53 protein-coding genes (1 of these 53 running past the window's edge) are annotated in these 56,705 nt (G+C 67.1%); 21 read left to right on the top strand and 32 right to left on the bottom strand.

What is annotated here, in order from left to right; translation table 11 throughout:
* Positions 1-339 carry the 5' end (the start) of an SDR family NAD(P)-dependent oxidoreductase gene (locus ACIA49_RS41275; protein ID WP_396383828.1) on the bottom strand. 444 nt of this gene lie to the left of the window's left edge, so the window shows 339 of its 783 coding nt (coding positions 1-339); the start codon lies at positions 337-339; its stop codon lies off the left edge, out of view.
* Positions 332-949 (bottom strand): ScbR family autoregulator-binding transcription factor, encoded by a 618-nt coding sequence (locus ACIA49_RS41270; protein WP_396383827.1) that lies wholly within the window; start codon positions 947-949, stop codon positions 332-334. The genes ACIA49_RS41275 and ACIA49_RS41270 overlap by 8 nt, the downstream gene beginning before the upstream one ends.
* Before the next feature lie 135 nt (positions 950-1,084).
* Here ACIA49_RS41270 and ACIA49_RS41265 point away from each other — a divergent pair, with 135 nt between their 5' ends.
* Complete coding sequence (locus ACIA49_RS41265) at positions 1,085-1,975, top strand: ScbA/BarX family gamma-butyrolactone biosynthesis protein (RefSeq protein ID WP_396383826.1); 891 nt, start codon at positions 1,085-1,087, stop codon at positions 1,973-1,975.
* Between the two features lie 75 nt (positions 1,976-2,050).
* Here the strand turns inward: ACIA49_RS41265 and ACIA49_RS41260 are convergent, their stop codons facing one another.
* Positions 2,051-3,457, bottom strand: coding sequence for a tannase/feruloyl esterase family alpha/beta hydrolase (locus tag ACIA49_RS41260; RefSeq protein ID WP_396383825.1), 1,407 nt, complete (start codon positions 3,455-3,457; stop codon positions 2,051-2,053).
* Positions 3,458-3,507: 50 nt separating this feature from the next.
* On the opposite strand from ACIA49_RS41260, the gene ACIA49_RS41255 reads away from it, so the two are divergent.
* On the top strand, positions 3,508-4,344 hold the full coding sequence (locus ACIA49_RS41255; RefSeq protein ID WP_396383824.1) for a helix-turn-helix transcriptional regulator: 837 nt from the start codon (positions 3,508-3,510) through the stop codon (positions 4,342-4,344).
* 3 nt (positions 4,345-4,347) lie between these two features.
* Here the strand turns inward: ACIA49_RS41255 and ACIA49_RS41250 are convergent, their stop codons facing one another.
* From ACIA49_RS41250 to ACIA49_RS41240, 3 genes are read right to left on the bottom strand one after another with little or no spacing between them, the layout of a single operon-like run.
* Positions 4,348-5,172: a hypothetical protein gene (locus tag ACIA49_RS41250; protein ID WP_396383823.1), complete on the bottom strand. Its 825-nt coding sequence runs from the start codon at positions 5,170-5,172 to the stop codon at positions 4,348-4,350.
* Positions 5,169-6,947 carry an AMP-dependent synthetase/ligase gene (locus ACIA49_RS41245; RefSeq protein ID WP_396383822.1) on the bottom strand — a complete coding sequence of 593 codons (1,779 nt, stop codon included), beginning with the start codon at positions 6,945-6,947 and terminating at the stop codon, positions 5,169-5,171. Before ACIA49_RS41245 ends, ACIA49_RS41250 begins: the two co-directional genes overlap by 4 nt.
* Positions 6,948-6,963: 16 nt before the next feature.
* Positions 6,964-8,172, bottom strand: coding sequence for a lipase family protein (locus tag ACIA49_RS41240; protein WP_396383821.1), 1,209 nt, complete (start codon positions 8,170-8,172; stop codon positions 6,964-6,966).
* A 96-nt stretch (positions 8,173-8,268) separates the two neighbouring features.
* Here ACIA49_RS41240 and ACIA49_RS41235 point away from each other — a divergent pair, with 96 nt between their 5' ends.
* Positions 8,269-8,895 carry a TetR/AcrR family transcriptional regulator gene (locus ACIA49_RS41235; protein WP_396383820.1) on the top strand — a complete coding sequence of 209 codons (627 nt, stop codon included), beginning with the start codon at positions 8,269-8,271 and terminating at the stop codon, positions 8,893-8,895.
* Here ACIA49_RS41235 and ACIA49_RS41230 read toward each other — a convergent pair.
* From ACIA49_RS41230 to ACIA49_RS41220, 3 genes are read right to left on the bottom strand one after another with little or no spacing between them, the layout of a single operon-like run.
* Positions 8,879-9,184, bottom strand: coding sequence for a hypothetical protein (locus tag ACIA49_RS41230; protein ID WP_396383819.1), 306 nt, complete (start codon positions 9,182-9,184; stop codon positions 8,879-8,881). The two genes, ACIA49_RS41235 and ACIA49_RS41230, sit on opposite strands and share 17 nt — an antisense overlap.
* Entirely contained in the window at positions 9,178-10,005 is an 828-nt protein-coding gene (locus ACIA49_RS41225) for an alpha/beta fold hydrolase (RefSeq protein WP_396383818.1), read from the bottom strand. The genes ACIA49_RS41230 and ACIA49_RS41225 overlap by 7 nt, the downstream gene beginning before the upstream one ends.
* Positions 10,002-10,943, bottom strand: a complete 942-nt coding sequence (locus ACIA49_RS41220) for a patatin family protein (protein WP_396383817.1) — start codon at positions 10,941-10,943, stop codon at positions 10,002-10,004. The genes ACIA49_RS41225 and ACIA49_RS41220 overlap by 4 nt, the downstream gene beginning before the upstream one ends.
* A 63-nt stretch (positions 10,944-11,006) precedes the next feature.
* Between ACIA49_RS41220 and ACIA49_RS41215 the strand changes: the two genes are divergently transcribed.
* Positions 11,007-11,609 (top strand): TetR/AcrR family transcriptional regulator, encoded by a 603-nt coding sequence (locus ACIA49_RS41215; protein ID WP_396383816.1) that lies wholly within the window; start codon positions 11,007-11,009, stop codon positions 11,607-11,609.
* On the opposite strand, the gene ACIA49_RS41210 is transcribed toward ACIA49_RS41215, so the two are convergent.
* Positions 11,575-12,372: an AraC family transcriptional regulator gene (locus ACIA49_RS41210; protein WP_396383815.1), complete on the bottom strand. Its 798-nt coding sequence runs from the start codon at positions 12,370-12,372 to the stop codon at positions 11,575-11,577. The two genes, ACIA49_RS41215 and ACIA49_RS41210, sit on opposite strands and share 35 nt — an antisense overlap.
* Positions 12,373-12,420: 48 nt before the next feature.
* Here ACIA49_RS41210 and ACIA49_RS41205 point away from each other — a divergent pair, with 48 nt between their 5' ends.
* Together ACIA49_RS41205 and ACIA49_RS41200 are read left to right on the top strand one after the other, a co-directional pair.
* Positions 12,421-13,356: a DMT family transporter gene (locus ACIA49_RS41205; protein ID WP_396383814.1), complete on the top strand. Its 936-nt coding sequence runs from the start codon at positions 12,421-12,423 to the stop codon at positions 13,354-13,356.
* Positions 13,332-13,868, top strand: coding sequence for a DUF664 domain-containing protein (locus tag ACIA49_RS41200; protein ID WP_396383813.1), 537 nt, complete (start codon positions 13,332-13,334; stop codon positions 13,866-13,868). Before ACIA49_RS41205 ends, ACIA49_RS41200 begins: the two co-directional genes overlap by 25 nt.
* Positions 13,869-13,871: 3 nt before the next feature.
* On the opposite strand, the gene ACIA49_RS41195 is transcribed toward ACIA49_RS41200, so the two are convergent.
* From ACIA49_RS41195 to ACIA49_RS41175, 5 genes are all read right to left on the bottom strand, one after another.
* Entirely contained in the window at positions 13,872-14,882 is a 1,011-nt protein-coding gene (locus tag ACIA49_RS41195) for a hypothetical protein (protein ID WP_396383812.1), read from the bottom strand.
* 18 nt (positions 14,883-14,900) lie between these two features.
* The gene (locus ACIA49_RS41190) at positions 14,901-15,533 is read right to left on the bottom strand and encodes a class I SAM-dependent methyltransferase (RefSeq protein ID WP_396383811.1); all 633 of its coding nucleotides are present in this window, start codon (positions 15,531-15,533) and stop codon (positions 14,901-14,903) included.
* Positions 15,534-15,739: 206 nt separating this feature from the next.
* Positions 15,740-17,071: an MFS transporter gene (locus ACIA49_RS41185; protein ID WP_396383810.1), complete on the bottom strand. Its 1,332-nt coding sequence runs from the start codon at positions 17,069-17,071 to the stop codon at positions 15,740-15,742.
* 184 nt (positions 17,072-17,255) lie between these two features.
* Positions 17,256-17,636 (bottom strand): hypothetical protein, encoded by a 381-nt coding sequence (locus ACIA49_RS41180; protein WP_396383809.1) that lies wholly within the window; start codon positions 17,634-17,636, stop codon positions 17,256-17,258.
* Between the two features lie 55 nt (positions 17,637-17,691).
* On the bottom strand, positions 17,692-18,126 hold the full coding sequence (locus ACIA49_RS41175; protein WP_396383808.1) for a VOC family protein: 435 nt from the start codon (positions 18,124-18,126) through the stop codon (positions 17,692-17,694).
* 176 nt (positions 18,127-18,302) lie between these two features.
* On the opposite strand from ACIA49_RS41175, the gene ACIA49_RS41170 reads away from it, so the two are divergent.
* Positions 18,303-20,027 carry a BCCT family transporter gene (locus ACIA49_RS41170; protein ID WP_396383807.1) on the top strand — a complete coding sequence of 575 codons (1,725 nt, stop codon included), beginning with the start codon at positions 18,303-18,305 and terminating at the stop codon, positions 20,025-20,027.
* Here ACIA49_RS41170 and ACIA49_RS41165 read toward each other — a convergent pair.
* Positions 20,014-20,583: a GNAT family N-acetyltransferase gene (locus tag ACIA49_RS41165; protein ID WP_396383806.1), complete on the bottom strand. Its 570-nt coding sequence runs from the start codon at positions 20,581-20,583 to the stop codon at positions 20,014-20,016. The two genes, ACIA49_RS41170 and ACIA49_RS41165, sit on opposite strands and share 14 nt — an antisense overlap.
* Positions 20,584-21,255, bottom strand: a complete 672-nt coding sequence (locus ACIA49_RS41160; protein WP_396383805.1) for a TetR/AcrR family transcriptional regulator — start codon at positions 21,253-21,255, stop codon at positions 20,584-20,586.
* 107 nt (positions 21,256-21,362) lie between these two features.
* Between ACIA49_RS41160 and ACIA49_RS41155 the strand changes: the two genes are divergently transcribed.
* Positions 21,363-22,127 (top strand): alpha/beta fold hydrolase, encoded by a 765-nt coding sequence (locus ACIA49_RS41155; protein ID WP_396383804.1) that lies wholly within the window; start codon positions 21,363-21,365, stop codon positions 22,125-22,127.
* Positions 22,128-22,153: 26 nt separating this feature from the next.
* Here ACIA49_RS41155 and ACIA49_RS41150 read toward each other — a convergent pair whose 3' ends face one another.
* A complete protein-coding gene (locus ACIA49_RS41150; protein WP_396383803.1) occupies positions 22,154-22,501 on the bottom strand; it encodes a ClpX C4-type zinc finger protein in 348 nt (115 codons plus the stop codon).
* 191 nt (positions 22,502-22,692) lie between these two features.
* Between ACIA49_RS41150 and ACIA49_RS41145 the strand changes: the two genes are divergently transcribed.
* Positions 22,693-24,903, top strand: a complete 2,211-nt coding sequence (locus tag ACIA49_RS41145) for a carbohydrate-binding protein (protein ID WP_396383802.1) — start codon at positions 22,693-22,695, stop codon at positions 24,901-24,903.
* Positions 24,904-24,961: 58 nt separating this feature from the next.
* Here the strand turns inward: ACIA49_RS41145 and ACIA49_RS41140 are convergent, their stop codons facing one another.
* The 7 genes from ACIA49_RS41140 to ACIA49_RS41110 all read right to left on the bottom strand — a co-directional run bounded on the left by ACIA49_RS41140 (position 24,962) and on the right by ACIA49_RS41110 (position 34,348).
* On the bottom strand, positions 24,962-25,747 hold the full coding sequence (locus tag ACIA49_RS41140; protein WP_396383801.1) for an NPP1 family protein: 786 nt from the start codon (positions 25,745-25,747) through the stop codon (positions 24,962-24,964).
* Between the two features lie 94 nt (positions 25,748-25,841).
* Complete coding sequence (locus ACIA49_RS41135; RefSeq protein WP_396383800.1) at positions 25,842-26,639, bottom strand: NPP1 family protein; 798 nt, start codon at positions 26,637-26,639, stop codon at positions 25,842-25,844.
* Positions 26,640-26,722: 83 nt separating this feature from the next.
* Positions 26,723-29,608: a CBM35 domain-containing protein gene (locus tag ACIA49_RS41130; protein ID WP_396383799.1), complete on the bottom strand. Its 2,886-nt coding sequence runs from the start codon at positions 29,606-29,608 to the stop codon at positions 26,723-26,725.
* Between the two features lie 47 nt (positions 29,609-29,655).
* The gene (locus ACIA49_RS41125) at positions 29,656-30,531 is read right to left on the bottom strand and encodes a carbohydrate ABC transporter permease (protein WP_396383798.1); all 876 of its coding nucleotides are present in this window, start codon (positions 30,529-30,531) and stop codon (positions 29,656-29,658) included.
* Entirely contained in the window at positions 30,528-31,415 is an 888-nt protein-coding gene (locus tag ACIA49_RS41120) for a carbohydrate ABC transporter permease (protein WP_396383797.1), read from the bottom strand. The genes ACIA49_RS41125 and ACIA49_RS41120 overlap by 4 nt, the downstream gene beginning before the upstream one ends.
* Positions 31,416-31,418: 3 nt before the next feature.
* Positions 31,419-32,768, bottom strand: a complete 1,350-nt coding sequence (locus ACIA49_RS41115; protein WP_396383796.1) for an ABC transporter substrate-binding protein — start codon at positions 32,766-32,768, stop codon at positions 31,419-31,421.
* Positions 32,769-32,770: 2 nt separating this feature from the next.
* Positions 32,771-34,348: a glycoside hydrolase family 13 protein gene (locus ACIA49_RS41110; RefSeq protein WP_396383795.1), complete on the bottom strand. Its 1,578-nt coding sequence runs from the start codon at positions 34,346-34,348 to the stop codon at positions 32,771-32,773.
* 98 nt (positions 34,349-34,446) lie between these two features.
* Here ACIA49_RS41110 and ACIA49_RS41105 point away from each other — a divergent pair, with 98 nt between their 5' ends.
* The gene (locus ACIA49_RS41105) at positions 34,447-35,469 is read left to right on the top strand and encodes a LacI family DNA-binding transcriptional regulator (protein WP_396383794.1); all 1,023 of its coding nucleotides are present in this window, start codon (positions 34,447-34,449) and stop codon (positions 35,467-35,469) included.
* Position 35,470: 1 nt separating this feature from the next.
* Here the strand turns inward: ACIA49_RS41105 and ACIA49_RS41100 are convergent, their stop codons facing one another.
* The 3 genes from ACIA49_RS41100 to ACIA49_RS41090 form a co-directional block, all read right to left on the bottom strand.
* Complete coding sequence (locus tag ACIA49_RS41100) at positions 35,471-36,751, bottom strand: ABC transporter ATP-binding protein (protein ID WP_396383793.1); 1,281 nt, start codon at positions 36,749-36,751, stop codon at positions 35,471-35,473.
* Between the two features lie 135 nt (positions 36,752-36,886).
* Positions 36,887-37,789 (bottom strand): GTP-binding protein LepA, encoded by a 903-nt coding sequence (locus ACIA49_RS41095; RefSeq protein WP_396383792.1) that lies wholly within the window; start codon positions 37,787-37,789, stop codon positions 36,887-36,889.
* A gap of 378 nt (positions 37,790-38,167) precedes the next feature.
* Positions 38,168-39,352, bottom strand: a complete 1,185-nt coding sequence (locus ACIA49_RS41090) for an aminoglycoside phosphotransferase family protein (protein ID WP_396383791.1) — start codon at positions 39,350-39,352, stop codon at positions 38,168-38,170.
* A 135-nt stretch (positions 39,353-39,487) separates the two neighbouring features.
* Here ACIA49_RS41090 and ACIA49_RS41085 point away from each other — a divergent pair, with 135 nt between their 5' ends.
* The 5 genes from ACIA49_RS41085 to ACIA49_RS41065 all read left to right on the top strand — a co-directional run bounded on the left by ACIA49_RS41085 (position 39,488) and on the right by ACIA49_RS41065 (position 46,950).
* A complete protein-coding gene (locus ACIA49_RS41085; RefSeq protein WP_396383790.1) occupies positions 39,488-42,520 on the top strand; it encodes a PQQ-dependent sugar dehydrogenase in 3,033 nt (1,010 codons plus the stop codon).
* Positions 42,521-43,072: 552 nt separating this feature from the next.
* The gene (locus ACIA49_RS41080; protein ID WP_396383789.1) at positions 43,073-44,380 is read left to right on the top strand and encodes an esterase-like activity of phytase family protein; all 1,308 of its coding nucleotides are present in this window, start codon (positions 43,073-43,075) and stop codon (positions 44,378-44,380) included.
* Positions 44,381-44,435: 55 nt separating this feature from the next.
* Positions 44,436-45,770 (top strand): FAD-binding oxidoreductase, encoded by a 1,335-nt coding sequence (locus tag ACIA49_RS41075; protein ID WP_396383788.1) that lies wholly within the window; start codon positions 44,436-44,438, stop codon positions 45,768-45,770.
* Positions 45,754-46,134 carry a nuclear transport factor 2 family protein gene (locus ACIA49_RS41070; protein WP_396383787.1) on the top strand — a complete coding sequence of 127 codons (381 nt, stop codon included), beginning with the start codon at positions 45,754-45,756 and terminating at the stop codon, positions 46,132-46,134. Before ACIA49_RS41075 ends, ACIA49_RS41070 begins: the two co-directional genes overlap by 17 nt.
* Before the next feature lie 12 nt (positions 46,135-46,146).
* Positions 46,147-46,950 (top strand): endonuclease/exonuclease/phosphatase family protein, encoded by an 804-nt coding sequence (locus ACIA49_RS41065; RefSeq protein WP_396383786.1) that lies wholly within the window; start codon positions 46,147-46,149, stop codon positions 46,948-46,950.
* Position 46,951: 1 nt separating this feature from the next.
* On the opposite strand, the gene ACIA49_RS41060 is transcribed toward ACIA49_RS41065, so the two are convergent.
* The 4 genes from ACIA49_RS41060 to ACIA49_RS41045 all read right to left on the bottom strand — a co-directional run bounded on the left by ACIA49_RS41060 (position 46,952) and on the right by ACIA49_RS41045 (position 50,346).
* Positions 46,952-47,314 carry a cupin domain-containing protein gene (locus ACIA49_RS41060; protein ID WP_396383785.1) on the bottom strand — a complete coding sequence of 121 codons (363 nt, stop codon included), beginning with the start codon at positions 47,312-47,314 and terminating at the stop codon, positions 46,952-46,954.
* A 179-nt stretch (positions 47,315-47,493) separates the two neighbouring features.
* Positions 47,494-48,015: a gamma carbonic anhydrase family protein gene (locus tag ACIA49_RS41055; protein WP_396383784.1), complete on the bottom strand. Its 522-nt coding sequence runs from the start codon at positions 48,013-48,015 to the stop codon at positions 47,494-47,496.
* 10 nt (positions 48,016-48,025) lie between these two features.
* Positions 48,026-48,688, bottom strand: coding sequence for a response regulator (locus ACIA49_RS41050; protein ID WP_396383783.1), 663 nt, complete (start codon positions 48,686-48,688; stop codon positions 48,026-48,028).
* Positions 48,685-50,346 (bottom strand): ATP-binding protein, encoded by a 1,662-nt coding sequence (locus ACIA49_RS41045; protein ID WP_396383782.1) that lies wholly within the window; start codon positions 50,344-50,346, stop codon positions 48,685-48,687. Before ACIA49_RS41045 ends, ACIA49_RS41050 begins: the two co-directional genes overlap by 4 nt.
* Before the next feature lie 301 nt (positions 50,347-50,647).
* Here ACIA49_RS41045 and ACIA49_RS41040 point away from each other — a divergent pair, with 301 nt between their 5' ends.
* From ACIA49_RS41040 to ACIA49_RS41015, 6 genes are all read left to right on the top strand, one after another.
* Positions 50,648-51,652: a Bug family tripartite tricarboxylate transporter substrate binding protein gene (locus tag ACIA49_RS41040; RefSeq protein ID WP_396383781.1), complete on the top strand. Its 1,005-nt coding sequence runs from the start codon at positions 50,648-50,650 to the stop codon at positions 51,650-51,652.
* Positions 51,649-52,164 carry a tripartite tricarboxylate transporter TctB family protein gene (locus ACIA49_RS41035; RefSeq protein ID WP_396383780.1) on the top strand — a complete coding sequence of 172 codons (516 nt, stop codon included), beginning with the start codon at positions 51,649-51,651 and terminating at the stop codon, positions 52,162-52,164. The genes ACIA49_RS41040 and ACIA49_RS41035 overlap by 4 nt, the downstream gene beginning before the upstream one ends.
* Entirely contained in the window at positions 52,164-53,660 is a 1,497-nt protein-coding gene (locus ACIA49_RS41030) for a tripartite tricarboxylate transporter permease (protein ID WP_396383779.1), read from the top strand. Before ACIA49_RS41035 ends, ACIA49_RS41030 begins: the two co-directional genes overlap by 1 nt.
* Positions 53,661-53,670: 10 nt before the next feature.
* Positions 53,671-54,111 carry an EVE domain-containing protein gene (locus ACIA49_RS41025; protein WP_396383778.1) on the top strand — a complete coding sequence of 147 codons (441 nt, stop codon included), beginning with the start codon at positions 53,671-53,673 and terminating at the stop codon, positions 54,109-54,111.
* A 203-nt stretch (positions 54,112-54,314) separates the two neighbouring features.
* On the top strand, positions 54,315-54,884 hold the full coding sequence (locus ACIA49_RS41020) for a hypothetical protein (RefSeq protein ID WP_396383777.1): 570 nt from the start codon (positions 54,315-54,317) through the stop codon (positions 54,882-54,884).
* Between the two features lie 20 nt (positions 54,885-54,904).
* The gene (locus ACIA49_RS41015) at positions 54,905-56,266 is read left to right on the top strand and encodes a DNA glycosylase AlkZ-like family protein (RefSeq protein ID WP_396383776.1); all 1,362 of its coding nucleotides are present in this window, start codon (positions 54,905-54,907) and stop codon (positions 56,264-56,266) included.
* Positions 56,267-56,705 lie beyond the last annotated feature (439 nt).

Here is a 56,705-nt window from a genome sequence, read left to right as displayed (position 1 = left end):
GTCGTCGGTCTCGTGCAGGAGCGTCCCGATGGTCCCCCAACCGGCGTTGTTGAACGCGCCGTTCAGACCTCCGAACGCTCTCACCGCGGTGGCGACCGCTCGCTCGACCGCATCGGTGTCGGTGACATCACCCGGTGCCAGCTCGACCCGTCCACCAGCCGCACGAATCTCGGCCGCGATCTCCTCCAGCTTGTCCTTACGACGAGCCATCAGTACGACGGCCGCCCCCTCGACCGCGAACCATCGGGCGGCCGCGGCACCGATGCCGCTGGACGCACCGGTGATCATGATCGTCCTGCCACTCAGCGTTCCTACTGCATCGCGTACAGCCTCACTCACGGCCGATCCCCTTGATCCCGTTGCACTGATCCGACACTCCCAGCGCCGGCATCAGACAGCGCCAGATCTCTTCTACCCGGTCGACCAGGTCCTCGTGAGCGGTCTCGACGTACGAGTGCATCTGCGCGCCGGTACAGGCATTGACGATCATCCGGGCGATCGACTGGATGTCGACCTCGGGCTTCAGCTCCCCGCTGTCCACCGCGGACTGCAGGTCGGCCGCCACCAGCGTGGTCCACTGCTGATGCGAGTTCTCACCCGCGGGCATGAACCGGTCCTGCTCCCATACCAGCCGGGCCCCCGCCCGCAGCATCGGGCTCTCCGCGAGCTGCCGCGCCCACGTCTTGGTCACGTCGATGGCCCGCTGCAACCCGTGCGAGTCCGCCGGCGGTACGACGAACTCCGGCTGGCCGGCCACGATCGCCCGGGCCAGCTCCTCCTTGGAGCGGAAGTGGAAGTAGACCCCACCCAGTGTCACCCCGGCCCGGTCGGCGATCTTCATGACGCTGGCACCGGAGAACCCGTTCTCCGCGAACACCTCGGCGGCGGCCAGCATCACTGCTGCCCTGGTCCGCTCGGCCCGCGCCTGTTTCACCACCCGTTGCGCCATGTGGACACCTCTCCCTTGCAATCTGCGCGGAATCGCTTCACGAAAAGAACAACTTTATTTAATTTATACGTGGACACTGGGCGGATCCACCGTCCGTGTCCTCTACCTGTCGTCCCACAGGGGGGAAAAACTGCCATGACCATCAGCCCAGCCGCCATAGCTCCACCGATCCAAACGCTTGTCCGCAAGGACAAATCGGAGGAAGCCCTCGTCACCGACTGGCGTGAACTCCCCGATCTGGTCCAGGAAGTCGTCACCACGTGGCCACAGAGTCACGCTTTCTATACAGAGGGCGACCATTTCACACCTTTGCTGTTCACGGAAAGCCTGCGGCAAGCACTCGCTTTACTCAGTCACCGTGTTCATTCGATTCCATTGGGTCACCGACTCGGCTGGGAACAGATCAGTTCCTGGATTCTTCCGACCGCGCTGGACGTCCAGGGCAGCGCGCGGAAGGTCACTCTCCTGGTGAGTCACCCGAGCGTCACGCGACGCCGGATGGGATCGGTCTACCTGGTGTCGCGGATCGACGCGGTCAGCGACGGCCGCCGGATCGGCGGCGCCGAGGTGCGCTACAGCGCGCACCCGCCGGCGATCTACGACCGCCTCCGCGGTCCCTACTCCTCGGCGAAGGACGCCTTCAGCAAAGCCATCGCGCTCACCCCGCCGGTCGACCCCGCGCTGGTAGGCCGCAGCAGCACGCGCAACGTCGTACTGACTCCACTGAACCAGCCACTGAGCTGGCAGCTGCGAGTGGACACCACCCACAGCGTCCTCTTCGACCACCCGCACGACCACGTGCCCGGCATGGTCCTCCTCGAGGCCGCCGCTCAAGCGGCACAGGCGTCCCTACCGACCCCGGTAGCGACCACCCGCTTCGACACCCAGTTCCTCCGCTACGTCGAGTTCGACCAGCCCTGCCACGTCACCGCCACCCCCGCCGCCAACGGCGTGGTCCACGTAACCGTCACCCAATCCGCCACCCCCGTCTTCACCTCCGCCGTAACCACCGAACCCTGGACCTAACCGTCCGCCGCGCTAACGTCCGAACGATCGGAGGGCCCGCCTCCGGTTTTTCGGACGTTAGCTTCGGCAGGTGCACTAGGCGTTGAGATCGGAGAGAGTCCTGGGAGCTTTGCCCTGCTCGACCCACTTCACCAGTGCACCGAGCGGGTCGGTCGGGGCCGGTCCGCCGCCGCAGTGACCAGCACCCGGGACCAGGAAGAGTCGGTAGAAGCTGTCCACGCGGCCCATCCGGTGCTCGACGCGCTGACGGTAGTCGACAGTGCCTTGCGCCGGGATGAGGCTGTCGGCGAGGCCGTGCCAGGAGAGCAGCTTGCCGCCCGCGCGTCGGAGGCCGGACAGGTCGGGGTTGTCGCTGCCGATCACCTTGTTGTACTGCGCGTGCGACTGCCGGAAGAGCTTGTAGTACTGGGCATACGTGAGCTTGCTGGTGTCGTAGCTCGGGTCGAGCTTGAGGAAGTTGCGGATCCAGCTGTCCGGTACGACGAACGGCACCGCGTGCTGCCCGTCAGTCGCGGCCAGCCCGTCGAGCGGCGTACCGCGGGTGAGGCCGTACCAGGGACCGCCGTCCCAGATCTTGCGCACTACGCGTGCATCGGCAGCCGTGATCGTCACCGACTTGCCCTCACACAACACCGTCTTGCCGATCAACCGCTCCGGCGCCCAATGACAGTTCGCCGGGTCCTCAAGACCACAAGCCTGTACGGCGGCCTTGGTGAACTCCTCGAACTCACACTTCGTCGGGTAGGTGTGTTCCTGGTTCATCACCACGGCCGGCCAGATCGCCCCGACCGTCCAGCGATCCCAGTTGACCGCGGGTGAGGCGGCGAGGATGCCGTCGAAGTCGGTCGGGTGCTGCTGCGCCTCGACGTACCCCTGACGGCCGCCGGTCGAGCAACCGTTCCAGTACGTGTACGCCGCCGCGCGACCGTAGTAGTCGTTCACGACGGCCTTGCCCACGATCGCGAGATCGTGCACCGAGCGCGAGGCGAAGTTCGTCAGCAGGCCCTGATCGACCTTGCCGTCCTTGAGCGCCCACGAGTCCGCGGTGTACGGCGACCCGACCACGCCGGCGTCGGTCGAGGCAACGGCGTACCCGGCCTTGATCGCGTTCGCCCACGGCGCGCCGAACTCACCGGCCGCGTATCCCCCGCCGCCAAGCGCCTGGAAGCGTCCGTTCCAGCCGGTCTTCGGCAGCCAGACCACGGTCTTCACGTGGTCCCCGGCGCCCGGGTGGCTGAGCTGGACGGTGACCTGGCAGTACGCCGGTACGCCGGCGACCGAACTGGCCGGGAACGGCGGGTTGGCGGGGAAGTCGACGGTGCCACCAGGCTGGTCGAGTCCGGTCACGGAGTCGACGTGACCGCCCTGCGGCGCCTTGACGGAGAGGCTCGAGCACGCGCTGGGCGCCGCGCTGCTCGGGAGTGGGACCAGTACGGCGAGCGGGACGATCGCCGCGGCCACCAGGGTCAGGAGTCGTTTCATGCTCCTACCGAACCAACGCCGCTCAGAGGCAACCAGGGATACTTTGTCCTGTGATCCAGGGCACAGGACTGAACCGGGCGATGCTCGCCGACTTCCTGCGGACCCGCCGGGCTCAGCTGCAGCCGGAGGATGTCGGGCTGCCGCGGGCGCGGCGCCGCCGGTCGGACGGGCTGCGTCGCGAGGAGGTTGCGGAGCTCGCCGGAGTCTCGGCCGACTACTACAGCCGGATTGAGCAGCAGCGCGGGCCGCGACCGTCCGAGCCGATCCTGAGCTCGCTCGCCGAGGGGCTGCGGCTGAGCGAGGACGAGCGGAAGCACCTCTTCAGGCTGGCCGGCTACCCGAACCCGCCGCGGCACCTGAATGACCGCGCGGCTCAGCACCTCCTGCGGGTAATGCAGCAGTTGGACAACACACCCGCTCAGATCTGCAGCCACCTTGGTGAGACTCTCCAGCAGAACGATCTCTCGGTCGCCGTCTTCGGGGATCACTCACGCTTCGACGGAATCGAGCGGTACTGGGCCTGTCGGTGGTTCCTGACTCCGGCGGAGCGAGAGCTCTACGCGCCGGATGACCACGATCGCATCTCCCGCGCGATCGTCGCCGAGGTGCTCGCCACTCACGCCACGTCAGACCCGCAGGCCGCCGTACTGGTGGAGACCTTGCTCGGCCGGAGCCCCGAGTTCGCCGAGGTCTGGGCCGAGCATCCGGTGTTCGAGCAGGACTGGCCGCGGCTGCACCTGAACCATCCCGAGGCCGGCTGGCTGGAGCTGAACAGCGACTACGTCGTCGACTCGGACCGCTCCCAGTTCCTCGCCATCTTCACCGCCGATCCGGGCAGCCCGGACGAGCAGAAGCTGCGCGAACTGGCGGACACCTTCGTCTGGTGATCTTCAGAGCGCGGTCGCCTTCGCGTTGCGCTCGAACTTCGACCACAGGGTTGACGTGCAGTTGGTGCAGGACGGACCGAAGAACTCGCCGCGGGCCTGCGCGTCACCCATCAGCCAGTAGCGGAACCAGGCCGTGATCGCGCCGCGGAACTGACCGCCGTCCGGGCTGACCACGAAGTGATCGGCGCCCTTCAGCTCGGCGTAGATCGCGGGTACCTGGGCGCTCTGCGTGTAGCGGTCGTGCACGACCGACGGCCAGACGATCAGGTCTGCCGATCCCGCGAAGTACAAGGCCGGACCGTGCAGGTCCGCGGGGTCGTTGAACGGCCCGCCCTCGAGCGGCGCCACGGTGTCCACGCGCGGGTCCGCACCGGCACCGACGGCTGCGCCACCGCCCAACGAGTGACCGGTCGCGCCGACATGGTCGAGGTCGACCTTGCCCGCGAACACGCTGCCCGCCGTACCGTTCTGTGCTGTCAGGTAGTCGAGCCCTTCGAGCAGCGGATCACCCGAGCTCGACCGGCCTTCGCCCGCGGCCACGATGAAACCGTGGGACGCGAAGTGCTCCAACAACTGCTGGTACGTCGATACTGTCGCGGCCGCGCCGTTGCTCCACAGGATCACGGGGTGCTTCGCGCAGCCGAGCGTCCCGAGCTGGGTCGGCCGGATGATCGTCGTACCTTGGCCGTTGGAGGCCGAGGTGACCGCGTACGGGCCGGGCGCCGACCAGTTCTTGTTCACCGACGGGCAGCCGGCTGCTTGAGCCGCAGGTGTCAGGTTGACGACCAGAGCGGCGGCCGTGACGACTATCGCGAGCAGGCGTTTCACTGGAGCTCCTTCGAGGCGTAGAGAGTGTTCAGCGAGCGAGCGTATTTGTCCCGCACCACGGATCGTTTGAGCTTCAGCGTAGGCGTCAGTTCGCCGGTATCCGTGCCCCAAAGGGACTCCAGCAGGGACCAGCGTTTCACCTGTTCGACCCTCGACAAACGCGCGTTGCCGGTGCGCACCGCCTGCTCGATCTCAGCCCGTACGGCGGGATGCGCGGCAGCCTCGACCGACGTACCGGCTTCGATATTGCGTGCCCTGCACCACTGGCGCCAACCGGGATCGAGCGTGATCAGGGCCACCAGGTACGGGCGGTTGTCGCCGTGGACGTAGACCGAGCCGATCAGGTCGGAGGCCGAGGAGACCGCCTGCTCGACATTGGCGGCCGAGATGTTCTTCCCGGCCGCGTTGATGATCAACTCCTTCTTGCGGCCGACGATCGAAAGGTAGCCGTCGGCATCGATCCGGCCGAGATCGCCGGTGTGCAGCCAGCCGTCGATGAAGGTATCGGCGGTGTCATCCGGCCGGTTCAGATAGCCGGGCGAGATGATCCGGCCGCGGGCCAGCAGTTCACCGTCGTCAGCCAAGCGCAGTTCGACACCGGGCAGGGCGCGGCCGACAGTGCCGAGACGGGGTTCGCTGAGCGAGTTGAGGGTCAGGACGGCGGAGGTCTCGGTCATGCCGTAGGCCTCGACGATCGTGACACCGATGCCGCGGAAGAACGTCAGCACGTCCGGCGAGATCGGCGCTGCCCCACTGACCGCCACCATCAGTTCGTCGAGGCCGAGCGCGAGCCGGATCCGCCGATAGACCAGCCGTTCGAACACCAGCCCGCGCGGTTCTCCCTTGCGGGCAACGGCGATCGCTCGGCGCAGCAGCGCCCGTCGTACTGGGGATCGTTCGGTGATGGCCCGTTCGGTGATTGCTCCGAGCAACTTCTCCCAGACGCGCGGGACCGCGAGGAACACGTGCGGTTGGATGACCGGGAGCTCGTCGGGCAGGGTGCGGAGATCCCTTACGTAGGTGACGGTCGAGGCGAGCGCCGTACCGAGGTAGTGCGTGATCATCCGCTCGGCGAGGTGAGCGAGAGGTAGGTAGGAGACCTGAGTTCGCCCCGGCTTTGGGAGTTCGCCCAGGTCCTCGACCACGCGGGTGAGGACTCCGGACAACACGGTGGAGATCCCGGCGTGGGTGACAAGCGTGCCCTTCGGCGGACCCGTCGTACCGGAGGTGTAGACGATTGTTGCCGGATCATCCGGTTGGACCTTTGCTGCGGCAGCTCGCACGTCCGGCAGGCGCTCGGGCAACGACGCGAGTGCGGCCGCGGTCAACACCTCGAACGACAGTACGCCGACCGGCGCCGGGCCCGGGCCGATCACGAGGATCGTCCGGAGCTGCGGCAATCGGTCCCTGATCTCCAGCCAGAGCGGCAGGAACTCCATGTCCACGATGCTGACCTTGCAGGCCGAATCCCCAGCCACATAAGCAAGTTGGTCGGCCGCGAGGGTGTTGTAGTACGACGTCGGGGTCGCGCCGGCGAGCATCACCCCGACATCGGTCAGCACGTGCTCGGCCCGGTTCACCATCTGCAGCCCGACCACGTCACCCGGTTCGATCCCGAGATCGAGCAGTAACAGCGCGATCGCCTGGGCCTGGCGTTCGTACTCGGCCCAGGTCAACCGCCGCTCGCCGTCGACGATCGCCACGACATCAGCGTGCTCGGCCGCGTTGCGTCCCACAAGATCGAGCACAGTCAGGTCGAGGACGGTGTCGGGCATCATCGCGGCGGCTCCTTCAGCAGGACGTCATGGCGGGACGGCTCTGGAAACGGTCGCCCAACCAGTTCAGTGCATTCGTGCCCCAGATGGAGACGGTGCTGACGTGTCCGCCGAGCGGAATCGCGTGCCACTCGAGGGTCGCTCCGGCCGCGCAGTACCTGGACTTGAGCGCTACCGCACCGGCGTACGGGATCAGCTCGTCGGCGGTCCCTTGATAGAGGTAGATCGGCGCGGACGGCTTGACGTTGCCGAGCAGGTTCTCGTGGATGCGCTGCTGCCAGCGCGGGTCCTGGATGACATCCGGAACCGTCGTGTAGTCGTTGAGGTGCCCACCCAGCGCGGTCGTGCCGATCTCGGCGACACAAGCCTGCTTGAGCTTCGCGAACAGCGCCTTGCCCTGCGTGGTCAGCACGTTGTCCAGCGGAACGTCGGGATAGGCCGTCGCCAGGCCGGCCGCGGCAGCTGCCACCAATCCGAACACTCCACCTTCGTTGCTCTTGGCCACCAGATTGAGATCGGCCGGTACCCCGCCGGTCGCCGTACCGACGACGTGCAGATCGGGCGCGTACGCCGCCGCCTGCTCGGCCGCCGCGGCCGCCGCCTGGCCGCCTTGGGAGTAGCCGAAGACCCCGACCGGAGCAGCGGGATCGAGGTTGGCGACCGGGAGTCGGGTCGCCGCGCGAGCGACGTCGAGGAGTGCGCGCCCCTCGGACTTGGCAGTCGCGTAGGTGTGCGTTCCCGGCGTACCGAGTCCTTCGTAGTCGGTCAGCGCGACCGCCCAGCCCTTGCCGATGGCCTGGACGATGAAGGCGACCTCGACCTCGGTACCGGTCCGGAGCTGGTACGACGGCGCGCACTGGTCACCGAGCCCTTGGGTGCCCATCGCGTAGGCCACGACCGGGCGTTTGCCTGGTCCCGTCCAGGCCGTGAGTGGCGTGATCACCGTGCCGGACACGGCGTTCGCCGTACCGGTGGCTGAGGTTGATCGGTAGAGGACCTGGTCCGCGCGGATCGGGGTGGGGAAGAGCCGGAGGATGTCGACGTACAGGTCGACCTTCCGGGTCTTGAGGACGTCACCGGCCCGGACGTCTGGCAGCGGTGAGGGCGCTGTGTAGAAGGGGTCGTTCTGTGGGGTCGGTGGGCGGTCGTCGGCAGCTGCGGGCGCGGCGATGACCGCACAGGACAGGCCTGCGACAGCCAGTCCGGTGACAAGTCTGCGGAACACGGTGGGTACCTCCGGGGCGGGAGAGTGGTAACGAGGATTACCCGAATATAGGGGCCGGGTTAGGCTGTGACAATCCCCTGGACGTGTGGAGGTTCGGTGTCTACAGAGCGCAGCTACGGCGGTGTGCCGTTGGCTCAGCGCCGGGAGGATCGGCGCGCGCGGCTGCTCGCGGCGGGGGTCGAGCTGTTCACCTCGACCGGCTACCAGCAGACCAAGATCACCGAACTGTGCGCCGCGGCCGGGATGTCGAACCGTGGTTTCTACCAGGAGTTCGAGACCAAGGAAGCGCTGCTGCTCGAGCTGTATGTGCGGACCAACCAGCTCGCCTACGACCACGTCAGCCAGACGCTGACCGGCTTGGCGACGGCGGACCCGGCCGCGCGGATCGACGTACTCGTCGACGTCTATCTGGCCGCGGTCACCGCAGACCCGCGACTCGCTCGACTGAACTACGTCGAGGCGGTCGGCGTCAGCCCAGCGGTCGAGGCCCTCCACGTGGAGTGGGTCGGTCGCTGGAGCGAGCTGATCGAGCAAGAGGCCGATCGCGCCGCTGCTCTGGGCCTCGCTCCCCGGCGCGACTTCCGGCTGACCACGATCATGATCGTCGGCGCCATCACCGGGCTGCTGCGCGAGTGGCAGACCCACACGGCTCGCTATCCGGTCTCCGAGATCGCGGCTGAAGCGAAGGCTCTCATTCTCGCGTCGATCACGCGGCAGGCGTGACACGCTTCTTCGTGAAGGTGGCGGCGAACAGGTAGGGCAGGGTGTAGACACTGCCGAGTACGACGGGCAGCGCGAGCAACCGCCGTACGCCGCGTTCGCGGTAGGCGATCCAGGCCATGATCAGCAGCAGATGCAGACCGAAGTCACCATTGATCTGCGCCCGCCAGGGATGGCTGAAGTCGGTGATGAACACGCTGCCGGCCGACAGACCGAGCGTCGTGATGGCATGCACGGTGACTGCGACGATCGCGAGCCAGGCGATGACGAGTGCGCTCCTGATGATCAGCATGCGAACTCGATGATGCGTCGGGCGAGTTCGTCCGGTTGATCCTCCGGGATGAACGAGTAGCTGTCCTCGATCGTGATGATGGTTGCGTCGGGCAAGATTTTTGCCAGCCGGTCGAACAGGTGCGGCTTGAAGATGCGGTCGTCGGCAGCGCGGACCAAGAGGACCGGCTTCGTGAAGCCTTCGAGAGCCGTTGCGGCGTTCAGGGTGTACTTCTTGTCGACGGCACCGATGAAGCGGGTGGCGTCGCGGCGGATCGCGGCGCTGTCTCGGATCGGCTGCAGGTAGTCCTTCAGGATCTCGGCAGGGATTCCGCGTTTGGCCAGCCAGCCGAAGGTGCTCGGTTGATGCTGCACGATCGGGAGTTGGAGCAGGCGACTGCCGAGCCAGATCGCTCCCGGAAGGCTTGCCAGCTTGGGCATCCGGTCGAATGGTGGCGGGAAGAAGTCCTCGAACGCGTCGCACGGGGTGAGCACCACTCGGCCGACTCGCTCGGGGTGATTGGTCATCAGGAGCTGAGTGAGGGCGCCGCCGGTGTCGTTGGCGACCACGGTGACGTCGGTCAGGTCGAGGGCCTCGAGGAACTCGGCGATAAGCTTGGCCACGCCGGGTGGGGTCAGGTCTGCATTGGCCGGCATCGGGATTCGGTGTGCGCCGAGAGGCCAGTCCGGAGCGATGCAGCGGAAGCCGGCGGCCGCTACCTGCGGGACGACCTTGCGCCAGAGCTTGCCGTTGACCAACAGACCATGCACGAAGACGACCGCGGGCCCGGCCCCCTGCTCGACGTACTCGACCTCGCCGCTCGGCAGCACCACGGTGCTCATACGCGCCGCCAACTCTCGGTGCCCAGCGACAGCGCCTCCAGCGCAACCTGCCGACCAGTCTGTACGGCGGCGCGAAGCGGCTGCGGCCGGCGTTCGGTCCGGCCGATGCTCAGACTGTCGGCGGGTGGACGGATCTGGATCGTCCCCGGATGCTCGGCCAGCAACGCCTCCTCCTCGGCACGGATCTCGACCCGGCGCAGCCAGGGGTCGAGGGCGCCGGGTGCGTAGCGGGCGAACCAGCGATTCAGGAACGCGCGCTCGGCAGGTGATGGTGCGCGCTGGGTCTCGTTCAGTCGCCGGGTCCGCAGGGCGACGACGTGGGTCGCGTGCTGGGCGAGCGCCGTACGAATGGGAGTTCCTTCGGTGACTCCGGCGTCGACGTAGGTGTGGCCGTCGAGCTCTACCGGCGGGCCGGCCAAGAGGGGCATCGCAGTGGAGGCGCGGAGCGCGGTTTGCAGGCTGCGCTGGTCGTGGAGATGCGGGTGCAGGTCGACGGACTCACCGGTCTGCGCGTCCGTGGCGAGCGGGTGGAACTCGACGGGGTTGTCGAGGACCTCCTGGAAGCCCATCGGCATCACCTCGGTATAGACGGTGTTCACCAGGTAGTGGGTGTCGACCACCGGCTGGCGACGCAGCAGCCGGCGCGGGCTGATCGTCGTACCCATGATGGTTCGGTCCCACCAGGCGTGCTTGGTGCTGTCGGCGCGGCCGCAGAGCAGCCAGGCACCGTTGAGCGCACCGGCCGAGCTGCCGTAGACGGCGTCGAACAGCGGCAGCAGACCGAGCTGCTCGATCGCGACCGTCATCCCACTGGAGAACGCGCCGCGCGAACTCCCACCCTCGATCAGCAGCACGAGCCGGGCGTCGTCGGTACGACGCCCGGGAAGGCTGCCCTGGTCCCGGCGATCCAGCAGCAACTGACGGACGGAATCGTTCACAGTTCGAACTGTATCATTGTTCCGTATCAACGTTACATAACGTCGATATGCTATCGTCGGGCAGTGCCAAGGGTGAAGCAGCGAACCGACGACCTCCAGCAGCGCGGGCTGGCCAGCGCGCTGGCGGTGCTCGACGAAGAGGGCGTCACCGCCCTGACCACACGGACGGTCGCGCGCCGGGCCGGAGCGTCGGTGCCGGCGATCTACGAGGTGTTCGGCGACAAGGCCGGGATCGTCCGCGAGGTCTACTTCGAGGGGTTCCGGTTGCTCGCCGAGCGGCTCGCCGCCGTACCGGTGACGCCGGATCCGCTGGAGGCGCTGCGTCGGCTGGCCGAGTCCTTCCGGCGGTTCATCCTCGACCACGCCGTGCTCGCCGAGGTGATGTTCGCCCGGCCGTTCGCCGACTTCGACCCCACCCAGGACGAGGTCCGGGCCGGGGTCGAAGTCCGGAAGATCTTCGTCGACCACGCGCGGTACGCCGTCGAGCGCGGGCATTTCCACGGCGACCCGACGGATATCGCGCTGATCTTCTTCACCGTCGTCGAGGGCCTGACCGGCGCCGAGAAGGCGAACCGGCTCGGCAGCTCCAAGCAGTCCGCCAACCGCCGGTTCCGGCTCGGGATCAACACCCTCATCGCCGGCTTCGCGCATAGCGGGCCGGAGTGATCCCGAGCATCCGCTTGAAGTGCCGGTTCAGGTGGGACTGGTCGTAGAAGCCGGCCTCGGCGGCGACCGCGCCGGCCGGCATCCCGGCGAGCAGTAGTTCGCGGGCCAACTCCACCCGTCGACCGGTCAGGTAGAGGTGCGGCGGGATCCCGAAGCGCTTGGTGAACGAGCGCACCAGGCTCGTCGGAGTCGCCTGCATCAGGCCCGCCGCTTCTTCCAGGGTGAGACCGCTGACCAGCCGGTCATCCAACAGGTCGTGCAGGTCATCGGCCACCCCACGAGGCGGCGGTTCGACGGATGGGAGCGCCGTACGGCGTAGTTGTTCGCTGACTCGCTCGACGATCAGGGCCAGGCGGGCCTCGGACTCGAAGGACTCACCAGGCTGGGCGAGGACGCCGTGGAGCTGGCTGATTCGCTGCCAGAGCAAGGGGTCGGACAGGTTGGGCTCATCGGTCGCGGGACCGATGAGGCCTGCGCCGAAGGCGTCCTCGGCCAGGTAGATCACGCGTTTGCGGAAGCCCTGCGGGGTCGACGTACGGCCGTCGTGCGGAATGTGCGGCGGCAACAACAGGACCTGCGAGCGCAGGGTGCCGTGGTCGTGCTTGTCGAGGTCGAAGCGCAGGATGCCGTCGTCGAGGATCAGCAAGGTCCAGACACTGTGGGTGTGCACCGGGTAGGCATGCTGGAGAAAGTGCGCATGGAAGACCTCCGTGATCCCGGGGACCTCCGGATGCCAGGCACTGATCGCCGCTTCGCCGACCATGACAAGAACGTACAAGACAATGCCCCGGCGCGAAATCAGCATGGGGAGATGACCAAGCCGTACCTGTACCTGCTGGTGACGATGATCCTGTTCGGGACTGCCTTCCCGAGCTCGAAAGTTGCCGTCGGCCAGCTTCCGCACGAGGTCGCCGCCGCACTCCGCTTCGGCGGGGCCGCACTCGTCCTGCTCCTGGTGCTCATCCTCCGCCGCGACGCGTCGCGCTTCTCCTGGCGCGATCTCCGGACGGCGGGAGCACCTGGCCTGGTCGGCGTCTTCGCGTACAACCTGTTCTTCTTCTGGGCTTTGACCAAGGCGCCGGCCATCGACGGCAGCGTGATCGTCCCGACCATGAGCCCGGTCCTGACCACGATCGCGCTGGTCCTGACCGGCCGCGAGACTGCCTCCCGGCGGCGCGTGATCGGCCTTGCGCTCGGCGTGATCGGCGCGGTCGTCTTCTTCGTCGGGATCGGTGGCGCGGTCAGCGGCTCGCACCTTGCCGGCGACTTCCTCTACCTGGCCGCCGCAGCCTGCTGGGCGTTCTACAGCATCGCCTCGAAGAAGGTGCTGACCAGCATCGACCCGCTCCGCGCAACGACGTACGCGACTGGTGTTGGTGCCTTGGCCCTCACTCTGGTCGCCATCCCGGCGTTTCCCGACACGCAGTGGGGCGCGGTCCCCACGACCGTCTGGGCCAACGTGATCTTCCTGGCGATCGGCCCGACCGCGATTGCCTACTTGTTCTACTACCGGGCCGTGCACACGGTCAGCCCCAGTACTGCGACCGTCGCGATGTTCACCGTTCCGGTCTTCGGCACCGCCGCCGCTGTCATCTTCCTCGAGGAATCCTTCACCACGCTCCAGATCGTCGGAGCCGTCATCACCATCGCCGGTGCCCTCCTGGCCGTCATCAAAATGTCAGCGCGTCCTGGTAGGAACGAGGTGACCCTCAAGGAGGACGCATGCAGTGGAAAGACATCCCCATGACCGAGTGCCTGCGCGGCGGCGAGGCGGAGATGCTCCAGTTCGCCGTCAACCGTGTCCGGCGCCAGTTCGCCTGGAAGACCGGCAACCTGACCGCCTCGCAACTGCGGCAGCAGCACCCACCGTCGACCATGACGCTGGCCGGCCTGGTCAAGCACCTGGCGTTCGTCGAGGCCGGCTTCACCGCCCGCGCCGCGCAACGTCCGATCGAGGCGCCATGGGATGTCCGGGACTGGGTCGCGAACGACAACTGGGCCTGGGAGTCCGCGGTCACCGACGATCCGCAGGAGCTGTACCAGCTCTGGTACTCCAGTGTGGAGCGTTCGCAGGCGACCTGGGCTGAGCTGTGCGCGGATGACGGCCTCGATGTCCTGATCGACGAGGGCAACCCCGACTGGATCACCAGCCGGCGCCGCATCCTCGTCGACATGCTCGAGGAGTACCTCAAGCACACCGGACATGCCGACGTACTGCGCGAAGCCGTCGACGGCCTCCGCGGCAACGACCCCGAATGAGAATCAGTAGGTCTGGTAGTAGATGAGTTGGCCGGATTCGCCGGGGGCCGCGCCTTCGCTGGGGATGAAGAGGGTGATGACGAAGGCGTTCTGGCCGTTCGGGGCTTTCAGAGCGGTGATGCTGGGGTTGGCGAACGCCGTACTGCCGCCGTTGGTGCGGATCGTCGTCCGATCGGCGTTGCCGGTCTGGTAGTCGTAGACGAAGGTGCGCCAGGAGCCGAAGTCGCCCTTGGTGTACTGGCCTTCGATCAGCCCGAAGCCGTAGCCGCGGAAGGTGGTCTGGTCGCGGTCACCGATGTTGCCGCCGACGTTCCAGTAGAGCAGGGCGTTGTCGAAGTTCGGCTGGGCGGCGGTCGTCCAAGAGTTGAAGTTCTTCAGGGTGCCGCGTTGCTGGCGGTCGCGGTCGCAGTTCCACCAGTAGTGGCCGCCGATGTCGATCGTCGAGTGGTCGATGTCGGGTGACAGCGTGACGCTGTAGATGTTCGGCGTACCCTCGGCACACGACGACAGGCGGCGAGGTGCGTCGAAGGAGCGATTCACCTTGCCTGCCAGGAGATCCGCCCGGTTGGCGAAGTATCGGAAGGCGAGATGGTTGTTGCCGCCGCCGGGCTGCTCCTGCTCCCAGGCGAGCACGAAGCCGCCGTTCGACGCCTGCACGATCGTGGGTTGCGAGGCCGGTCCGGTGTTGCTGCCGGCGAGCTCGCGCACCCAGTGCCAGTTGAGCAGATCGGTCGAGGTCGCCAGGTTCACCCGGAAATGGCCGTCACTGGCCATGTGATGGGACACGGCGAGGTATCCACCGGTGCTGTCCTGGATGATCTTCACCGTGTCCATCACGTGGCCGGCGTCGTCCTTGGCGCTGTAGCGCTTCCCGGTCGCACCGGCCACGTTCTCGACGATCCCCCGCAACTCGGCGCGGGCTGGATCCGATGCGGCGGTCGTGGTCGCGGTCGCCGTACCGGCAGTCAGCACGGTGAGCGTGGCGGCGAGCAGAACAGCAAGAGCTCTGGGCATGGGCGGCACCCTTCGCAGTCAGTTGTGCAAGGCCCTCAGGCTAGCCCAGATCAACGTGTGCCCGCTGTCCGCTTCCGGCACGAATTCCACCCGCTCCACGACCAGTCCAGCGGCCTCGATCCACGCTCGAGTAGCGTCGGCGTCCGCGTGGCTCCACCACATCGGTACGTCGCCGCCCAACCAGTTCTCCTCCGCACCAGTCCACGCGGTCGCGCCGACCGTCGCCACGAACATCCCGCCCGGTCGCAACCACGTACCGATCCTTTGCAGCAAGGCCTCCTGCTCGTCCACCGGAATGTGGATCAGCGCGTAGAACGACAGCACCGCATCGAACTCACCCGCCGGCAACTCCAGCGTCGTCACATCACCCTGCAGGAACGTCGCATTCGGAACCCGCTCCCGGGCCCGCGCGACCTGCACCTCACTGATGTCCACGCCGGTGACCTGATGTCCGGAATCGGCCAGCACCTTCGCCACCGGTACGCCCGCTCCGCACCCGACATCAAGCACCCGACTGCGGTCCGGAATCCGAGTCAGCAGCTCACCCAGCCAGTCGCCGTACTTGGTCTCGCTCCCGAACGCCTCGTCGTACTGCACCGACAAGGCGTCATACCCCCGCCGTACCAGCTCCTTGGCTTCCTTGCCGTCCATCCCGTCACCCTAAGCACCCGTCCCCCACCCCGCGACCGAATACCCCGCCGGGCCAACCCTCCAACTCGGTGGACAACCCCTCACCTGGAGGGTTGCCCGCTCACATTCCACAGGGGCAACCCCCCAACTCGGTGGACAACCCCTCACCTGGAGGGTTGCCCGCTCACATTCCACAGGGGCAACCCCCCAACTCGGTGGATATCCCTTCAGGTGGAGGGTTGTGGGGTGGGGTTGGGAGAGGGGCGGCTGGCGTGGTGGAGGGTGGCGACGGAGAGGAGGCAGACGGCGGCGGGTACTAGGAGGGCTGCGGTGGGGGTTAGGAGGGTGGCGGCGCCGGTGGCGGCGGCGAGGGTGAGGGTTTCGACGGTCATGCGGGTGGTGCTGAAGAGGGCAGCGCCGGCGCCGCCTCGGTGGGCGGGTACGTGTTTGAGGGCTTGGCCGTCGGGGACGCCTTCGGTGAGGCCCAGGCAGACGCCGAAGACGCCGGCGCCGATGAACAAGGCCAGCGGGGCGTCGGTGAGTTGGAGCGCGAAGGCCGCGGCAGCGCAGACGACCAGCGCGGTGGTCACCAAGGGTGCTGCCCAGCGGCGGGCGATGCGGGAGGCGACGAGCGGGAGCAGGGTTGAGGGGATGGTGAGCAGGCTCAGGAGGAGACCGACTTGGCCCGCGCCCAGGTGGGCACCGAGTTGGGGCAGGACGGTCAGTCCGACGACCAGAACGCCCATGAAGGCACCCGTGCCGAGGGCATAGGCCCGGTACGCCGGGATGCGCAGCAGGTCGAGCGGGATCGCCGGATCCGCCGTACGGCGTTCCACCCGGACAAGCACCGTGAACCCACCAGCGGCGCTGAGCAGCAACCCGACTGTCGCCCAGACCGGTAGCGCGAATCCGAAAGCGGTGACCGCTGCGGCGATCGTGAACCCGAAGATCACCGCACCGGCGAGGTCGAACTCCTTCGGCAACTCAGTAGAGCGAAGGCTCGGCAGACCGATCGTGGCCAGTACGGCGATGCCCGCGACCGCAGCCGGTACGACGAAGACCAGCGGCCAGCCACCGACCGCCATCAGGCCCTGTGCCGCGAACGGGCCGAGGGCAAGGCTCGTGCCTAGTACGGCGCCGACGTACCCGTAGACGCGGTGACGATCCTCAGGTGGATAGACGGCAAGCACCATCGCCGAACCACCGGCAGCACACATCGCCGCGCCGACGCCGGCCAGCACCCGAAGGGCGACCAGCGTTCCGAGGTCGGGTGCCAGCGCGGACAGCACGCCGGCTACCGCGACCACGATGTTGCCTAGAGCAAAGAACTTTGTGCGTGAGGTGCGATCGGCCAGGACACCGGCCAGCAGCAACGCGGCGGCGAAGAGACCGTTGTACCCGACAACGATCCAGGGACCCAGGGCGTCAGCCCCGCGCAGGTCGGCGGTCGCCGCGGGGACGACGGCGGTCGAGCCGGTGATCGCCAGCGGGAAGACCGAGGTGGAGATGAGGTCGGCGACGAGGACACGTCGACGATGACGGACAGACAGATAAAACACGGTATGCGCTCCGGAGTCAGCAGATTCCGAGCGCCACGAGGGCGCTCCCGACATGAGGCCGGGAACGACGGCGAGACACTTGTGTCTGGTTCTTATGCGCCGCCGCTCTCAGCGACGGCGCACCGTGTCTGTCTTGGGCACGCGCCGAGGGTAGCAACCGGCGGTCCGGACGGCGCGGGGTTTTCTACCAGAGTGAACCGGTGGCGTCCCAGTGCCCTTGTGGGCGGTCGTCCGTGAACGGCACCAGCCACTCGATCGGCACGGTGAGGGTCTGCACGCGCGGCAGCACGATCGGCGTACCGTCCGGAGTTCTGAGGTTGCCGATGATCTCGTACTCCCCCTCCGGCAACCCCAGTTCGAGGCACTGCTCGGCGGTCAACGTGATCGCCGTCGTCGGGCTCAGCACCGACCGGATCCCCTCGACCTCGGTCTCCTCCAGCGTGGTCACCGTCAACGGAAACGTCGCCCCACGCAGCGCACCAAAGGTCAGCCGATGGTCCGCTTCCAGCACCTGGGGGACCTCGACCAAATACGTCGTACCGACCTCGACCTCACCACCGCGCACCCCACCAGGCTCCGCGCTGCGCCCCCACTTTGTCCAGCGAAAGACCACCCTGTGGTTACTCGCGGCCGGGGAGGCGGGTGGTGATTTCTTGGAGGATCCAGGTGTTGTTGTCGGGGTCGGGGAAGGTGGCTCGGGTGCTGTAGGTGGCGCGGTGGGGGTCCAGGCCGGGGGTGAAGCCTTCGGGGGTGCGGTGGAAGTAGTCGGTGACGGGGACGCCGGCGGCGAGGAGGGCTTCGCGGGCGGTGACGATGTCGGCGACGACGAGGAAGGCGGTGGCGGAGCCGGGGGTGGCGGGGGTGAGGTCGGGGCCGAACTGGACGGAGGTGGCGGAGCCGGGCGGGGTGAGCTGGACCACCCAGGGCGGGGTGACGTCGAGGCGCCAGCCGAGGCGGACGTAGAAGTCGCGGGAGCGGTCGACGTCGGAGACCGGGATGACCAGTACCTCGATGCGCTGGTCGAAGTCGCCGAGGCCGGAGGTGTCAGTAGGCATGTGCCTAGCCTCGGGCGGCCGCCTGGGCTTCGCACCAGGGAAAGTCACTGGGGCGGACGCCGGTGTGGCCGAGACCACGATAGTTGCGTTTCGCCACGATCTCCGGAATGGTCGAGGGCACCCCCTGCGACCCGAGTAGAAGATGGAGGCGCGCCGAAGCGAGGCGTGATTCAGCTGTGGCGATCGATTTCGACAGCCAGCAAGCAAACCCCGACCACGCAACCGAGCATCCTGCGCTCGCGGCACCGCCACCGCCGGGCAGCCGAAGTTCCGGCTCCGGCCTCGACCGGGTCGTCTTCAGCGTGACCGCTGTGATCGCTGTGGCCTTTGTGGTCTGGGGATTCGTCGGAGCGAGCAGCCTCGGTACGGCGTCGACGTCGGCGCTGACGTGGGTCGAGACGAACACGGGCTGGCTGTTCGTGCTGCTCGCCTCGGGGTTCGTGGTGTACGTGTTGTGGCTGGCGGCCGGGCGGTACGGACGCATCCCGCTCGGGGCGGACGACGAGGAGCCGGAGTTCAAGACGGTCTCGTGGGTCGCGATGATGTTCAGCGCGGGCATGGGAATCGGGCTGATGTTCTACGGCGTGAGCGAGCCGTTGTCGCACTTCATGAAGCCGCCGCCAGGCACGGTTGAGGGCGGCACGGACGCGGCGCTGCAGACGGCGATGGCAACGACGCTGTTCCACTGGACGCTGCACCCGTGGGCGATCTACGCCGTCGTCGGCATAGCGATTGCCTATGGCACCTTTCGGCGCGGGCGTTCGCAGCTGATCAGCTCGGCGTTCGCGCCGCTGCTCGGCAAGCGGACCGAAGGGCCGATCGGCAAGGTGATCGACAGCCTGGCGATCTTCGCGACCCTGTTCGGCTCGGCGGCCTCGCTCGGGCTCGGCGCGCTCCAGATCGGGTCCGGAGTGCGGATCCTCGGCTGGCTCGACAAGACCGGGAACGCCGTCCTGGTCGGGATCATCGCCGTACTGACCGCGGCCTTCGTCGCGTCGGCCGTGTCGGGTGTTGCCAAGGGCATCCAATGGCTGTCGAACATCAACATGGTGCTCGCGGTGGCGCTGGCCGCCTTCGTCTTCGTCGTGGGTCCGACCGTACTGATCCTGAACCTGGTACCGACCGCGATCGGCGACTACCTGCGCGACATCGCCGACATGGCGGCCCGGACCGAGGCCAGCGGTGGGGACTCGATGGCCACCTGGCTGTCCAGCTGGACGGTCTTCTACTGGGCGTGGTGGATCTCGTGGACGCCGTTCGTCGGCATGTTCATCGCGCGGATCAGCCGCGGCCGGACGATCCGGCAGTTCGTCACCGGCGTGCTGCTGGTTCCGTCACTGGTCAGCCTGGTCTGGTTCTGCATCTTCGGCGGTGCCGCGATCGACACCCAGCGGCACGGCGTCGACATCGCCGGCCAGTCCACCACCGAGGGTCAGCTCTTCGGCCTGCTCGACTCCTACCCGCTGGCGTCGGTCACCACGATCCTGGTCGTCGTACTGGTTGCGATCTTCTTCGTCTCCGGGGCTGATGCCGCCTCGATCGTGATGGGCACGCTGTCGCAGCGCGGCGCGATCGAACCCCGCAAACCGCTGGTCGTCTTCTGGGGTGTGTTGACCGGAGCGGTCGCCGCCGTGATGTTGCTCGTCGGCGGAGGCGGCGCGAAAGCCTTGCAGGGCTTGCAGAATCTGACCATCGTCGCCGCACTCCCGTTCGCGCTGGTGATGGTCGGCCTGGCCGTTGCCCTCGCCAAGGACCTGCGCACCGATCCGCTCATGCTGCGCAAGGCGATGGGCACCGAGGCCATGGAGGCCGCGGTCATCGAAGGCGTCAGCACCCACGGTGACGACTTCAGCCTCGTCGTCACCGGCAACGGCGACGACTCGCCGGTCAGGAAGGACTGACCGTGCGGGTGACGACCCAGCGGTGGGGCGCGATGGGACGGGTGCGCTCGAAGCCGTGGAGCTCGAAGGCGGCCATCGGGCCGGTGTGCAGGAACGAGCCGGAGACCTTGCGGTCGTCGGTCTCCTCGGGATAGCCCTCGACCACTCCCCCGCCGTACTGGGCGATCTGTTCGAGGGCGCCGGCCAGGGCCGCGTTGGCGACGCCTTGGCCGCGGTGGCCCTTGCCGGTGAAGAAGCACGTGATGCGCCAGTCGGGGAGGGTCGTCAAGCCCTTGTCGTACAGGCGCTTGCTCTTGATCTCGGGGAGCTCGTCAGGGCTGCCGAACTGGCACCAGCCCACACACTGGTCGCCGTCGAAGACCAGTGCGTTGTGCGTCGTGCCGTCGTGGGCCCGACGCTCCTTCTCGGCGCGGTTCTCGGCCGCCGTCCGGCCTTTGAGCTTCAGATGGAAGCCCACGCACCAGCAGCCACCCCACACGCCGTTGTTCGCCTCGACCAGTGCCGCGAACGCCGGCCAGCTGTCGGCGTCCAACGGCCGAACGCTCAGCTCACTCATTCAGCCAGTATGGCCACGCCAACCGACAAGTCGCAGCGCATACGTCGCGTAGGTCGTCTTGAGTTCCTCGATCGAGCGGGGTTTGCCCATCCAGTTCTGGACCTCGGTGGCGTAACCGGCACCCGTGTCGGCCGTCTCGTCCGGCGGGCGGTACCAGACCGCGAGGCGAATGCCGAAGCCGGCGATCGCCGCGATCGCGGTCCACGGATCGGCGCAGTCGAAGCTGCCCAGGTCGTTGCCGCGATCGATGACCGCCCGCATCAGGTCGATCGCCTCCTTGCGACTGGCGGTGACGTGGTGCAGCGCGGAGTCGGTCAGCATCGCGAAGTCGTTGTGCGCGATCGTCGCGAACAGCGGGTACGTCGTGTGGAACTCGACGTTGGCGTGGACGAGCGCAGCCAGCTGCGCGTCGGGCCGCGGATCGCTCGCGAGCAGCTCAGAGCGCATCCGGTTCCGGATCTCCTCGTTGGCCAGGAACACCAGCTCACTGAACAGGTCGGCCTTCGAGGCGTACTTCGCGTACAGCGAGCTCGGCTGGACGCCGAGATGCGCGGTCAGGTCCCGGACGGAGACGCCGTGATACCCCCGGGCCGCGAACAACTCGACCGCGGCCGTCAGCAGCCGCCCCTTCGCGCCATCGGCCGCCAGCTGCGGTGGCAGCAGTGAATCCATCTCACCTTCCTTAGAACGATCGATCCATAAGCTAGCAGAATATGCGCTTGACATCGGCGTGATGGATGCTCAGAGTAATGTAACGAGCGTTCCACTGGAGGGGTTGGATGCGCACATCGGCAGGAATCTGGTGGGAGGTCACCGGCGCAGGCGCGCCGGTGCTCCTGATCAACGGATTGGGGTCATCATCAACGACATGGTTCCGACTGCTTCCGGAGCTGCACGACTTCCGGGTCATCACGTTCGACAACCGCGGTGTGGGGCGTACCGGGTTCTCCCCGGAACCGTTCGACCTCGCCACGATGGCAGCCGACGCGGTCGCCGTCCTCGATGCAGCTCACGTCGACCGAGCGCATGTCCTCGGCCTTAGCCTCGGCGGCCTGATCGCCCAGGAGCTGGCCCTCAGCTACCCCGACCGCACCGAGTCCCTGATGCTCGTCAGCACCCACGCCGGCATCCCCCATCTGACGGTCGCAGCCTCAGCCGTGGCCACGGTCGCCGCGCTCCCGCCCGGGGAACGCAGCCGGGCCCTCGCCCCGATTCTGTACGCCGAGCAGACGCCAGCCGCCGAGATCGCCCGCGACGAGGAGGCCGCGGCCGCGTTCCAGACCACCCCGGAAGGGATTCGGAGCCAGTTGCTCGCCAGCACACCGTGGGACCGGTACGCCGACCTCCACCAACTCGCCGTACCGACTCTCGTTCTCCATGGTCGCGAAGACCGCCTGGTGCCCCTGTCCGCCGGCGAGAAACTGGCGGCCGCGATCCCCAACGCCGAGTTCGTCATCATCGACAACGCCGGCCACCGACTCTTCACCGACCAAACCACCACCTCGGCCGCCGCCATCAAGTCCTTCCTCGCCCAAACGACCTGAGCACGGGGCAACCGTTTCGGTGAGCCTCACTCTTCGCCGGAGAAGCGTTCCCAGGCGGATTGGCGGCTCATGGTGAGGGCTTCGCCGATTCTCGCCCAGGTGACGGAGCGGGAGCGGAGGTGCTGGACGCGGTCGCGGACGGCGGTCTCGACCTGGCCGCGGGAGAGGTTGAGGCGCGCTACGTCGGCGAGCAGTTCGTCGTCGGTCTTACCGTCGAGGGGCGGGAAGGACGAGGTGGGCTGACCGCTCAGGATCTCTGCGCTGAGCGCGACGCATTCATTGCAGATGAAGACTCCGGGACCGGCGATGAGCCGTTCCACCTCGCTCTTGTCCTTCGCGCAGAACGAGCACCGCATCGCTGTTTCCGGCATCATGAACCCCCAGTCTTGTCAGGCATTTCCTGACACATTCGTCAGGTTATGCCTGACAGCGACGAAAGGCAAGAGCGTCGGCCCGCGACGAGTCGGGCTTTAAGTTCCGGAACCGGTGAGGGGGTGTGCATGCGTATTCCGGCGCGTAGGGTTCGCGGCTAGTAAGCGCTTTCCTGGGATGCTGGGAGGATTTTGTGAGGCGAAGTGTTGGGGTGGCGGTCACGGTCGGGGCGCTGGGCGTCGGACTGCTGACGGCGGGTGTGCCGGCCAGTGCCGGGCGGCCGGATCGCGGGGCGGTGGTGACCGGGACGTACTCGAGTGGGTCGGTGCAGAAGTGGCAACCGTTGCCTTCGGCGTATGTCGGGAACGATCGCGGTACGACGCCGGACGCGACCGTGGTGATCGACCCGAGCACGGTGCGGCAGAAGTATTCGGGGGTCGGGTTCTCGCTGGACGAGACCAGCGTCTCGAACCTCTGGAAGCTCACTCCGGCCGAGCGGGACAAGGCGATCCGGCTGCTTGTCGACCCGAAGAGCGGCGCGGGGCTGAGCCGGTTCCGGCTGACGATCGGCAGCCCGGACCTGATCGAGCACCTGCCGTTCTGGTCGTACGACGAACTCCCGGCCGGCGTCACCGAGGACTTCGGGCTCAAGTACTTCTCGATCAAGCGGGATGTGGACGCGCACATCGTGGACACGGTGAAGCTGATCCAGCGCTACAACCCGAAGGCGACGTTCTTCGCGTCCGCGTGGAGTGCGCCGGCGTGGATGAAGACCAACAACCGGTTCACCGGTGAGGTCGCGCTCAAGCCCGGCAGCACCACGTCGTACTACCAGGTGGGCAAGCTGCGCGACGACTGCATCGACGTCTTCGCGCGCTACTACGTCAAGTACGTCGAGGCTTTCGCCAAGCAGGGCATCAAGGTCGACGCACTCACGCTGCTCAACGAGCCCGGCATCGACGTGGTCTACCCGGCGATGGACATCAGCGTCGAGCAGCAGCAGAAGCTCGCGATCGCGGTGAAGCGGGAGGTACGGCGGGCAGGCCTGTCGACCCAGCTCTACGTGCACGACTTCAACTTCTGGGACTGGCGCGACCCGAACAGCACCGAGACCAAGAACTACTACCGGATCTTCAACAACCCCGAGACCAAGAAGGCGTCGGACGCGATCGCGTTCCACCCCTACTGGGGCGACCCGACCGTCATGCGGGACGCGTACGAGCAGACCGGTAAGCCGGTGCACATGACCGAGACCAGCGACCTCAACCCGGCCACGATCCTGAACTACTTCCGGCTGGACGCGTCGTCGTACGTGATGTGGGCGCAGACCACGGATCAGGACGGCGGCACGCTGCACTGGACGCCGGCGCGCGACAACAACCTCGACTGGGACGAGGTCGGCCGGACGACGAAGTGGCCGAACCGTCTCGTCAAGGTCGACACCACCGCGCGCACCTTCACGGTCCGGGACGAGCTGTACGCGATGGGCCAGTTCGCGAAGTACCTGACCCCGGAACACACCCGCGTCGAGTCCGGTACGACGGCCAACGGGATCAGCAACGTGGTCTTCAAGGATCGCGGCGACAACTTCGTGGCGATCGTCGGTAACTCGAACGCCACCTCGAGCCAGGTCCGCGTCCTGATGGCCGGCAAGTCGTTCACGGTGACGGTTCCGGCGAAGTCGTTCGCGACGTACCGCTGGCACGGCGATGTTCCTTCGCAGCATGGCAATCACGCGCCGACCCTGAACGACGTACCGGCTGTGGTTGCTGACCAGTACGGCGTCGCCCAGGTGCAGCTCAAGGCGACGGACCGGGATCGTGACCAGCTCGCGTATTACGCCACTGACCTGCCGGGCGGGGTCAGCCTCGACGCCAAGACGGGGCTGCTCACACTGCGACCGACCACTGCCGGCGCGCAGACCGTCAAGGTCCGCGTCACCGATGGCGCGGCCAGCGACGAGACGACGATCAAGATCACGGTGACGCCGCACGGTACGCCGGTTGGCCAGAACATCGAGGCGGAGTCGTACGTCGGCCAGAGCGGCTGGACCGAGGGCGGCGCGAACTTCGTCGAGTCGAACCCCTCGGCCAGTGGTGGCAAGAACATCGGCTGGACCGACAAGGGCAAGTGGCTGCAGTACCGCGTCGACCTCACCAAGGCCGCGACCTACAACCTCGAACTGCGGGTGGCCAACGGCACCGGCGCGGTCGCTCCGGATGCGATCTCGATCCGGGACGCGGCGGGCGCCGTACTGACGAAGGTCTCGGTGCCGGACACCGGCGGATGGGCGACGTACCAGTCGGTCAACACCCAGGTGACGCTGCCGGCCGGCGATCAGATCATCACGGTGTACTGCGAGAGCGGTGGCTTCAACCTGGACTACTTGAAGCTCACCGAATGACCGGGATGGGGAGGAGCCGGCGGGGCTCCTCCCCATCTCTCTTCAATCAGCCAAGGCGTCAGGCCCAGGGGTCGAACGGGATCCCGCCCGGCTTGGACGCGTTCAGCAGGTTGCGGAACCGGTCGTCCTTGTCGGTGATCTTGATGGTGGCCGAACCGAAGTTCGCGTTCATCAGGATGTCGCGCAGGCCCGTACTCGGGTAGCCGTCCCAGCCGACCAGCGGCGGGTAACGCCAGTTGTGGTAGTGATTCTCCGGCGGCTCGTCGTTGTTGTTGGCGAGCCGGTAGAAGTGCGTGCTCGCTCCGTCCTTGTGGTAGACGACCTTCGGGTGCGAGCCGTCGAACCGCACCTGCGAGCGCGGGTAGGTGACCTGGCTGGAGTGCTGGGTGGTGGTCACGTACTCGACCTGGTTGGACGACTGGTTGATCCACGAGATGACGTGTTCCCAGTCGTGCCGGTGGCCGCCGAGGCCGCTGCCGGCCACGGCCTGGTCCTTCTCGAAGTAGCCGGCGTAGACGACCGCACACCAGCCGTTGTTGCACTTCGAGCGTGAGTAGGTCTGGGAGTTGTCGAGGTCGGACTGGTCACGGCAGCTGCCGTTGACCGCACCGGTGGTGTTGAGGCCCGGATTCAAGGTGCCGTCGGCACCGATCGCCGGTACTTGGTAGCAGCCGTCGCCGTCGTAGTCGAAGGCCGGCGAGAAGGACTGCTCGTAGCCGTTGGCGTTCTGCGGAAGACTCGGTGGCGGCGCTGCGAAGGCGGCGGCCGTGGTGGCCACCAGCAGCGTCGCCGTACCGATCGCGATACCGACCAGCCGTCGGCGGGCGCGGGAATGATCTGTCATCGTCACTCCTTCGGGGCGGAAGAACAACGTTCCCGACGATGACAGGTCATCCCCATGTGCGTACATACTTCACCAGCGAAAAAATGAGGAAACTTCAGGCATACGCGTCGAACGGGATGCCACTTGGTTTGGACACGTTGAGCAGGTAACGGAACCGGTCGTCCTTGTCGGTGATCTTGATCGTGGCCGACCCGAAGTCGGCGTTCATCAGCGTGTCGCGCAGCCCGGTGTTCGGGTAGCCGTCCCAGCCGACGACCGGCGGGTAACGCCAGTTGTGGTAGTGGTTCTCGGGCGGTTCGTCGTTGCTGTTGGCGAGCCGGAAGAAGTGCGTACCGACGCCGTCCTTGTGGTAGACGGCCTTCGGGTGCGAGCCCTCGAACAGGACCTGCGAACGCGGATAGGTGACCTGACTCGAGTGCTGGGTCGTGGTCACGTACTCGACCTGGTTGGACGACTGGTTGATCCACGAGATGACGTGCTCGAAGTCGTGCCGGTGACCGCCGAGGCCACTGCCGTCGACCGCCTGATCCTTCTCGAAGTAGCTCGCATAGACGACGGCACACCAGCCGTTGTTGCACTTCGAGCGTGCGTAGGTCTGCGAGTTGTCGAGGTCGGACTGGTCGTGACAGTTGCCGTTCACGGCACCGGTCGGGTTGAGACCGGGATTGAGTGTTCCGGTCGGGCTGATCGCGGCGACCGGATAACAGCCGTCGGTGTCGTAGTCGTAGGCGGGCGAGAAGGACTGCTCGTAGCCGTTGGCGTTCTGCGGCAACGTGGGGAGTTGGTCGGCGTAGGCCGTGACCGCGGTGCTCACCAGAAGCGTCGCGGTCGCGAGCGCGACGCCGAGAAGGCGGCGCCGGGTCCGAGGGGCGGGTGGAAGCGGATCTGTCATGGTTGCTCCTTCAGGCGGATGACAACGCCCGAACCGTGACAGATCCACCCCGCTCTGGTAAATACTTCACAGGATAAAGTTTTCTAGAAACCTGAGTTTCCCGCACTCCGGTCGAGAGTGAAGCCGAGGGTGTTGTTCAGGCCGCCCGACGGAGTCCCGCTGACGGTGACGTAGCTGAAGGTGCCGCTGCCGGCGACCTGTACGTCGATGCCGTACGTGCCCGTGTTCTGCACCTTGACGTGATCGAAGGTGATGCCGCTGACCGTCTTCTGCCAGGTCATCAGGATGCCTTGATAGGTGCTGTCGATGATGTCGACGTCCTTGATCAGGATCGGTGCGGTGATCTCACGCGCCTCGGCGTAGATCCACAGTCCGCCCTGACTGCTGTTCCAGTCGGTGTTGAACCCGCCGGCCCTGGTGATCGTGTTCCGCTGGACAACCGTCGTACCGGCGAAGGGTTGGGCTGAGTGCCAGGTGCTGAGCGTGATGCCGGAAGCGGTGTAGACCGTGTCGGACAACAGGTTGTCCTCGATCCGGTTGTTGGCGCCGCCGTAGATCGCTGCCGTGTTGGCCAGCGTGGGAAGCGTTGCGGTGTTGAAGGTGAAGGCACAGTCGGAGACCGCGCTGTTGAAGGACCACATCGCCATCGCGTCGTCGCCGGTGTTGCGGAACACACTCTGGTCGACGCGGGTGTTGCGGACCGGACTGCCGTCGCCGCTGAAGGTGTTCAGGTTGAGCCCGTCGGCGAACATGTCGCGGACGCGCACGCCGACGACGTACAGGCCGTTGGTGCCGCTGTTGGCCCAGATGCCGGTCTTCGAGTGTTCGATCCAGACGTTGTGGATGAGCGAGCCGGTCCCGAAGTTGCCTTCGATCGCGGAGTCCGTGGTGACCGAGCCGTCGGGATCGCGGTAGCGAACGTCCGCCGCCAAGGTGAAGTCGGCGAGTTGCACGTTGTTGCCGGTGGCAAAGAAACCACCACGGCCGGCGTTGCCACGGACCGTCGAGTACCACATGCCGGCGCCGCGGATCGTGACGTTGTCGACGTTCACCCGGGCGGTGAGGTCGAAGGTCCCGCTCGGAATCCACAGTGTCTTGCCCGCCGCCTTCGCCGCGGCAATCGCCGAGTTGAACGCTGACGTGTCGTCACCGCCGCCCGAGACTGCCCCGTACGACGTGAGGTCGACCGCGTTCGCGGGGATCGGGTACGCCGGGGCGACCATCTCGGTGTCGATCAGGTCGATCGTGATCGGAGTCGACGTGTCGTTCTGAAGCCTTAGGACGGTTCCAGCACCGTACGACGGGAGCGTCGTACGGGCTTCGTCGTAGAAGCGGTGGCCCCCGCCGAGTCCCGGGTCGTTCGGGAAGGGGTAGCTGCCATAGACCCAGCTGTACGCCGAGGTGAGTGACAGGTCCTTGACCTTCGAGCCGCCGGTGTAGATGGCGAGCGGCGCGGTGATGCCGGTACCGGCTGCGTTGTCGGGGATCGAGTAGCGGACGACGATCGAGTTGGTCGGCTTGGTCAGCGTGAAGTCGACGTACTTGCCGGCGTTGTCCAGACGGACGGCGCGACGGCCGGAGGACTCGGAGGCGACGGTCTTGTACGTACGGTCAGCAGCCAGTACGACGCCATTGGTGCTGGCGTTCTCTGCTTCGTACTCCGTGTACGAGACCGTGGCACCGCGGGTGGCGAGATTGGCCGAGCCCGTGACGGCGAGGTCGTCCAGCTCGACGTTGCCGCTGTCACCGGCGTCGTACTGGTAGCCGATCAGGTTCAGGCCGGCTCGGAGCGTCAGGGACTGTTGCGTGGTGGCCCAGCCGGTGGTTGCGGGCAGGGAGAGTTGGCCGGCCTTGATGCCGTTCGCGTAGGAGGTGAGGGTCTTGGCACTGCCCGTGGAGTTGTTGTAGCGAAGGGTTGTGCTGGCCGCGCCAGCTGCGGTGAGGTTGACGGTACGGATGGCGCGAGCACCGACGGCGGTGAAGCCGGTGACGTAGCCGGTACCGGCGTAGCCCGCTATCGAGGTCGCCGCGGTGGCGCCGCCGGAGAGGAACGCGTTCTCCAGGGCGGGACCGCCTGATGGTGGCGGTTCGGTGACGTCGGAGACGGTGACGTTGTCGACGTTCACGTTGCCGGAGTCGGTGGTGTCGAACTTGTAGGCGATGGAGTTGGAACCGGCCGTGAGGGTCACTGCCTCGGAGACGGTTCCCCAGGTGTCCCAGTTCGCCGTTGCGGGAAGGGTGATCTGGCGCAGTTTGGCGCCCGCGACGTACAGGGAGAGCGTCATGGGAGCGCCGGTCCCGTTGGCGTAGCGCAGGGCCAGGGACTTCGGGCCGGCGGTCGCGGTGATGGCATAGGTGATGGCGGCGTTGCCTTTGTTGGCGTCGGTGAGACCGCCGACGAAGCCGCTGCCGGTGTAGCCGGGGTGATCCGATTGGGCGACCGCTCCACCAGACAGGCTCGCCGATTCGGCTTCGTAGACACCGGTTGTGGGGGCAGGAGCCGAGTCGACGACGACGCGGTCCAGGTTGACGTTGCCGGAGTCGGCGCTGTCGAAGCGGTAGGAGATGCTGTTGCTACCAGCAACGAGCGTGACCGCCTCGACGGTGGTTCCCCAGGTGTCCCAGTTGGCAGTGGGAGGCAGGCTCAGCTGCCGAACCTTCGAGGCGCCCAGGTAGAGCGAGAGGGTTTTGGCTGAGCCGGTGCCGTTGGCGTAGCGGAGGGTGAGAGTGGAGGAGCCAGCGGCGGCCGAGACCGTCGTGGTGACGGCGGCGGTGCCCTTGTTGGTGTCGGTGAAACCACCAACGAAGCCGGAGCCGGTGTAGCCGGAGTGGTCGGTTTCGACGAGGGCACCACCGGCGCGCGTGCCGTTCTCCAGCTCATAGGTGACGGGGGCGGCGGAGGCCGGGGCGACCAACAGCGTGGCGATCGCCGTGAGGACTGCAAGGAGAGCGAGGCGGGATCTGGACATGGCGGGCCCTTCTACTGGGCGAGCGGGGCGGGAGAGATGGGCCGAGGTCAGCCCTTGACAGCGCCTTGGAGGGCACCTGACTTCAGGAAGAAGCGTTGGAACACTGCGAACAGGACCACGGGGATGACCGTGGAGATCGCCAGCGCGGCAAGGAAGACGTCCAGTTCGACGAACCGTTGCAGGGCGGGCAGCCGGACCGACAGCGGTTGCAGATCAGGATCCGGAAGGACGAGCATCGGCCAGAGGAAGTCTTTCCAGGCCGCGATGATCGCGAACACCGACACGACCCCGAGGATCGGCCGGGACATCGGCAGGACGACTGACCAGAACAGCCGGAACGGACCGGCACCATCGACCCGCGCCGCCTCGAAGACCTCGCGGGGCAGGTTGTCGAAGAACCGCTGCACCAGCAGGATGTTGAACGCGTTCGCTCCGGCCGGCAACCAGACCGCCCAGAACGAGTTGATCAGCGAGACTTTCAGCAACGGCGGGTCGACAATGGTGAGGTAGAGCGGCACCAGCAGCACGACCGACGGGACGAAGAGCGTCGCCAGCACGACGCCCGTGATCACCTTCCCGTACCGAGGCCGCAGTACCGACAAAGCGAAGCCAGCCGTCGTTGCCACCAGCAACTGCACCAGCCAGGAGCCGGCCGCGAGGGCGACAGTGTTCAGGAAGTATTTGTCCACCTCGACGCGAGTCCATGCCGTCGCGAGGTTGGCCCAATCCATGCCGTGCGGCCACAGCGCCAGGGGCGACCGCAGGGTGTCCTGCGTCGGCGTGATGGCCGCCTTCGCCAGCCACAGCATCGGTCCGAGACCGATGACGAACAACAGCGCCAGCAGTACGGCGTGCAACCCGCGGGTCGTCCGCCGGATGCCCGGGCGAATCCATTCACTCGGCGAGAGGATGCCCCGATTCATGCTTTGCTCCAACCACGCGTCAACCGGAAGTACACCGCGGAGAGCAGCCCGAGGACGACGGCCAGCATGATGCTCAACGCCGTCGCCATCCCGTACTGACCGCCCAGGCTGTTCGCGAACGCGTAGTCGTAGATCAGCAGCAGCAAGGTGGTCGTCGAGTTCGCGGGACCGCCGCCGGTGAAGAGAAACGGCTCCAGGAAGACCTGCGCCGTACCGACGATCTGCAGGATGAACGTGATCAGCAGGATCCCGCGCAGCTGCGGCAGCGTGACATGCCAGACCTTCCGCCAGATCGATGCACGATCGATCTCGGCGGCCTCGTACAGATCTGTCGACACGCCTGTGAGCGCTGCCAGGTAGATGATCACCGTTCCGCCCGCTGCCGCCCAAGTAGCCTCCAGAACCAGTGCCGGCATCACGATCGACGAGTCCTGCAGCCAGGCGACCGGCCCGATCCCCACCACTGCGAGGATCGTGTTGAACACGCCGGTCGGCCCGGCGTCGTAGAAGAACTTCCACAGCAGTACGGCGACCACCGGCGGAATGACGACCGGTAGATAGGCCAACGCGCTGTACAGGCCCTTGAACCGCCGTACCTCACTCATCAGCACCGCCGCCAGCAGCGGTACCGGATACCCGAAGAGCAGGGCGAGGAACGCGAAGTACAGGGTGTTCTTGATCGCCGTCCAGAGCAGCGGGTCAGCCAGGACGTCCCGGAAGTTCTGCAGCCCGACGAAGGTGGACGGCGTGACCAGGTTCGTCTCCTGGAAGCTCATCACGACCGCCCGCCCGATCGGGATCCAGGAGAAGATCCCGAAGACGAGCAGCAGTGGCAGCAGGAAGACGAGCGTGCTCAGCCCGCCGCCACGGATACGAGAGGCCATCGGTCAGTTCCGGTCCAGCAAGGCCTGCGCCTCGGCGTCGGCGTTCTTGAGCAGCTTGGCGATGTCCGCGTTCTTGTCGGTCAGCACCGACTGCACGACCGGGTCGAGCAGCTTGTAGACCTCCTGGGTCGACCGCACCGGCTCGGTCACCAACTGCTGGTCGAACATCTTATCCGTGTAGGGCTTGAACTGCTCGAGCGGCACGTTCACGTACTGCTTCACCCAGCCGAGAGACTCGTCGTACGTCGCTCGGTCGAACACCGGCAGTTGCGGAGCACCGACCGGCTGCTTCGAGGCCGCCGTGGTCTTCGCATCCAACGCGGCAGCGTTCTGGTCGGTGAGCTTGTTCAGATAGAAGAAGTCGATCCACTTCACCGCAGCTGCCTTCACAGCCTCGTTGGCTTTCGCACTGACGGTGGCCAACGTTCCACCACCCAGTACGCCGGCCTCCGGCTTGTCCGCGAGCGGAAGCACCGTCACGCCGTACTCGGCCGGCTTCAACGCGTTCTGCGTGACGAGCGAGCCGTAGTTGCCGCCGCCCGACACGTACATGCCGACCTGACCGGAGGCGAACGCCTGGTTGATGCCACCCCAGTCGTAGAGGAAGTTCGAGCCCATGCTGTTGTCGGTCCAGCGCAGATCCTTCAACCACTGCAGGACGGACGCGAGCTCCGGAGTGTCCAGCTCCGCGGTCGCCTTGTCACCATCAAGCTTCTCGGTGCGACCGCCGTACGCATAGTCCAGCGTGGTGAGGATCCAGCCACCGGTGTTGTCCGTGGTCAGCTGCGCGTACCCAGCCTTGCCGGTCTTGTCCGCGATCTGCTTGGCATCAGCCCGTACGTCGTCCCACGTCGTCGGCGGCTTGTCCGGATCGAGACCGGCCTGCTGGAACAACGCCCGGTTGTAGTGCAGAGCCTGCCCGTACGCCGCGATCGGGACGGCCCACATCTTGCCGTCCTCGGCCTTCCCGGCCTTGGCCACGTTCTCGTTGAACTTGCTTGCGTACGGCAACGTCGAGACCAGGCCGCTGATGTCGGCGATCTGCTTGCGCTCGATCAGCCCGCGACCATCGGTGAACGGAACCGTGAACACATCGGGCAGCGTGCCACCAGCAAGCTGCGCGGTGAAGGTCGTCGCGGTCCAGTTGTACTCCTGCGGCGCGATGTCGATCCCCGGATTCGCCTTCTCGAACTGGGCAACCCGCTCGTCGAAGGCCGCGATCGCGCCCTTGTCGAGACCGGGATCCCGGGCCACCTTGAGGGTCACCGGACCGTCGGCTTCGGGTTGTTTATTTGAGCCGGAACACGCGGTCAAACCCGCCGCCAGAGCCAGCACCACTGCAATGGTCTTCATGGTCATTCTCCTTGCAGCCGCACCCATGCGGCGGTGTCGGTGGGCAGATCGCCCGTCAGGGGAGCGCTGGCGAGCAGCACGGTGGAGCCGGTCGGTAGCCGCCGAGGGGCACCGAAGTTCACCAGGCAGAGCACGTCGCCGCGAGTGAAGGCGAGCAGGTCCTCGCAGTTCAGCGGATGCCAGGCGAAGGACTCATCGAGGTCCTTGCGCGCGGCAAGCATCGAGCGGTAGAGCGAGAGCATTGACTCCGGGTCGCCGGCTTGCGCCTCGACCGACCGGGATCCCCAGTCCGCCGGTTGCGGGAGCCACGGTCCGAAGCCGTGCGAGTTGAAGCCGAACGTCGAGCCAATGGTTGTCCAGGGCAACGGAACCCGGCAGCCGTCGCGTCCCGGGTCAGTTCCTTCGGACCGATAGAAGATCGGGTCCTGCAGAGCAGCAGTCGGAAGGTCCTCCACCTCAGGCAGGCCGAGCTCATCACCTTGATAGATGTAGAGCGAGCCAGGCAGTGCCCCGGTCAGCAGCGCTGCCGCTCGCGCCCGTCGGGTACCAAGCTCAAGATCAGTCGGTACGCCGAACCGCTTCGTGTCGAAGGCGAAGGACGTATCCGCTCGTCCATACCGGGTGACCGGGCGGGTGACGTCGTGATTCGACAACACCCACGTCGCCGGTGCATCAACAGGCGCGTGCGCGGCGAGCGTCGTACGGATGGAGTCCCGGAGTGCGGCGGCGTCCCACGGCCGGCCCATCAGGTCGAAGTTGAACGCGGTGTGCAGCTCGTCGGGACGCAGGTAGCGGGCGAACCGCTCGGGGTCCGCGAGCCAGATCTCGCCGACCAGCATCCGCGGCGGATCGTAGGAGTCGGCGACCGTCCGCCAGCCGGCGTAGATCTCGTGCAGGCCGTCGCGGTCGACGAACGGGTGGTCGGCCGTCGTACCGAGGTCGGGGAACGCAGGGTCCTTCACCGGCATGGTCGCGCTGTCGATCCGGACTCCGGCCACTCCGCGGTCGAACCAGAACCGCAGTACGTCCTCGTGCTCGCGCCGTACGTCGGGGTGGTTCCAGTTGAGGTCGGGCTGCTCAGGTGTGAACAGGTGCAGGTACCACTCGCCCGGCGTACCGTCCGGGTTCTTGGTGCGGGTCCAGGTCTCACCGGAGAAGCTGGAGATCCAGTTCGTCGGCAACTCCTCGCCACCGCGGAACCAGAACCGCTCGCGCTCCGGCGAACCCGGGCCGGCCGCGAGGGCAGCCTTGAACCACTCGTGCTCGCTGGAGACGTGGTTCGGGACGATGTCGACGATCGTGCGAATGCCCAGGGCGGTGGCCTCCGCGATCAACTGCTCGGCCTCCTCGACCGTCCCGAAGGCCGGGTCGATGGTGCGGTAGTCGGCCACGTCGTACCCGCCGTCGGCCAGCGGGGACAGGTACCACGGCGTGAACCAGAGGGCGTCGACGCCGAGCTCCCGCAGGTAGTTCAGGCGCGACCGGACCCCGGCCAGATCGCCGGTCCCGTCGCCGTTCCCGTCCGCGAAACTGCGCGGATAGACCTGGTAGATCACCGCGTCCCGCCACCACTGATCCATCCCGCAATCCCCTGCTCTCGTGATAGGTTTAGCGCTCCACCTTCACCGGAAGGTAATCTCCGGGAAACGGAACTGTCAACAGGTCAGGGGAGGCTTGCGTGCGGGTCACGCTGAAGGACATCGCGGACGAGGCCGGCGTGAGCATCATGACGGTCTCGAACGTCGTGAACGGCAACCGGGCCCGCGTCTCGGCCGAGACGATCGAGCGGATCCAGCGCATCGTCGCGGCCCGCGGGTACGTGCCGAGCGCGTCGGCGCGCAGCCTGGCCGCGAAGTCGTCGCGGATGATCGGGCTCCTGGTCCCGGCCGCCGACGAGGACAGCCTGATGATCAGCCCGCACAACGTGGCGATCCTCGGCCAGATCGAGCGGCAGTTGCGTAAGAGCGGCTACCACCTGCTGCTGCGCGGGATCGCGCAACCGAGTGAGGTCGGCGAGGCACTGAAGTCGTGGAGCCTCGACGGCGCCGTACTGCTCGGCTTCCTCGACGAGGACGTCGACCGGCTGACACCAGGTGCCGTCGGCAACGTCTCGCTCCTCGCTGTCGACAGCTACTCGGACAACCCGCTCACCACCGGCGTCCGCTCCGACGACTACACCGGCGCGCTCCTGGCCGCCCGCCACCTGATCGGCCTCGGCCACCGCGAGATCGTCTTCGCCGGTCCGCCCTTCAGCGGCGCGGGCGTCGTCCATCAGCGGTACGACGGCTTCCGCGCCGCGTTCACCGAGGCCGGCCTGACCTGGACCGAGCGCGTGGTCACCGTCGAGACCACAACGCACAGCACCGGCCGCGACCTCGGCCGCCGCATCCCCACCGAGCACCCCGACGCCACCGCGGTCTTCGCCACCGCCGACATCCTCGCCATCGGCATCATGGAGGGCCTGGCCGACACCGGCCACCCGGTCCCCGACCAGCTGTCAGTCGTCGGCTTCGACAACCTCGACCTGAGCGAGTACGTCACGCCCAAACTCACCACCGTCGCCCAGGACATCCCCCAAAAGGCCGCCCTCGCGGTCGAACGCCTCCTGGCCGCCATCGAGCAACAGCAACACCCCGACGCCCCCATCACCCTCGACGTCCAACTCATCCAACGAGCCTCCACCGGCCCGGTGCGAAGCTAGCTCACCTGGTGACGCGGTCGATGCGGAGGCCGTGGCGGTCGAAGAGGTAGACCCGGTCCATGTCGACGGCGAAGCTCACCTGGTCGCCCGGGACGTGCGGCGTACTGGAGTGCAGTTCGACGACGAGGTCGGCGCGACGGTGGGTCGGGGCGGAGGTCTCGGCCATTGCCTGCTGGGCGAAGGTGCGGCGGTGCAGGAGGCCGGAACGCTTCGTGGCCCGGCCGGCGCGGCGCCAGAACGACCGCCGGGAATGGTTGCTGAGTCGTTCGGGTTTGTGGCGGCCGATCAGGTCGGGGTTGACCATGTCGATCCCGGCCTCGACATAGGCGATCCACTGGTGGCCGTGGTACTCGAGCGTGCGCAGCCTGCCTGAGAGCCGGTTCGCCGATTCACCGTCGAGGGTGAGCGCGTCGCTGCGGACGCCGATGATGATCTCCTCACCACCGCGGCGGAGCAGCAACGTCGTACGGCGATCGTCCGGGTCGAGGTGGAGCGCCTGGCCGCCGCCCAGCACGAGGCTGACGCGGCCGCCCTCGGCACGGACTGAGCTGGACAGCAGGTTGATCCTCGGTACGCCGAGGAATCCCGCCACGAAGGCGGTCGCGGGGTCATCGAAGACCTCGGCCGGCGTGCCGACATCCTCGAGCCGGCCATCGCGCATGACCGCGATCCGGTCGGCGAGGGTCAGCGCCTCGACCTGATCGTGCGTGACGTAGACGGTGGTGATGCCCAGGTCGCGAGTCATCGCGCCGATCTCCTGGCGGAGCTCGGTCCGCATCGCGGCGTCCAGGTTCGACAGCGGCTCGTCCATCAGGAAGGCCGAGGGCTGCCGCACGATCGCGCGCCCGATCGCGACGCGCTGCCGCTGACCGCCGGACAGCGTCTGCGGCAAGCGGTTCAACGTCTGCTGGATGCCCAGGACGCCGGCCAACTGATGCGCCTTCTCGTTGGCTTCCTCGGGGGTCTCACCGGCCATCTGCAGCGGGAAGGTGATGTTCCCGCGGACCGTCTTGTTCGGGTAGAGGGCACCGTTCTGGAAGACCATCGCGATGCCGCGATCTCCCGGCGCCATCCAGTTCGCGTGCTCGTCGCCGAAGTACAGGTCGCCGGCGGTGATCTGCTCCAGCCCGGCCATCATCCGCAGGACCGTCGACTTCCCGCACCCGGACGGCCCGAGCAGGACCATGAACTCCCCGTCGGCCACGCTCAGCGAAAGCTTGCTCACGGCAAGGTGTTCCCCGTCGTACGACTTCGTGATCGAGTCGAGGCGGATCGAACTCATCAACGAACTCCAGAGGGGGCGTCAGCTTAACGGGGGCCTAACGTATAGCTGAGCCTCCACCCACTGTCCAGAGCAAAGCAAGCGATTCGCCGGGACCACTCCGCTACGCAACGGAGTCGAAACAGTCCGTACTGGTCAGCTGCGGCGGTAGAGCCGGAAGGCGCTGCGGAACGAGTCGAGCACATAGCTCGGCAGCCGCAGGCCCTGTCGCTGCGCGAAGAGCAGCTCGAGCTCGACCTGGCCGACCTGCTGCGCATACTTCCGGATGCCTTCGTCACCCTCGGCGGTGATGCCCAGGGCCTCCATCACGCCGCCGAACTCGGCCCGCTGGCGCTTGTTGTACGCACCGACGACCTCGAACGACTGTTTGCGCAACAGCCGGGTCAGCCACTTCTGCCAGGGGGCCATCTCTTCCCACAGGCCGCGGGCGGCGATCTTGTAGTACGCGAAGTGACCGGGCTCCTGGCGGCGGATCGGCGCGATGATCGTCGACGCGACCGCCCGCTCGTCGAGGTCCAGCAGACCCTTGTGGAGCAGGTTGTAGGCCAGGATCGCGGACTTCTCGGTGGCGACACCGGTCAGGTAGTAGAGCATCCGGCTGATGTCCTGGATCACCGGCAGGTGCGCGAGCGCCCCCAGGAACCGCAGCTGGAACGAGATCTTGTCGACGTTCGGCGCCGAGACCGGCAGGCCGGCCAAGGTCTGCAACCGGTCCAGCAGCAGGCCGTGGTGGATCTCCTGCGGCGACCACACGTCGGCGTAGAAGAGCTTGTCGACCGGCGGCGGGTCCGGGAGCAGCAGGTTCAGCTCGAGCACATTGCGCTCGACCTCGAGCTCGACCCGGGTCATGTAGGCCAGCACGCCACCGAACCTGCTGGCCAACAGGTCTGGTCGTTTCATGCTGAAGTCCGCGCTGTCCAACGGGATCGGCGGGTGCTCGTCACCCAGCCGGTTGACATGCTCGAACAGCCGCGCCTCGACGGTCTCCGCGTGCCGCGGGCGCCGGTACCGGACCCGCGAGGTCTCCGCGGCGGTCATCGCGTGTCCACAGCGCCGGCAGGCTCTTGCCAGCCCCAACGTCCGTTGTCGTTCCGGCTATTCACCACGACGGATCCCCACCCCTTCGGGCCACAGCCACTGCTCGGTCAACGACGTCCCTGTCCAGGCTAACCGCGCCCGGCCCGGGATCGACTGCCCTCACGAACAAACCTCGTGTGGCCTTGACCTCACAAGGCGGCGCCGGAGTCCGGGAAGTGCAGCCAGCTTCAGCGTACCGGCAACGGCGGACAGAATGCCGTGCTGCGCAGCACGGAACGCGTCGCCAACGGTCAGATCGATCCACGAACACCCTTCGGCGCCAACCCGGTCCCGGATGGCCGTGCCGCGAATGTCACGCCGAGTAACCGGCCTGGTGGTTCACAAGTTGCCTGCGGCAACGCAGGCGGCGCGGATTCCGGCCGCGGGATCCGTTGCGTGGTACACCCGTTCGCTGGGCTCGATGTGGTCGAGGAACTTCTGGTAGAGCACTGCACCGTAGAGCGCCTGGACGACTGCCATTGGCGCCAACGCCCGCAATGGATCGCTGGCCGGGAGGTGGTGCTTCCAGGCGGCTGCCCAGACGGTCGCAGCATGCTCGCGCTTCTCCGTCGGCAACCAGTCGTAGAGGCGGCGCACATCGGCTGCGGGGTGACCGACGAAGGCGTCAGCCCAGTCGACGATCATCCGAGTGGTCCCATCCGAGCGCCAGTTCCCAGGGTGGAAATCGCCGTGCACCAAGGTGATCGGCAGCCCGGACTCGTCCAGCTCGGCGACGATGCCGGGGAGTTGGTCGACGAGCTCACGAGCCTGTGCGTGCTCGGTGGCGTTCAATTGCACACCGGCCTCGCCCGCGAGTAAGCGCGTCAGGTGGCCGGCCAATTCGTTCGGTAGCAATCGCGGCGTACCGAGGTCTGCTGTTGGTAGAGCAGCCTGTACGGCGACCCAGCGGGTGAGCACGTTGTCGACCGTCTCCGCGTCGGGCTCCCAACAGTCGGACCCCGGAGCGTGCGCCAGGAGCGACCACCGCCGTTCCAGGTCCACCCCAAGAACGGCCGGCCCGAGCTGAGCGTCGTACTGCTGGACCTGTCGAATGACATCCGCGTCAACGCTGCAGAACGTACTCGTAGCCTTCGCCCACGCTCCGTCGAACCGGATCAGGCAAGACAGGTTCCACGTCTTCACCTGCACCCAGTCCGAAGTCCCGAGGATCTCGGAGGCCCACTCGATCATCCGCCGCGGCCCGTCCACCTCCGCCCACGAAGCCCGCCGCGGCTCCGGCCGCGTCAGCCCCTCCGACCACTCGTTCGGCGTGGCATCCAGTACGCCGGGAGCCGGCTCGCGATCCGCCTGCACGTGGTACACCGACAGCCCACCCCTGCCGTTCTGCCGCTCGCCCGTGTGCACCAACCGCAGGACGACGGTCCGGACCCCCAGCAACGCATCCAGTTGCGCAGTCGCATCCTCGATCTCCGGCCACCACACCCGGTCTGCCTCAAAGGGCAGCGACGTACCGACGTACCGATCCCCCACGGTCACCACCGCGACCACAGTCTTCGTCTCCACACTCACATTCTCGCTACGGCGACACTGAGCGCGAAGGGGTTTGTTCGGCGCACCCCTTGCGTAGTTCGGACCTGAAGCCGCATTCTGGCTGGGCTCACGGGGGTGGGGATTAAGTGTGCACTGGGGGCTTTTGTTATGCGTTTTTCCGCCGATGCGCTGCGGCGGGTGCTGGCTGTGATCTGTGTGTCACTGCTGGTGCCGTTGGTGGCGACAGGGTCGGCGCGTGCCGTGGCCGCGCCGAGTGGGTTCAGCGAGCAGACCGTGTTCAGCGGACTGAGCAACCCGACGAACGTCGCGTTCTCGCCGGACGGCCGGGTGTTCGTGGCCGAGAAGAGCGGGCTGATCAAGGTCTTCGACTCGCTCGACGACCCGACACCGAGCGTGTACGCCGATCTGCGGACCGAGGTCTACAACTTCTGGGACCGCGGCCTGCTCGGGCTCGCCCTGCACCCGGACTTCCCGGCGGACCCACGGATCTACGTGCTGTACACGCATGACGCGCTGATCGGCGGCCAAGCCCCCAAGTGGGGTACGGCGGATGCGACCGACGACCCGTGTCCGTCGCCGCCCGGGCCGACCAGCGATGGTTGCCAGGCAAGTGCGCGGCTAGCGGTGCTCACGCAGACCGGATCGACGGTCTCCGAGCAGGTGCTGGTCGAGGACTGGTGCCAGGTCTTCCCCAGCCACTCGATCGGCACGATCGAGTTCGGTCCCGACGGCATGCTGTACGCCGGTGGTGGTGACGGCGCCAGCTTCGTCTACGCCGACTACGGCCAGGACGGCGACGCGACGGCCGACCCGACCCCGGACAACCCTTGTGGCGACGGGCCTGCGCCGGTCGGTACCACCCTCACCCCTCCTACGGCTGAAGGCGGTTCGCTCCGGGCGCAGGATCTCCGCACCAGCGGTGACCCGGTCACGCTCGACGGCTCGATCATCCGGATCAACCCGGACAACGGCCAGGCCGCGCCCGGCAACCCGTTGCTGTCCAGCCCCGACCTGAACGCCCGCCGGATCGTCGCCGAGGGTTTGCGCAACCCGATGCGGTTCACGTTCCGGCCCGGCACCAACGAACTGTGGGCCGGCGATGTCGGCTACCAGGTCTGGGAGGAGATCAACCGGATCACCGTCCCGACGGCCGGCGTCACGAACTTCGGCTGGCCTTGCTACGAGGGCGCGGGACGGCTGAAGTCCTTCGACGCCGCCAATCTCAACATCTGCGAGAACCTGTACGCCGCCGGCCCAGCCGCGGTCGCCGCGCCGTACTACGCCTACAACCACTCGGCGCACGTCGTACCGGATGAGACCTGCACGGTTGGCAGTTCGTCGCTCTCGGGTCTGACGTTCTATGCCGGAGGCAACTATCCCGCCGAGTACGACGGGGCGCTGTTCTTCGGTGACTACAGCCGTCGGTGTGTCTGGGCGATGCTGAAGGGCAGTAACGGTCTGCCGGACCCGGCGCATATCGTGCAGTTCGCGTCGGGCTACGGATCGACTCGACTGGTCACCGGCCCGGGTGGCGACCTGTTCGCGGTCGACTACGACAACGGCGCCATCAAGCGGTACGTCTACAGCGCCACGAACAACCCGCCGACCGCGGTGATCCAGTCCGATCGCACCAGTGGGAACGCGCCGCTGCAGGTCAGCTTCGACGGCACTGCCTCCAGCGACGCCGACAACGATCCGCTGGCCTATGCGTGGGACCTCGACGGGGACGGCCAGTACGACGACTCGACCGCCGCCAAGCCGCAGTACACCTATCCGAGCAACGGTCCCGTGACTGTTCGACTGAAGGTGAGTGACGGCCAGGGCGGTACGACGACCACGTCGACCCAGATCAACGTCGGCAACACAGCACCGACCGCCTCCATCACGTCACCCGGCCCGGCGGTCACATGGAAGGTCGGTGACACGATCTCGTTCTCCGGCTCGGCGTCCGATGCGGAGCAGGGTTCACTGCCGGGTTCCGCACTGACCTGGTCGCTGATCATGCATCACTGTCCAAGTGATTGCCATGAGCACCAAATCACCTCGACGACCGGACTGAGCGGTTCCTTCGCGGCACCGGATCACGAATACCCGTCGTACCTGGAGCTGCGGCTGACCGCGAAGGACGCCGGTGGTTTGACCGATGTGAAGAGTGTCCGGCTGGACCCGAAGACGACCAAGCTCAACTTCGCGACCCAGCCGACCGGACTACAGGTCACGTATCTGGACAAGAACCTGAAGGCCCCGGCGACCGCGACCACGATCACCGGGTCGAGCGGTTCGGTGTCGGCGGATCCGGTGCAGTTGGTGGGGCCGGTTCTGTACAAATTCGCTTCCTGGTCTGATGGCGGTGCCCGGAACCACAACTTCCTCGCGCCGGATGCGGAGTCGACGTACACGGCGACGTACGTGCCGAAACGGAACCTGGCGTTGAACCACCCGGTGACGACGTCGAGTGTCTACAGCAACCGGCCCGGGTCGCTTGCCGTGGATGGCAACGCGGCGACCTTCTGGTCGAGCGCGCGCAGCGATCCGCAGTGGTTGCGGGTCGACCTCGGCCGGGTGCAGGTGGTCAACCGGGTGCTCCTGAACTGGCTGTCGACGTCGTATGCGAAGGCGTACACGATCCAGGTGCTCGAGAGCGGCCGGACCTGGAAGACCGTCTACTCGACCAAGACCGGCGACGGCTTCATCGACAGCCTCGGCTTCACCTCGGTCAAAGCCCGGTTCGTACAGATCAACATCACCGCGCGCGGCGTGGCCGGCAGCTACAACGGCCTGTGGGAGATGGGCGTCTACACCGACGAGGGCGACGTGACCGGCATCGCCGGCAAGTGCACCGACGTACCGCAATCACAGACCGCCGACGGAACCCAGGTCCAACTGTGGTCCTGCAACGGTACGACGGCCCAACGGTGGCTCATCCTCGACAACGGAACCATGCGGTCCTCCCTCGGCAAATGCCTCGACGCCCGCAGTACGGCGCCCCTGAGCCCGGCCGTCCTGTGGACCTGCGACAGCAGCCCCGGGCAGAAGTGGACACCCCGAGCCGACGGCACCCTCCTCAACGTCCGCTCCGGCCTCTGCCTAGAACCAGCCGACGGCAAAAACACCGACGGCACCAAACTAGTTATCAACCCCTGCACAGCCGCCGCCACCCAAAAGTTCCTCATGCCTTAGGTGGGGACGCCCTCAGCCGCCGCTCACCTGCGGCCGAGGGCGTCCCCGCTGGGTGGTTTGCGCGGGTGGTGGGGTGGGGCCGGGGAGCGGAACCGACCTGTATCGACAGGCAAGACTCCCCAGCCTCCCGCGACCGTCACTATCCGGAGACGGGCACCACGGCCTCAGCCAGAGCCCGTCAGGCCCAGGCAAGGTGCACGCGATCGCCGACCGCACCATCCGGCTCAGCCACAGGCGGCCGCGACCTGAAGGCTTCAGTCGACCGCCGCAGGCGGGCGAGTCACCCGTACACGCACCTTTGCGGGGCCCTACTGCCACATAGCGGCAGTAATCATCCGCAAACCCGGCACAACCGCGGCCGGCGCCGTTAACGTCCGAAGACACGCCGACGACGTCTGCGGGTCCTTCGGACGTTGGCGCAGTTATCGGGTGAGCCCCGAGACCGCGCTGGATGGGGATGCGCGCGCGAATCGGTTGGTGAGGGCTGACGGATTTCGTCCAGGTTCATCACTAGGCCAACCGGTGTTCACCGGTTGCGGCGAGGGTCTGGCCATGTTGAGTCGGATCGCGTGGGTGGGGACTGCGGCGTTGACCGCGGCGGCGTTGGTGGCAAGCGGGGCGCAGGCGCATGAGCGCCCGCCGGTACAGGCCAAGGTGGTGGGGACAGCGACGTTGCCGGACATCAGCCTCGGGGCGTTCTCCAACTCGTTGATCCGGCACTCGGTCGGCAACGACCGCAAGGTCGACCTCGGCGGGATCGGCAGCGACATCTTCCCGGCCGGCCGTCCTGGTGAGTTCTGGACGATCACCGACCGCGGCCCGAACGGCCAGATCAAGATCGACGGCACCAACCGTCGCACGTTCCCGGTGCCCGGGTTCGACCCGGCGATCGTGAAGGTGAGGGTCGACGGCAGCAAGCTTCGGGTGCTGTCGGCGATCCCGATCACCACGCGCCACGGCGACCCGGTCACCGGGCTCTCCAACCAGGAGAGCCGCGACGAACTGCCTTACACGTACGACGCCTCGACCCGGCTGACCGTCAACCCGAACGGGCTGGACACCGAGGGCATCGTCCGCGCGAACGACGGCACCTTCTGGCTGGTCGACGAGTACGGCCCGTCGCTGGTGCACGTCTCTTCTCGCGGCCGAGTGCTCGCGCGGTACGTGCCGAAGGGCCTGAACCTGACCGGAGCCGACTACCCGGTGATCGAGGCGCTGCCCTCGATCTTCCTGACCCGCAAGATCAACCGCGGCTTCGAGGGTCTGGCCCAGCTGCCCGGTGGCGACTTGGTGATGGCGCTGCAGAGCCCGTTGCTCAACCCGAGCAAGAAGATCGGCGAGGCGTCCCTCACCACGCGGCTGGTTCGCTTCTCCCCGCACCGCGGCAAGGTCACCGCGGAGTACGTCTACCGCTTCGACCCGGTCGGCGTCGTCGACCCCGGCGAGGACAGCACGACCGAGCTGAAGATCTCCTCGGTGATCGCGGTCGGCCACGAGACCCTGCTCGTCCAGGAGCGCACCGACAACGCGGCTCGCCTGCAGCGCGTCGTACTGCGTGATCGCGACAACGTGCTCGGGACCAAGTGGGACGACACCGCGACCGCGCCTTCGCTGGAAGCACTCACCGACCCGGCAGCGTCCGGCGTACCGGTGTTGTCGAAGAAGCTCTTCCTGGACCTGAACACGGTCGCTGGTGCTCCGAAGAAGATCGAGGGCGTCGCGCTCACGTCGAAGCACACACTCGTGGTCATCAACGACAACGACTTCGGGATGACCGACGGCCCGGCCGCCTTCGACGCCGCCGGCAACCTCGTCGACAGCAACATCGAGACCAAGCTGGTAACGATCCGCCTGCCGTGACCTGAGTCACAGTTGAAGGTTGTCACACGGATCGCTTGGCCGGCGTCACGTGAGCATGACCTTTGATGAGCTACGGCGTGAGTTCGGTGGGGAGATCGTTGAGGCAGGTTCGGCCGAGTACGACGCAGTCAGCCGGACTGTGTTCGGGACCGGCCGACCGGCCGGCGTGGTGCGGCCGCGGAGCGTGGCGGACGTCCAGGCGGTAGTGCAGTTCGCGGTGGACACGGGGCTGGCGTTGGCGGTGCGCGGCGGCGGGCATGCGTTCGCGCGATTCGGTACGAACGACGATGGCGTCGTACTGGATCTCAGCGGGCTGGACGATGTGCTGGTGCTCGACGAACGGCTGGTGCGGATCGGTGGTGGCGCGACCTGGGGGCAGGTGGCGGATGCGCTGGCGCCATATGGGCTGGCGATCTCGTCGGGTGACACACGGAGTGTGGGCGTCGGCGGGTTGACGCTGAGTGGCGGGATCGGGTGGAAGGTCCGGAAGTACGGGCTCGCGCTCGATCAGTTGGTCGCCGCTGAAGTGGTGACGGCCGATGGGGATGTCGTCCGGGCGTCGGCCGATGAGCATCCGGAGCTGTTCTGGGGGTTGCGCGGTGGTGGGGGCAACTTCGGCGTGGTGACGGCGTTCGAGTTCATGGCGCATCCGACGACCGAGGTTCTGCACGGGAAGATCGCGTTCCCGGCGACTGAGGCGGCGAGCGTGCTGCAGGGCTGGGCCGACTACGCCCGTACGGCGCCGGACGAGCTCACGTCGATCGCGACCTTCGCCAACCCGTTCCTGGGTGGGCCGGACGCTCCGATCGAGATTCACCTCACCTGGGACGGTGACGACGCGTCAGCGCTCGACCCGATTCGCGCGCTCGGCACGGTGATCGCGGATGACGTCGCGCTGACGCCGTACGCGGAGACCTTGGTGGTTGGTCAGGCACCGCCGCCGGGCATCGAGTTCGTGGCCCGAAGTGCCTTTGTGGACAAGGAGTCCGTCTCGGAGGTACTCCGGATCCTGGCCGAGACCGGGGCGACTGCGGGTTCACCGATCATCGCCGTACGGAGTGTGGGTGGTGCGGTCGCGCGCGTCGCTGCCGACGCCACGGCGTACCCGTATCGGCAGGCTGAGTTGATGTTCGTGACCACGAACATCGGACCGGCCCCGGCGATCGCGGCCGCGCGGCCGGCGCTGGACGCGCTCTGGGAACGGCTAGCGCCGCACAGCACCGGTGCCTACGCGAACTTCTTGTCCACGACCGAGGTCGATGCGGTCTACCCGGCGCAGACGTACGAGAAGCTCGCCGCACTGAAGCGTCAGTACGACCCGGGCAATCTGTTCCGCGGCAACCACAACATCGACCCGGACTACGATCGGCCAGGTGACACTGGAAGATGAGATCCGGGCCGCCGGAGCGGCGGCCGATGAGGCTTTGCTGGGGAACGACGCCGAGCTGATCAGCACCTTCTTCACCGACGACTGGGTGTACGTCGGCCCGTCCGGGATCACCGCGAAGACGGAGCTGATCGGCTGGATCGCGTCCGGGCGGTTGGCCCACCACACGATGGAGACGGTCGGGCCGGAGCGCATCGCGCCGGTCGGTGACTCGGTCGTGGTGACGGCCCGGCGGACCAGCTCGGGGACGTGGGACGGGACGCCGTACCGGGCGGACGAGTGGATCAGCGAGATCTTGGTGCGGGACGACTTCGGTCTGTGGCGAAAGGCGTTCGGGCAGAAGTCGGCCGTGAACCTGGGCGGCTGAATACTGCTCGACGTGCGTAAACTCTCCTTGATCACCACTGCCCTGGCCGGAGCTCTGCTCCTGATCGTGCCCACGACTGCACAGGCGGCGACGACGGTGAAGACCTTCACGTTCAACATCCATCATGGCGCCGGTACCGACGGGAAGCTCGATCTCGAGCGGACCGCGAAGACCATCGAGGCGTCCGGCGCCGGGATCGTCGGGCTGCAGGAGGTGGACAAGAACTTCGATGCCCGAAGCAACTGGGTGGACCAGGCGGCGTGGCTGGCCACGCGGTTGGGGATGAACTACGTGTTCGCGGCCAACCTGGACTGGGATCCGCCGGAGGCGGGTAAGCCGCGGCGCCAGTACGGTACGGCGGTGCTGTCGAAGTACCCGATCACCGACTCCCGGAACACGCTGCTGCCGAAGGTCGGTGACGAGGAGCAGCGCGGTCTGCTGGAGACGGTGATCAACGTCGACGGGACGCCGGTTCGCTTTGCTGACACGCATCTGAACAACGCGACCGCCGCCGAGCGTCAGCAGCAGGCGACCGCGATCGTCAACCTGCTCGGCAGCGCCACCGAGCCGACCGTGCTCGTCGGCGACCTGAACGCCGTACCGAGTGCTGCGGAGATCAAGACGCTGACCGCGCGTTGGAAGGACACCTGGACCGAGGTCGGTGTCGGGCTGGGTTACACCAGCGCGGTGCCGTTCCCCACGCGTCGGATCGACTACGTGCTGCACAGCACCGCACTGAAGGCGACCGCCGCTTCGGTTCCGTCGTCGCTCGCCTCCGACCACCTTCCGGTCAGCGCCACCTTCACGCTGGGCTGAGCTACTCCAGCCAGGTGGTTTCGAAGGTCGGGTTGGCGTGGATGTGCAACGCCTCGTAACCGCCAGGCCCCGTGCGGAACTTGTGCGGGGTCTCGGCCGGTACGACGAGGATCTGGCCGGCGTGGGCGACCACCTGCTCGTCGGCGACCGTGAAGGTGGCCGATCCGCGCCGGATGATGAAAGTTTCGGCGTACGGATGCAGATGCAGGCGGGGGCCGACGCCTTCCTTGCTGGTGGACTCCAGAATCAGTGACACACCGGCACCACCAGGTAGCTCGGTGTAGTTTTCTTCCCAGCCCTCACCGTCGTCCCGGCCGTCGGCGCGGTCGATGACGAAGGCTCCGGTGCTCGCGATCTCGGTCATGGAACCCCTCCCTCGGTTGTCTGGCCACCGTAGCTTCGCGGGAGGTTCTTTCAGCGCGCTTTCACCAGCAGGGCTTTTCAAAAACCGGGCCTTGGGTACCTGAGTTTTGACGGGTTGAGCAGACAGCCCACGGTGAGGCCCTCGGGGAGGATCGTCCCCGAGGGCCCGCCGACCAAAGGTCAGTCGACCGGTACGGCGCTCTCCGCGTGCCGGCGAGCGAGATCGTGGTACACGGCCGCGTTGTGGTCGACGAAGAGCTTGGCCGTCCCCTCCAGCGGGACGATCTTCTTCGCCGGACTCCCCATCGCCACCGATTCCGGCGGGATCACCGCACCCGGAGTGACGGTCGCCCCGGCCGCGATCAACGTGCGGGCGCCGACGACGGCGCCGTCCAGCACGATCGCGCCGTTCCCGACGAGGGCCTGCTCGCCGATCGTGCAGTCATGCACGAGGCACAGGTGCCCAACCGTCGCGTTCACCCCGACCTCGCACCCGGTGTGCCCGGCGTGAATCACGGTGTTGTCCTGGATGTTGGCCCCGGCCCGGATCGTGATCGTGGCCAGATCGGCCCGGATCACCACGCCGTACCAGATCGAAGCCCCGGCCTCGACGACCACATCACCCACCAGCGTCGCGGTCGGCGCGACCCACGCCTCCGGGTGCACGGTCGGACTCTTACCTTCGAACTCGAACATCGGCATGCCGAGCATGCTAAGCGTGCCAGCGGTAGCGGCGTTCCGGGCGGCCCGTCGAGCCGTACCGGAGGGCGACGACCGCCTGGTTCCGCGTGCAGAAGAACTCGAGGTAGCGGCGGGCGCTGACCCGGGACAACCCGACCTGCTCGGCACACTCGGCCGCGGACAGGCTGTCGGCAGCCTTCAGCGCGGTGGAGACCAGCTCGGCAGTCTCCTGGCTGAGTCCCTTCGGCAGCCGGTTCCCGGCCGGTCTGGTCGGCGTCAGCACGCGATCGACGTCCGCCTGGCTGGTCACCTGATCAGGCACGCTGGCCCGCTGCCGCGCGTACTGCTGCAGCCGCGAGCGCAGATCCTCGAAACCGAAGGGTTTCAGCAGGTAGTTCACCACCCCCTGCCGAACAGCACCCCGTACGGCGTCCGCCTCGCGCGCCGCGGTGATCACCAGGATGTCGCAGTCCGGCTGCGCGGATCGCAGCTGGGCGATCAGGTCGATGCCGAAGGTGTCCGGCAGGTAGAGGTCGAGCAGCACGAGATCCGGGCGGAGTTCGCGGATCGCGGTCAACGCCTGCTCGCCGGAGTTCGCCGTACCGAGGACCTCGAATCCGTCGACCCGCTCCACGAAGCCGCGGTGGATCCGGGCCACCATGAAGTCGTCGTCGACCACCAGCACCGTGATCATCGGGCTCCCTCCGGCAACGGCTGCACGGACATCCGGGCCACGAACGCGGCGCCGCCGTCATCCAGGTTCGTGACCGCGACCTCGCCGCCGCGGCGCCGGCAGATCAGCCGGATCATCGCGAGCCCGATCCCGCGCTCGCCTTCGGCCGCGGCCTTGGTGGTGAAACCGTGCGCGAACACCTCCTGGGCCAGTTCCGGCGCGATCCCGGGTCCGGAGTCGCGGACCTCGATCTCGATACTGGCCGCGTCCTGCCGCAGCTCGACCTCGACCCAGGCCGGCGACAGCGGCGTACCGGACTGGGCGGCGGCATCGACCGCGTTGTCGACGAGGTTGCCGACCACGGTCGCGATGTCGGCGGACAGCTCCGGTGCGAGTCGTTGCACCGTGGTGCGTTCGGAGACGCGGAGCTCGACACGGCGTTCGGCGGCGACCGAAGACTTCGCCATCAGCAGCGCGGCGACCGCGGTGTCGTGGACCCGGCGGGTGAGCGTCAGGTCGAGCGACTCCCGGTACCGGTTGAGCGCGCCGACGTACGCGACGACCTCGTCGTACTCGCCGATCTGGATCAGCCCGGAGATCGTGTGCAGCTGGTTGGCGAACTCGTGGGTCTGGGCGCGGAGCAGTTCGGCCGAGCTGCGGAAGGAACCGAGTTCACGCTCCAGCTGGGCCAGTTCGGTCCGGTCGCGCAGGGTGGTGACCGAGCCGAGCGAGCGGCCGTCCTTGGCGACGTCCATCCGGTTCATCACCAGCACCCGGCCGCGCCGGACGACGACGGCGTCCCGGGCGGCCACACTGTCCTGCTCACCGGCCAGCACCTCGTGCAGCCGACCCTCGATGCCCAGCTCACGCAGGCTGCGGCCGACTGCATCGGCCGGGAGGTCGAGGAGCCGCCGACCGACATCGTTCACCAGCGTCACCCGCAAATGGGGGTCGAGGGCAACGACTCCCTCGGCGAGGCCGTAGAGCATCGCCTCGCGGTGTTCGGCCAGGCCGACGATCTCGCGCGGCTCGAGGCCGAGCGTCTGGCGCTTGATCCGGCGGGCGAGCAACCACGAGCCGAGCAACCCCAGCAGACAGGCGATCCCGAGATAGATCGCCAGGTACGACGATGCCCCGCGCAACCGTTCCAGGACCGACGGCACCCGTTCGCCGACCATCACCGTGCCGATCCGCTCGCCGAGTGAACCGTCCGGCAGGTTGTTCGCGTCCACTCCCTGACTGAGCACCGGGACCTGGGAGACCAGCTCCTGCTCATCGTCGACGCGCAGCTCACCGGACCAGCCGCGACCATCCGCGACCCCCGGATCACCCAACGTCATCGCGCCGTCGATAGTGGTCAGATTGGTGGCCGCGATGATCCGGCCATCCGCCGCCGCGACGGTGATCGAGGTGACGCCGGACTGCGTCAGCGTGGTCGTCAGCAGCGGGGCGAGCACCTCGGCCGGTACCGGGTGCCGGATTCCGAACCGCAGCGTCTGGTTGCCGGCTAGCTGTTCGGCCAGCGCGGTGACCCGGCGGCCCTCGACCCGGTTGAAGGTGGCGGCCGACTGGGCGAGCGAGACCGCGGCGACGGCGACCAGCACCACCACCACGATCGCCAACTGCAGGACCAGCAGCTGACCGGCCAGGGTCGGCCGCTTCCCGATTCGCAACGCCACGGCCGCATGATCACCGCTGGAACCCCGTGAAGGCCACCCTTCAGCCCCGATCGAGTCGTGACCACAATGAACTCAACCACCGCTGCGGTCACAACGCAGACGCCGTACCGTCCCCACCCCCACGATCAACCCCAAGCGCGTCCCCCTCGCCCCACCCCCCATTTCCCTGGCTAGGCACTGAGATTGGGGGTTCTGCACCGGTATTCAGGGTGGAGAACCCCCAATACGCGTGGCTAGGCAGTCAAATGGGGGTGGGTGGTGGGGTGGGTGCGGTGGCTGGTGGTTCGGGAAGGGAATGGCGATGAGGGCGAAGGTTTGGGTGGCGGCGGGTGCGGCGCTGGTGCTGATGGCCGGTACGGCGTGTGGGGCGACCGCGGAGAAGAGGGACTCGGCGGCGCCTGATGGCGGGAAGCCGGTGAGCGGGTTGCGGCTGATGGTGCCGAACGCGGCCGGTGGTGGGTACGACACGACTGCGCGGGTGGCCGCGAAGGTGATGGACGACGCGAAGATCACGTCCGGGATGCAGGTCTTCAACCTGCCGGGTGCCGGTGGGACGGTCGGGCTGCAGCGGACCGTCAACGAGAAGGGCAACGGCAAGCTCGCGCTCCAGATGGGGCTCGGCGTGGTCGGAGCGACGTACACGTCGAAGTCCAAGGCGACGCTCACCCAGACGACCCCGCTGGCGAAGCTGATCGAGGAGGCCGGGGCGATCGTGGTCCCGAAGAACTCGCCGTACCGGACGATCGGTGACCTGGTCGCGGCCTGGAAGGCGAACCCGAAGCAGTTCCCGGTCGGTGGCGGGTCGTCGGCCGGCGGCCCGGACCACCTGCTGCCGATGCAGCTCGCGCAGGCGGTCGGCATCGACCCAAAGCAGGTCAACTACATCTCGTACGACGGCGGCGGCGAGCTGCTGCCGGCGTTGCTGGGCAGCAAGATCTCCTTCGGGGCGAGCGGGTTCGGTGAGTTCCTGGACCAGGTCGAGAGTGGGCAGGTGCGGGTGCTCGCGGTGACGAGTGAGCAGCCGGTGGACGCGCTGAAGGACGTGCCGACACTGAAGGGATCGGGGATCGACCTGGTCTTCACCAACTGGCGCGGGATCGTCGCCCCGCCGGAGATCAGTGCCGCGGACAAGCAGGTCTGGATCGACGCGCTCACCCGGATGCACGACTCGGCGGAATGGAAGGCTGAGCTGACCAAGCACGGCTGGACCGACGCCTTCCTGACCGGTGATGCCTTCGGCACCTTCCTGGCCGAGCAGGACAAGGCGGTTGTGGACGTCCTGACCAAGCTGGGACTGGCGGCATGACGGTGGTCGACGAACCGGTCGCGGTCCGGCGTACCGACAAGGCGCAGTACGGCGTCTGTGCGTTCCTGGCGGCGGTCGGCGGCCTGGTGATCGTCGACGCGCTCCGGATCCAGCACATTGCCAACAGCAACGATCCGATCGGGCCCAAGCCGGTACCGATCGTGCTCGGAGTCCTGCTGCTGGTGATCGCGGTCCTGTACGCCGTCGACGTGGCGCGCGGGGGAACCGGCGAGGCGGAGGGCGGTGAGGACGTCGACCCCACCTCCGCGGTGGACTGGAAGACCGTCCTGCTGCTGATCGCGTCGTTCGTGGTGAACCTCGTGCTGATCGAGCCGGCCGGCTGGGTGATCAGCGGGACGGTGCTGTTCTGGGGTTCGGCCTACGCGCTGGGCAGCCGGAACTACCTCCGGAACCTGGTGATCGCGGTCGCGCTGTCGCTGACCACGTTCTACCTGTTCGCGATCGGGCTCGGCGTGAACCTGCCGGCCGGCGTACTGCAAGGGATCTTGTGATGGGGAACCTCGCGAATCTGCTGACCGGGTTCGGCGACGTGCTGACCCCGATGAACCTGCTGCTCGCGCTGCTCGGAGTGACCGTCGGTACGGCGGTCGGCGTACTGCCGGGAATCGGACCGGCGATGACGGTCGCGTTGCTGCTGCCGATCACGTACGGGCTGGAGCCGGTGCAGGCGTTCATCCTCTTCGCCGGGATCTTCTACGGCGGCATGTACGGCGGCTCGACCACCTCGATCCTCCTGAACACACCCGGCGAGTCGGCCTCGGTGGTGACGGCGATCGAAGGCAACAAGATGGCCCGGTCCGGCCGGGCCGCACAGGCGTTGGCGACCGCCGCGATCGGGTCCTTCGTGGCCGGGACGATCGGAACCTTGCTGCTGGCCCTGGTCGCGCCACAGGTGGTGAAGTTCGCGATCAGCCTCGGGGCGCCGGACTATCTGGCGATCATGCTGCTGGCCTTCGCCGGAGCGACGTCCGTGCTGGGCTCGTCGCGGATCCGTGGCTTCGCGGCGTTGCTGCTCGGACTGGTGATCGGGCTGGTCGGCATCGACAAGGTGACCGGTCAGCAGCGACTGACCTTCGGCATCCCCCAGCTTGCCGACGGCATCGATGTGGTGGTGGTTGCCGTCGGCATCTTCGCGGTCGGCGAGGCGTTGTGGGTGGCCGCGCATCTGCGGCGGACGCCGGGGACCGTGATCCCCGTCGGCCGGCCGTGGATGGGCCGGTCGGACTGGCGGCGGTCGTGGAAACCATGGCTGCGGGGAACGGCGTTCGGGTTCCCGATCGGGGCCTTGCCGGCCGGCGGCGCGGAGATTCCGACCTTCCTGTCGTACGCGACCGAGAAGAAGCTGTCGAAGCACCCGGAGGAGTTCGGGCACGGAGCGATCGAGGGTGTGGCCGGACCGGAGGCGGCGAACAACGCGTCGGCGGCCGGGACCTTGGTACCGATGCTCGCGCTCGGCCTGCCCACCAACGCGACCGCCGCGGTCATGCTCGCGGCCTTCACGTCGTACGGGATCCAGCCGGGGCCGCTGCTGTTCCAGCGTGAGTCGCGCCTGGTCTGGGCACTCATCGCCAGCCTGTTCATCGGCAACCTGATGTTGCTGCTGCTGAACCTCCCGCTGGCTCCCGCCTGGGCGAAGCTGCTGCAGATCCCCCGCCCGTATCTCTACGCGGGCATCATCTTCTTCGCCTCGATGGGCGCGTACGCCGTGAACGCCCAGCCGCTCGACCTCCTGCTCCTGCTGCTGCTCGGCCTGCTCGGCTTCGGCATGCGCCGCTTCGGACTCCCGGTGCTGCCGCTGATCATCGGCGTCATCCTCGGCCCGATCGCCGAACGGCAGGCACGGATGTCGCTGCAACTATCCAACGGCGAACTCCACGGCCTGGTCGGCGGTCCGGTCTCGTACGTCATCTACGCCGTCCTGCTGCTGCTCCTGGGCTGGCCGCTGATCTCCAGATATATGACGAAACGTGTCACCTATTCGGCGTGACACTGAGCTCATGACCACCATCGAGAGGGCTTGGCTGGGTGTCGTCTCCGCCGACCACACGCGGCGCGCGGTCGCCGGCGGCTTCATCCAGCTCAACCACGGCAAACGCCCCGGCGTAGCGCGCCTGCGCCAGGGCGACGGCTTCGTCATCTACTCCCCCACCGACCTGTACGGCGACAAAACCCCACTGCGCGCCTTCACCGCCCTCGGCATCGTCGCCGACACCGAGCCCTACCAAGCCGCCCCCATGGACATGGGCTCCCACGGCACCGTCCAACCCTGGCGCCGCCACATCACCTTCGCCGCCGCCGCCCCTGTCGCCCTCACCGACGTGAAAGACGCCCTCCACCTCACCACCCAGGCCAACTGGGGCTACCAACTCCGCCGAGGCCTCGTCCCCCTAACCCCCGAAGACTTCACCACCCTCCAAAGCTTGATGGATCCTCCGTAGAACAGGACGTAGTCGCCTACGCATACCGTCCAGCCGCCCGAGTCAGGCCGACAGCACCCCGAATCCCCCGACAGCTCCTGTCCTTCTGACGAGACAGGCCGTGCCCTTTTGGGCCGTTGATTTTGGGGGTCAACTTTTGGTGGGAGGGGTGCGTCTTAGCTCGCGTCAGGCCAACTGGGGCCGGCACGTGAGGGGGTAGGACGATGAAGAAGAACGTGATGGCTCGGGTTCTGGCCAGCGCCGCGGTGGTTGGGGTTGCGGGGGTGCTCGCTGGGATGCTGCCCAGTGACGCGGCGGCGCCGAGCTACGCGTACAAGTGCTGGGGGACTTCGGCGGACCACTGCACCGTGGCCGTTCAGGCGCCGAAGGGGTGGAAGTTCACGCAGCTCGACAAGTTCCAGGCGAAGTTCACCAAGTCCGACGAGATGCTGCGCATCGACGGGATCTACGCGAAGGTGAGCCCGAAGGCTCAGGTGGCGCGGAAGACCGCCGAGCTGAAGAAGGTGCCAGGGCTGAAGATCCTGTCGCAGTCCAACGGGGTCACGCCGTCGGAGATCCAATGGAACAACAAGAAGGTCGTCTTCTACGACGTGAAGTACAGCTACACGGACGGCGCCCGCGGCCAGCGCGTCGTCACCACCCGGTACGCCGACACGCTCGACGGGGGTAACCGGGCGTACCTCGAGCTGACCGTGGGTGGCAGCGCGAAGGACCAGGCCGAGCTCGACGCGGTGCTGCGCAAGGCGACGCAGTCGGTGACACTCGTCGGCTGAGTTCGGTAGCTTTTGGGTTCATGAAGGTGGTGGGGAACGACGTACCGGTCGCTGCGGCTCGACGGATCGCGCTGGGGGCGCAAGGGTTCGCGAGCGGGCGACCGGTAGGTCGGATCGATGTACGGCGGATGCGGGCGGCGATCCGGGATGCCGGCGTACTGCAGGTCGACGCGGTCAACGTGTTGACCCGCGCGCATTATCTGCCGTTGTTCTCGCGGTTGGGGGGCTATTCGCGTGACAGGCTTGACGATTTGAGCTGGGGGCCGAAGCGGGAGCTGTTCGAGTACTTCTGGGGGCACAAGGCGGCGCTGCTGCCGGTGGAGTACTTCCCGCTGCTCAAGCATCGGATGCGAGCAGCTGAGCAACAGGACTGGAGTGCAGAGCTCGGTCCGAACATCAGCGCTCCTTGGGCGGTCGTGGTCGGGATGCAGCGGTTGCAGGCCGAGCGACCCGGGTTCGTCGAGCAGGTGCTGGCGACGATCGCCGAGCGCGGGCCGCTGACGGCCGGTGAGATCAACCCGGACGAGGTACGGCGGAAGCGCACCGACCCGGATCCCGACCCGAGCACTGGCGCGATGTGGAATTGGCAGGATGCCAAGATCGCGGTCGAATACCTGTACTGCGCCGGCCTGGTGACCATCGCCGGCCGCCGGAACTTCGAGCGGCTCTACGACCTCACCGAGCGCGCGCTACCGGCCGCCGTACTGGCTGCTCCGGAGCCCGACGATCCGCAACGCGAGCTGGTCCGGGTCGCCGCGCGCGGCATCGGGATCGGTACGGCGGCCGACCTCTGCGGTGCACGCGGTCACTACAAGTTGCCCACAGCAACGGCTCGCCGGATCGTCCGCGAGCTCGTCGAGGCCGGTGAACTCATCCCGGTCCGGGTCGAGGGCATCACCAAGCAGAGCTACCGCTGGCACGAGACCGTGGATAGCCCGGTCGACGCGCAAGCACTCCTGTCGCCGTTCGACCCACTGATCTGGAACCGCGACCGCACCCACCAGTACTTCGACTTCTTCTACCGGATCAGCATCTACACCCCCGCCGCCGAACGCATCCACGGCTACTACGTCCTCCCCTTCCTCCTCGGCGACACCCTGGTCGCCCGCGTCGACCTCAAGGCCGAGCGCTCCACCTCCACCCTCCTGGTCCCCACCGTCACTCCCCGAACCCGGCGCCCCCGACCTCACCGAGCCCCTCCTCGCCGAACTCCGCCTCATCACCACCTGGCTCGGCCTCACCAACCTCCGCATCACCGCCACCAGCCCCCTAGCCCGCTCCCTAACCGCCGCCCACTAACACCCACACCTCTCGCCCGTCATCCGCCGGTTCCCCATCTGATGGGTCCACCCACCAACGTGTGGACCCCCAGCCCCATTTGATGGGTCCACCCACCAACTTGTGGACCCCCAGCCCCATTTGATGGGTCCACCCATCAGCTCGTGGACCCCCCAGCCCCATTTGATGGGTTCACCCATCAGCTTGTGGGTTCCCCCACCGCATGCCGCTCAGGAACCCACAACGCCATGGGTTAACCCACCAAATGCCGCGAGCACGACACTCGTCGTACGGGTGCACACGCGCGGCGGTCGCGTCGCCGTACTCGAGCACCAAGGGCCAGCACCTTGAGCACGCATCAACCGCGGTGAGCCCGCCGGGACGGGTGAATCGTGCTCAACGTCGACGAGGCTGCGCACTTTGAGCACGGCTCAGGCACTGCCGGGGCGGTGGTTTCAGCCGGTTGTTGCACGTAGCGCCTCGTTGAGGGCTTGGGCTGGAGTCTGCCAGCCCAGGGTCTGTCGGGGGCGTGTATTCAGCTTG

It is taken from the genome of Kribbella sp. NPDC051587, from assembly GCF_044453945.1.
GTDB lineage: Bacteria > Actinomycetota > Actinomycetes > Propionibacteriales > Kribbellaceae > Kribbella.
This window is presented reverse-complemented; position numbering and strand designations above follow the sequence as displayed.

Bases quoted from the DNA above. Each gene is read 5' to 3' on its own strand.
- ACIA49_RS41195 (WP_396383812.1), bottom strand. From the start codon at position 14,882: ATGCCCAGAGCTCTTGCTGTTCTGCTCGCCGCCACGCTCACCGTGCTG.
- ACIA49_RS41135 (WP_396383800.1), bottom strand. From the start codon at position 26,639: ATGACAGATCCGCTTCCACCCGCCCCTCGGACCCGGCGCCGCCTTCTC.
- ACIA49_RS41265 (WP_396383826.1), top strand. From the start codon at position 1,085: ATGACCATCAGCCCAGCCGCCATAGCTCCACCGATCCAAACGCTTGTC.
- ACIA49_RS41150 (WP_396383803.1), bottom strand. From the start codon at position 22,501: ATGATGCCGGAAACAGCGATGCGGTGCTCGTTCTGCGCGAAGGACAAG.
- ACIA49_RS41035 (WP_396383780.1), top strand. From the start codon at position 51,649: ATGACGGTGGTCGACGAACCGGTCGCGGTCCGGCGTACCGACAAGGCG.
- ACIA49_RS41160 (WP_396383805.1), bottom strand. From the start codon at position 21,255: ATGGATTCACTGCTGCCACCGCAGCTGGCGGCCGATGGCGCGAAGGGG.
- ACIA49_RS41025 (WP_396383778.1), top strand. From the start codon at position 53,671: ATGACCACCATCGAGAGGGCTTGGCTGGGTGTCGTCTCCGCCGACCAC.
- ACIA49_RS41120 (WP_396383797.1), bottom strand. From the start codon at position 31,415: ATGGCCTCTCGTATCCGTGGCGGCGGGCTGAGCACGCTCGTCTTCCTG.
- ACIA49_RS41060 (WP_396383785.1), bottom strand. From the start codon at position 47,314: ATGACCGAGATCGCGAGCACCGGAGCCTTCGTCATCGACCGCGCCGAC.
- ACIA49_RS41230 (WP_396383819.1), bottom strand. From the start codon at position 9,184: ATGCTGATCATCAGGAGCGCACTCGTCATCGCCTGGCTCGCGATCGTC.
- ACIA49_RS41085 (WP_396383790.1), top strand. From the start codon at position 39,488: ATGCGTTTTTCCGCCGATGCGCTGCGGCGGGTGCTGGCTGTGATCTGT.
- ACIA49_RS41110 (WP_396383795.1), bottom strand. From the start codon at position 34,348: ATGGATCAGTGGTGGCGGGACGCGGTGATCTACCAGGTCTATCCGCGC.
- ACIA49_RS41205 (WP_396383814.1), top strand. From the start codon at position 12,421: ATGACCAAGCCGTACCTGTACCTGCTGGTGACGATGATCCTGTTCGGG.
- ACIA49_RS41080 (WP_396383789.1), top strand. From the start codon at position 43,073: ATGTTGAGTCGGATCGCGTGGGTGGGGACTGCGGCGTTGACCGCGGCG.
- ACIA49_RS41115 (WP_396383796.1), bottom strand. From the start codon at position 32,768: ATGAAGACCATTGCAGTGGTGCTGGCTCTGGCGGCGGGTTTGACCGCG.
- ACIA49_RS41130 (WP_396383799.1), bottom strand. From the start codon at position 29,608: ATGTCCAGATCCCGCCTCGCTCTCCTTGCAGTCCTCACGGCGATCGCC.
- ACIA49_RS41165 (WP_396383806.1), bottom strand. From the start codon at position 20,583: ATGAGTGAGCTGAGCGTTCGGCCGTTGGACGCCGACAGCTGGCCGGCG.
- ACIA49_RS41140 (WP_396383801.1), bottom strand. From the start codon at position 25,747: ATGACAGATCATTCCCGCGCCCGCCGACGGCTGGTCGGTATCGCGATC.
- ACIA49_RS41270 (WP_396383827.1), bottom strand. From the start codon at position 949: ATGGCGCAACGGGTGGTGAAACAGGCGCGGGCCGAGCGGACCAGGGCA.
- ACIA49_RS41055 (WP_396383784.1), bottom strand. From the start codon at position 48,015: ATGCCGATGTTCGAGTTCGAAGGTAAGAGTCCGACCGTGCACCCGGAG.
- ACIA49_RS41030 (WP_396383779.1), top strand. From the start codon at position 52,164: ATGGGGAACCTCGCGAATCTGCTGACCGGGTTCGGCGACGTGCTGACC.
- ACIA49_RS41245 (WP_396383822.1), bottom strand. From the start codon at position 6,947: ATGCCCGACACCGTCCTCGACCTGACTGTGCTCGATCTTGTGGGACGC.
- ACIA49_RS41040 (WP_396383781.1), top strand. From the start codon at position 50,648: ATGAGGGCGAAGGTTTGGGTGGCGGCGGGTGCGGCGCTGGTGCTGATG.
- ACIA49_RS41095 (WP_396383792.1), bottom strand. From the start codon at position 37,789: ATGACCGCCGCGGAGACCTCGCGGGTCCGGTACCGGCGCCCGCGGCAC.
- ACIA49_RS41020 (WP_396383777.1), top strand. From the start codon at position 54,315: ATGAAGAAGAACGTGATGGCTCGGGTTCTGGCCAGCGCCGCGGTGGTT.
- ACIA49_RS41050 (WP_396383783.1), bottom strand. From the start codon at position 48,688: ATGATCACGGTGCTGGTGGTCGACGACGACTTCATGGTGGCCCGGATC.
- ACIA49_RS41175 (WP_396383808.1), bottom strand. From the start codon at position 18,126: ATGCCTACTGACACCTCCGGCCTCGGCGACTTCGACCAGCGCATCGAG.
- ACIA49_RS41125 (WP_396383798.1), bottom strand. From the start codon at position 30,531: ATGAATCGGGGCATCCTCTCGCCGAGTGAATGGATTCGCCCGGGCATC.
- ACIA49_RS41100 (WP_396383793.1), bottom strand. From the start codon at position 36,751: ATGAGTTCGATCCGCCTCGACTCGATCACGAAGTCGTACGACGGGGAA.
- ACIA49_RS41225 (WP_396383818.1), bottom strand. From the start codon at position 10,005: ATGAGCACCGTGGTGCTGCCGAGCGGCGAGGTCGAGTACGTCGAGCAG.
- ACIA49_RS41075 (WP_396383788.1), top strand. From the start codon at position 44,436: ATGACCTTTGATGAGCTACGGCGTGAGTTCGGTGGGGAGATCGTTGAG.
- ACIA49_RS41015 (WP_396383776.1), top strand. From the start codon at position 54,905: ATGAAGGTGGTGGGGAACGACGTACCGGTCGCTGCGGCTCGACGGATC.
- ACIA49_RS41200 (WP_396383813.1), top strand. From the start codon at position 13,332: ATGCAGTGGAAAGACATCCCCATGACCGAGTGCCTGCGCGGCGGCGAG.
- ACIA49_RS41155 (WP_396383804.1), top strand. From the start codon at position 21,363: ATGCGCACATCGGCAGGAATCTGGTGGGAGGTCACCGGCGCAGGCGCG.
- ACIA49_RS41210 (WP_396383815.1), bottom strand. From the start codon at position 12,372: ATGGTCGGCGAAGCGGCGATCAGTGCCTGGCATCCGGAGGTCCCCGGG.
- ACIA49_RS41260 (WP_396383825.1), bottom strand. From the start codon at position 3,457: ATGAAACGACTCCTGACCCTGGTGGCCGCGGCGATCGTCCCGCTCGCC.
- ACIA49_RS41190 (WP_396383811.1), bottom strand. From the start codon at position 15,533: ATGGACGGCAAGGAAGCCAAGGAGCTGGTACGGCGGGGGTATGACGCC.